General features: G+C 70.2%; 35 protein-coding genes (1 of these 35 running past the window's edge). 11 read left to right on the forward strand and 24 right to left on the reverse strand.

What is annotated here, in order from left to right; all coding sequences use genetic code 11:
- Positions 1–802 carry the 5' portion of a TRM11 family SAM-dependent methyltransferase gene (locus AQJ91_RS21710; protein ID WP_079085099.1) on the reverse strand. 176 nt of this gene lie to the left of the window's left edge, so the window shows 802 of its 978 coding nt (coding positions 1–802); the start codon lies at positions 800–802; its stop codon lies beyond the left edge, outside the window.
- 23 nt (positions 803–825) lie between these two features.
- The gene (locus AQJ91_RS21715) at positions 826–1,485 is read right to left on the reverse strand and encodes a hypothetical protein (RefSeq protein ID WP_067024214.1); all 660 of its coding nucleotides are present in this window, start codon (positions 1,483–1,485) and stop codon (positions 826–828) included.
- A gap of 467 nt (positions 1,486–1,952) precedes the next feature.
- Between AQJ91_RS21715 and AQJ91_RS21720 the strand changes: the two genes are divergently transcribed.
- From AQJ91_RS21720 to AQJ91_RS21765, 10 genes are all read left to right on the forward strand, one after another.
- Positions 1,953–2,744: a hypothetical protein gene (locus AQJ91_RS21720; protein ID WP_067024217.1), complete on the forward strand. Its 792-nt coding sequence runs from the start codon at positions 1,953–1,955 to the stop codon at positions 2,742–2,744.
- Positions 2,745–3,097: 353 nt separating this feature from the next.
- A complete protein-coding gene (locus AQJ91_RS21725) occupies positions 3,098–3,478 on the forward strand; it encodes a pilin (RefSeq protein ID WP_067024220.1) in 381 nt (126 codons plus the stop codon).
- Positions 3,475–5,448, forward strand: coding sequence for a TrbL/VirB6 family protein (locus AQJ91_RS21730; RefSeq protein WP_267891227.1), 1,974 nt, complete (start codon positions 3,475–3,477; stop codon positions 5,446–5,448). The genes AQJ91_RS21725 and AQJ91_RS21730 overlap by 4 nt, the downstream gene beginning before the upstream one ends.
- Before the next feature lie 7 nt (positions 5,449–5,455).
- Positions 5,456–6,406 (forward strand): PrgI family protein, encoded by a 951-nt coding sequence (locus AQJ91_RS21735; protein WP_067024225.1) that lies wholly within the window; start codon positions 5,456–5,458, stop codon positions 6,404–6,406.
- Complete coding sequence (locus AQJ91_RS21740; protein ID WP_079085100.1) at positions 6,403–8,259, forward strand: VirB4 family type IV secretion system protein; 1,857 nt, start codon at positions 6,403–6,405, stop codon at positions 8,257–8,259. Before AQJ91_RS21735 ends, AQJ91_RS21740 begins: the two co-directional genes overlap by 4 nt.
- A 77-nt stretch (positions 8,260–8,336) precedes the next feature.
- Positions 8,337–10,661 carry a type IV secretory system conjugative DNA transfer family protein gene (locus AQJ91_RS21745; protein ID WP_107122495.1) on the forward strand — a complete coding sequence of 775 codons (2,325 nt, stop codon included), beginning with the start codon at positions 8,337–8,339 and terminating at the stop codon, positions 10,659–10,661.
- Between the two features lie 49 nt (positions 10,662–10,710).
- The gene (locus tag AQJ91_RS21750) at positions 10,711–11,700 is read left to right on the forward strand and encodes a replication-relaxation family protein (RefSeq protein ID WP_067024230.1); all 990 of its coding nucleotides are present in this window, start codon (positions 10,711–10,713) and stop codon (positions 11,698–11,700) included.
- Positions 11,697–12,635, forward strand: coding sequence for a C40 family peptidase (locus AQJ91_RS21755; RefSeq protein WP_067024234.1), 939 nt, complete (start codon positions 11,697–11,699; stop codon positions 12,633–12,635). Before AQJ91_RS21750 ends, AQJ91_RS21755 begins: the two co-directional genes overlap by 4 nt.
- The gene (locus AQJ91_RS21760; RefSeq protein ID WP_067024237.1) at positions 12,632–13,516 is read left to right on the forward strand and encodes an extensin; all 885 of its coding nucleotides are present in this window, start codon (positions 12,632–12,634) and stop codon (positions 13,514–13,516) included. Before AQJ91_RS21755 ends, AQJ91_RS21760 begins: the two co-directional genes overlap by 4 nt.
- 331 nt (positions 13,517–13,847) lie before the next feature.
- Positions 13,848–14,732: a hypothetical protein gene (locus AQJ91_RS21765; RefSeq protein WP_067024240.1), complete on the forward strand. Its 885-nt coding sequence runs from the start codon at positions 13,848–13,850 to the stop codon at positions 14,730–14,732.
- A gap of 393 nt (positions 14,733–15,125) precedes the next feature.
- Here AQJ91_RS21765 and AQJ91_RS49795 read toward each other — a convergent pair whose 3' ends face one another.
- From AQJ91_RS49795 to AQJ91_RS21775, 3 genes are all read right to left on the reverse strand, one after another.
- The gene (locus AQJ91_RS49795; protein ID WP_079085101.1) at positions 15,126–16,034 is read right to left on the reverse strand and encodes a DUF4240 domain-containing protein; all 909 of its coding nucleotides are present in this window, start codon (positions 16,032–16,034) and stop codon (positions 15,126–15,128) included.
- Positions 16,035–16,127: 93 nt separating this feature from the next.
- Positions 16,128–22,370, reverse strand: coding sequence for a DNRLRE domain-containing protein (locus AQJ91_RS21770; protein WP_067024243.1), 6,243 nt, complete (start codon positions 22,368–22,370; stop codon positions 16,128–16,130).
- 831 nt (positions 22,371–23,201) lie between these two features.
- On the reverse strand, positions 23,202–23,555 hold the full coding sequence (locus tag AQJ91_RS21775) for an SH3 domain-containing protein (protein ID WP_067024246.1): 354 nt from the start codon (positions 23,553–23,555) through the stop codon (positions 23,202–23,204).
- 313 nt (positions 23,556–23,868) lie between these two features.
- Here AQJ91_RS21775 and AQJ91_RS21780 point away from each other — a divergent pair, with 313 nt between their 5' ends.
- On the forward strand, positions 23,869–24,240 hold the full coding sequence (locus AQJ91_RS21780; RefSeq protein WP_067024249.1) for a hypothetical protein: 372 nt from the start codon (positions 23,869–23,871) through the stop codon (positions 24,238–24,240).
- 61 nt (positions 24,241–24,301) lie between these two features.
- Here AQJ91_RS21780 and AQJ91_RS21785 read toward each other — a convergent pair whose 3' ends face one another.
- From AQJ91_RS21785 to AQJ91_RS53690, 19 genes are all read right to left on the reverse strand, one after another.
- Positions 24,302–24,682, reverse strand: coding sequence for a hypothetical protein (locus tag AQJ91_RS21785; protein ID WP_067024251.1), 381 nt, complete (start codon positions 24,680–24,682; stop codon positions 24,302–24,304).
- A complete protein-coding gene (locus AQJ91_RS21790) occupies positions 24,679–25,056 on the reverse strand; it encodes a hypothetical protein (protein ID WP_079085103.1) in 378 nt (125 codons plus the stop codon). Before AQJ91_RS21790 ends, AQJ91_RS21785 begins: the two co-directional genes overlap by 4 nt.
- Complete coding sequence (locus AQJ91_RS21795; RefSeq protein ID WP_067024254.1) at positions 25,053–25,553, reverse strand: hypothetical protein; 501 nt, start codon at positions 25,551–25,553, stop codon at positions 25,053–25,055. The genes AQJ91_RS21790 and AQJ91_RS21795 overlap by 4 nt, the downstream gene beginning before the upstream one ends.
- A 98-nt stretch (positions 25,554–25,651) precedes the next feature.
- Entirely contained in the window at positions 25,652–26,098 is a 447-nt protein-coding gene (locus AQJ91_RS21800; RefSeq protein ID WP_067024257.1) for a hypothetical protein, read from the reverse strand.
- Positions 26,099–26,135: 37 nt separating this feature from the next.
- The gene (locus tag AQJ91_RS21805; RefSeq protein WP_067024260.1) at positions 26,136–26,612 is read right to left on the reverse strand and encodes a hypothetical protein; all 477 of its coding nucleotides are present in this window, start codon (positions 26,610–26,612) and stop codon (positions 26,136–26,138) included.
- 86 nt (positions 26,613–26,698) lie between these two features.
- Positions 26,699–28,519, reverse strand: a complete 1,821-nt coding sequence (locus tag AQJ91_RS21810; RefSeq protein WP_067024263.1) for a hypothetical protein — start codon at positions 28,517–28,519, stop codon at positions 26,699–26,701.
- 88 nt (positions 28,520–28,607) lie between these two features.
- Positions 28,608–29,690 (reverse strand): AAA family ATPase, encoded by a 1,083-nt coding sequence (locus AQJ91_RS21815; RefSeq protein WP_199847992.1) that lies wholly within the window; start codon positions 29,688–29,690, stop codon positions 28,608–28,610.
- A gap of 875 nt (positions 29,691–30,565) precedes the next feature.
- The gene (locus AQJ91_RS21820) at positions 30,566–33,397 is read right to left on the reverse strand and encodes a BTAD domain-containing putative transcriptional regulator (RefSeq protein WP_067024270.1); all 2,832 of its coding nucleotides are present in this window, start codon (positions 33,395–33,397) and stop codon (positions 30,566–30,568) included.
- Positions 33,398–33,435: 38 nt separating this feature from the next.
- Entirely contained in the window at positions 33,436–33,879 is a 444-nt protein-coding gene (locus AQJ91_RS21825; RefSeq protein WP_067024272.1) for a pilus assembly protein TadG-related protein, read from the reverse strand.
- Complete coding sequence (locus tag AQJ91_RS21830; protein ID WP_067024274.1) at positions 33,876–34,304, reverse strand: TadE family protein; 429 nt, start codon at positions 34,302–34,304, stop codon at positions 33,876–33,878. Before AQJ91_RS21830 ends, AQJ91_RS21825 begins: the two co-directional genes overlap by 4 nt.
- Positions 34,301–34,708, reverse strand: coding sequence for a TadE/TadG family type IV pilus assembly protein (locus AQJ91_RS21835; protein ID WP_067024277.1), 408 nt, complete (start codon positions 34,706–34,708; stop codon positions 34,301–34,303). Before AQJ91_RS21835 ends, AQJ91_RS21830 begins: the two co-directional genes overlap by 4 nt.
- Before the next feature lie 3 nt (positions 34,709–34,711).
- Positions 34,712–34,912, reverse strand: coding sequence for a hypothetical protein (locus tag AQJ91_RS21840; protein ID WP_067024281.1), 201 nt, complete (start codon positions 34,910–34,912; stop codon positions 34,712–34,714).
- A gap of 59 nt (positions 34,913–34,971) precedes the next feature.
- Positions 34,972–35,868, reverse strand: a complete 897-nt coding sequence (locus tag AQJ91_RS21845; protein WP_199847993.1) for a type II secretion system F family protein — start codon at positions 35,866–35,868, stop codon at positions 34,972–34,974.
- On the reverse strand, positions 35,868–36,749 hold the full coding sequence (locus tag AQJ91_RS21850) for a type II secretion system F family protein (protein ID WP_324618017.1): 882 nt from the start codon (positions 36,747–36,749) through the stop codon (positions 35,868–35,870). Before AQJ91_RS21850 ends, AQJ91_RS21845 begins: the two co-directional genes overlap by 1 nt.
- Before the next feature lie 38 nt (positions 36,750–36,787).
- Positions 36,788–38,143 (reverse strand): TadA family conjugal transfer-associated ATPase, encoded by a 1,356-nt coding sequence (locus AQJ91_RS21855; RefSeq protein WP_067024291.1) that lies wholly within the window; start codon positions 38,141–38,143, stop codon positions 36,788–36,790.
- The gene (locus AQJ91_RS21860; protein ID WP_067024294.1) at positions 38,140–38,961 is read right to left on the reverse strand and encodes a MinD/ParA family ATP-binding protein; all 822 of its coding nucleotides are present in this window, start codon (positions 38,959–38,961) and stop codon (positions 38,140–38,142) included. Before AQJ91_RS21860 ends, AQJ91_RS21855 begins: the two co-directional genes overlap by 4 nt.
- Positions 38,958–39,521 (reverse strand): SAF domain-containing protein, encoded by a 564-nt coding sequence (locus AQJ91_RS21865; RefSeq protein WP_234382730.1) that lies wholly within the window; start codon positions 39,519–39,521, stop codon positions 38,958–38,960. The genes AQJ91_RS21860 and AQJ91_RS21865 overlap by 4 nt, the downstream gene beginning before the upstream one ends.
- Before the next feature lie 218 nt (positions 39,522–39,739).
- Positions 39,740–40,291: a hypothetical protein gene (locus AQJ91_RS21870; RefSeq protein WP_234382733.1), complete on the reverse strand. Its 552-nt coding sequence runs from the start codon at positions 40,289–40,291 to the stop codon at positions 39,740–39,742.
- A 296-nt stretch (positions 40,292–40,587) separates the two neighbouring features.
- Positions 40,588–40,821, reverse strand: coding sequence for a hypothetical protein (locus AQJ91_RS53690; protein ID WP_159054620.1), 234 nt, complete (start codon positions 40,819–40,821; stop codon positions 40,588–40,590).
- Positions 40,822–41,270: the final 449 nt, after the last annotated feature.

Below are 41,270 nucleotides of genomic sequence, written 5' to 3' on the forward strand. Positions count from 1 at the left end.
CGACGGAGAGGGGGATGCCCTGGCGGCGGGCGTCGCGGACGTTCGTCATCTGGAAGAACGAGGGACGGGAGATGAGCCGGCTGTCGCGGATGCCGGCGAGGAGGGCGACGCAGCGTTCGGTGGGGATGAGGCTGGCGGCTCGTCCGGCGGCCAGGACGGCGGAGGGCAGGTCGATGAGTTCGCCGCGTTCGCGCCAGGGGCGGGTGGTGACGACGGCGGTGCCGCCGGGCCGCAGCATGAGGCGGCACTGGGCGAGGATCTCGGTGAAGGCTTCCAGGAGCCGGTCGGTGGAGACGTGGGCGAGGTTGGCGGGGTCGTGGCTGTAGCGGAAGTCCTTCTTGACCACGCCGCGTTCGCCGGTCTCCCGGCTGGAGCGGACTTGCCCGTGGACGCTCGGGCCGTACGGGGGTGAGGTGATCACGAGGTCCACCTCGCCGTGCAGGGCGGTGGGGACGAGCTGGGTGAGTCGGCGGGCGTCGCCGCAGTGCACGGCGCCGGTGGCGGTGCCGCCTTCGTGGTTAGCGGAGGCGGCGTTGAGGCGGGCGAGGTTGGCCCACTTCGGTTCGTACTCGACGCCCAGGGCGCTGCGGCCGAGGTGGATGGCCTCGACGAGGGTGGTGCCGATGCCGCACATCGGGTCGAGAACCAGGTCGCCGGGTCGGGTGTAGGTGGAGATGGCGTGGGCGGCGATCCGCGGGAGCATCTTGGCGGGGTGGGCGGCCGAGCCGGGCACGTAACGGCCCTTGCGCTGCGCCGGGGCGGACGTGGGGGCGGTGTTCCACACCGAGAGTGGGGAGGGCACGGCGAGGTCTCCTCTGCCTTGGCCTACGGGTGGCGGATCGCAGCGAGGGCGATCAGGTCGCAGTGCGCGACGCCACGGCAGGCGTCCGCGGGGAGGGTGGGCACGAGTCGGTCGCCGACCGGGTAGCCGTAGACGACCACGATGTGCTGGAGGTAGCGGAAGCCGGCGGTGCGGGCTCCCGCGATGAGCGTGCCGAGCGGGTCGGTGAGGCGTCCGGCCTGTCGGCGCTGGCGGGTGGCCAGCAGGAGAAGGCCTTCGTCGGGGAGGAGCCGGTGGGCGCGGTGGAAGAAGCCGGGCCAGCCGTCCTCCAGCGCGCCGCGCATCTCGCTTACGCCAGTCGACAGGTCGTCGGTGGGGGCGGGGAGGGTGTCGGGGTGGAGTTCGGCGAGGAGGATGGACGGCCTGTCCGTCGCGTCCTTGTTGCCGGCCGGGGTGGTGAAGGGGGTGGTCGGGATCCGGGTGTCCATGCCGGGTGCCGTGTCCCGGATGGCGATCTTGAGCAGCGGGGCGGGCCTATGGCCGGGGCGTCCGACCAAGTCGGTGCGGATCTTGTCGATGGCCCAAGCGGGCAGGACCGCGCCGGGGATGGGAGCGGCGTTGGGTTCGTCCGGGCCGGGGAGCCAGATGGTCGTCGGCAGCGGCTGGGACGTACGAGTGCGGGCGCTGGCGGTGGAGTGCGGCATGGGCTGAGTGGCGCCGGGAGGCGAGGGCGGGCCGTGCTCGTGCTGACGTGAAGTGATAGGGACTCGACGGCTGATCTTTGCCATCGCCTTGTAGGTGTTCGATCGCCTCGGCGGCCGCTTCCCGCGCATCGAGCGTCTCTGGTCTTTCCTCACCGCTCATCGCGTTTGCGCAGGTCGCCCCGTGTACGAGCCAGTCGCGTGCCACGTGCGAGCCATCGCCGGGCCACTGCGGGCAGCCGCACAACGGGGTTGAGGACAAAGCCGGAGATTTTCTGTGTTCGATTCCCATTGCTCCGTCTGGGGTGGCACACGAGGCCATAGAGGGCGGGCCAGGTACGGGCCATCGCACAGGCCGGGCCATCAGGCCGTGAATGGCCCGGCACTGGCCTGCGGGTGGGGCGGCGGTGGCACGAGGGCCTGGGAGGGGTGGCGGCGGAAGTTGTCCACGCCGTCACGGGAGATGCGTCATGCACCACCGTCACCAAGCCCACCGTCCCGCCGCCGCCCACCCGCACAGCATCGCTCGCTCCCCGCTCGGGGAGTTGGAGCAGGCGTTCCTCGCCCTCGCCCACGGCGTGGAACCGCTCACGTTTCCCGCGCACCTGGTGTGCGACACACCGGACCGCGCCATGTGGCCGGTCGACCGGGTGCGCACTCAGCTCGCCCACCCGTCCACCCGCGCCGAACTGCGCGAACAGACCTGGCGTGAGGTCGTCCGGCGCGCCCGCGAGTTGGGCGAGCCGTGGGACGTGGTCGCCGTGGCCATGACCGTGCCGGTGCTGCGCCGGATGCTCGCCCGGCTGGCCCGCCCGACTCACCTGGAGCGCGCCGAGGTCGAGCAGGAGGCACTGGCCGCCGTCGCCACGGCAATGCGCACGGTGGACCCGGGGGCGGAGCGGCTGGATAGGGAGCTGTTCAGCGCGGCGGACCGGGCCGTGCACCGGCTGGTGTATGCCGCGCGCCGCCGTGCGAGCCGCGAAGCCGGTCAGGCGGCAGAGCATCTCGACCGCCTGTGCTCTCTGCCGCAGCCGGATCACGGTGAGCCGGTGGACGAGCTCACCGTGCTTGCCAGGGCCGTGCAGGCGCGGGTCGTAGACGTGGCCGAGGCGCGGCTGATCGCCCGTACCCGACTCGGCGGTGAGTCCATGAGCTGCCTGGCAGCCGAGTGCGGGGTGAGTGTGCGTCAGCTTTACCGGCACCGCAGCGCCGCGGAGCAGCACCTGGCTGTGCATCTGCGGCGCCAGCTGCGGGAGCAGTAGAACGCCCGACCGGGGGACTTTCGGTGGCGGGGTGTCAATTCCCGCCACCAGCATCTCTATTCACGGTGACAGCGGCCCCGGTCCGGCTTCGGAGCAGGCCGCGCGTTCTGGTCCGGGGCAGCGGCCGATGCCCTGGACCGGGACACCGCAGAGTGCGGGGTGAGCACGACCGTCTCGTGCTGACACCCGAGGAACCCCTCCCGCCGCAACACCTCAAGGAGGTTGGCCCCGGTCCGAGGGATTTCGTGCTCACCCCGCCACCGCACGACACCCACGCGACACGACTCGTCCCGTGTGGCTCCCCTTCTTGTCCCTGTGCTGCCCTGCCGTGCTCCGTTGGAGGTGCGTCCGCCGTGTTCGCAAGACCCCGCCGGCCACGTCGGCCGTCGGCCTTCCGGGCGGGCCGCTGGGTGGTCCGGCTCCACTTCACCGCCGCCTGCACCGTCTTCGTCCTGCTGGCCGACACACCGTACGTGTGGGCGGTCGCCGACATCCCGACCGTCATCACGAATCTACGGAACTGGATCGTCGGCATCCTCGCCGGACTCGGCACGCTGTTTCTCACCCTCGGCGGGCTGCGCTACCTGATGGCCGGGGGAGACCCCGGGGAAGTCGAGGCCGCCAAGCGGGCGTTGAAGGCCGCATCCATCGGCTACAGCCTGGCGATCCTTGCGCCGGTGATCATGACCGTGCTGCAGGGCATCGTCGGCGTCGACGACGGAGGCGGGCAATGACCCGCGCCAGGCGTCTCGTCCGCGCCTTGCCCCTGCTGCTCACGCTGGTTGTCCTCGCCCTGGTCCCACTGACCGCCCCGACCGCCTCCGCACACACCACGCATGCGCCAGCCCATGCGCCGACGGCCCCGGACCCGCCGGAACCGCAACCCGCACCCGGTCCCGCCGTCCCTTCCCCGGCTCCCGGGGCGGAGCCTCGGCCGGAGCCCGCACCCGGCCCGACCCCCTCCCCTGGCCGCCCCACGCCCGAGCCGGAACGGCCCTCATCACCGGAGCCGGCGCCGGGGCCTACGCCTCCGGCGTGCGAGGCCGCGGGGTTCGAGTGCGACAAGGGCACCGCCTGGGGCTTCCTCGACATCCCCGGCATGATCGTGAACGCGATCACCTCGTTTCTCGGCATGTTGATCGAGCAGATCATGAAGCCGGTCCGCGAGTTCCTCGCCGACACCCTGCTGGCCACGCCCGACGTCACCAAGCACGCCGACATCAAGCGGCTGTGGACCGCGATGCTGGGGATCACGGCCGGGATCTACGTGCTGTTCGTGACCGCGGGCGGCATCACGGTCATGGGCTACGAGACCGTCCAGACCCGCTACGCCCTCCAGCAGATCGCCCCGCGCCTGGTGCTCGGATTCATCGCCGCGGCCACCTCCCTGACCGTGATGGGCAAGGCGATCAGCCTGTCCAACGGCCTCGCCCACGCGATCATGGCCATCGACATGTCGGACGCCGGGCAGGGCATGGTCGAACGGGTCCTGCCCTTCGCCCTGTTCGGCGCCGCCGGGCTGAAGCTCTACCTGCTGCTTCTGGCGATCATGATGATCGCGCTGGTGCTCGCGGTGTTGATCGGCTTCCTCGTGCGCGTCGCGGTGATGGCGCTGCTGGCCGTGGCCGCGCCCCTGATGCTGGCGTGTCACGCCCACCCGCTCACCGACCCCGTCGCCCGGCTGTGGTGGCGCGGTCTGGCCGGATGCCTGGTCATCCAAGTCGCCCAGTCGATGACCTTCGTCCTGGCGCTGAAGCTCTTCTTCGCCCCCGGCGCCACCACCCTGGGGATCCCCCACTCTGACCAGCTGGGCACGATGCTCGCCGGAGTGGCCCTGTTCTGGGTGCTGTTCAAGATTCCCGGCTGGACCCTCCAGGTCGTTTTGCGCGGTACCCCTGTGCACAACCCGCACGCGCCCGCTGGGGTGCGGATCCTCAAGCACCTCGCCCTGTACCGCCTGATGGACCACTACCTGCCCGGCGTGCGTCTGCCGCGCCACCGCCCCGGCGGGGGTAGAGGAGGAGCCGGGTTCCGGCCGGGCCGCAGTGGACCCGGAGGACCCGGAGGCGGCCGACCAGGACCGGGCGGTGGCGGTGGACGCCCACCCGCGCCCGGGCCGGGGCGTGGCAGCGGTCCCGGCCGGGGTGTACGGGGGTGGGGCCGGGCTCTGCTGGCCCGCGGACGTGGGGCCCTGGCCCGTCCCGGTGGCCGCCCAGGGCCAGCCGGCCCGCCCGCCCCCGGTGCTGCCGCCGGACCAGGCGTGCACGGCGCGGGTACCGGCGGCGCGCATCCGACGCCCGCTACGGCCAGCACTCGCGGCGCCGCTCCGAGAGCGCGTGCCGGCCGGGCTCCCGGACGCCCCGGCCCGACTGCCGCTCCCCTCGCCCGTGCACCGGGAGGTCCCCGCGCTGTGACCCACCCCACCCAGGCACAACGGCATCGGCAACTCGCCCTGCCCATCACCGCCCAGCGAGCACCGGCCCGACCTGGTCGGGCCACCCAGTTGTGGCTGCCGATCCGCGCAGAGCGCGTCGCCGCAGCATCCCCGGCGGCCCAAACCCTGCCCGCCACACCGCCTCTGACCCGCCCGGCCCCCGCACCACGGGCGCGCCAGCTGGCCCTGCCCATCCCCGCACGCCGGGTCCCGGTCCGCCCACCGCGCCCCATGCAACTGCGGCTCCCCCTCGAACCACCCAGGAGGTAGATCCCGCATGAACCCACCCGACGAGACAGCGGAAGCCCCGTGCGCCACCCGCATCCCCGCTGACATCTCCCGCCCAGACCGCCTCCTGGGCCCCTTCACCGCTCGGCAGACCGCCATCCTCACCGTCGCCGGACTCGTGCTGTACGGCGGCTGGTGGGTCACCCGCTCCTTCATGGCACCGCTCGCCTACACGGCCATGGTGATCCCCATCGCCGGAGCAGTGGCCGCGCTTGCACTCGGCCAACGGGAGGGCATCGGACTGGACCAGTTCCTGGCCGCCGCCCTCCTGCACGTCCGCGCCCCCAAGCGCCGGGTGCACGCCCCGGAACGCATCCCCCCACTGCCCTCCATCGTCCCCGGCCACTGGGCCAGGGCGGCCGGGCCGCCCCCGACCGCGATGAACATGCCGTACGACGGCGTCACCGCTGACGGCGTGCTCGACCTGGGCAACGAAGGCAAGGCGGCCCTGGCGACGTGTTCCACGGTCAATTTCGAACTGCGCTCGGCGGCCGAACAACAAGGCCTGGCGGCAGCGTTCGCGCGCTGGCTCAACTCCCTGACCGGGCCCACCCAGTTGCTGGTGCGCTGCCACCGCATCGATCTCGCCCCGCTCGCCAACACCCTCCAGCAGGACGCCGCCGCGCTGCCCCACCCGGCGCTGGAACGGGCCGCTCGCGCGCACGCCGACTTCCTCGCCGACCTCGCCACAGGCAACAACCTGCTCGGCCGGCAGATCGTGCTGGTCGCCCGCGAGGAGAGCGCACCGCAGGGGCTGCGCCGGAACACCGGTGAGGGACGAGCGCTCCAGCGCCTCGACGAGGCCGCCCGGGCCCTGGCCGCCGCCGAGATCACCGTCACGCCCCTCGATATCGAGCGGAGTGCCGCCCTGGTCGGCGCGGCCTGCAACCCCGACACCCAACTCCCGCCCGCTGCCGCGCCGGAAGGTGCCCCCGCATGACCCGACTCCGCCTCGGCAAGCATCGCCTTGCTCCCCCGGTCGCCAGCCTCGACGCCGCCGAACTGCTCGATGTCGCCGGCCCCGAGGCCATCGAGGTGCACGCCCGCGCCCTCGCGGTCGGCGCGCACCTGGCCACCACGCTGGTGGTCACCGGCTACCCGGCCGAGGTCACCCCCGGCTGGCTCGCCCCGCTGCTGAACTTTCCCGGCCACCTCGACATCGCCCTGCACATCGAGCCTGTACCTAACCCGATTGCGGCCGCCGGGCTGAAGAAGCAGCGGGCGCGCCTGGAGTCCGGCCGCCGCACCGGCTTCGACAAGGGGCACCTGGACGATCCGGAGGTCGAGGCCGCAGCAGCGGACGCCGCCGAGCTCGCGTACCGCATCGCCCGCGGCGAGGGAAAGCTCTTCCACGTCGCCCTCTACCTGACGGTGCACGCCGCGGACGAGGAGAGTCTGGCCGAGCAGGCCGCCGCCGTACGGGCGATCGCCGAGTCGCTGCTCATGACCATCGCCCCGACCACCTACCGGGCCCTCCCGGGCTGGCTGGCCACCCTGCCCCTCGGCATCGACACGCTGAAGATCCGCCGCACCTTCGACACCGCCGCGCTCGCCGCCTGTTTCCCCTTCACCAGCCCCGACCTGCCCACCGCCACCGGCGAGGACGGCACTGCGTCAGGAGTGCTGTACGGGCTGAACGCGGTCTCCGGCGCCCCGGTGCTGTGGGACCGCTTCGCGCAGGACAACTACAACTCCATCACCCTGGCCCGTTCCGGCGCCGGCAAGTCGTACCTGACCAAACTGGAGCTGCTGCGGCTGCTGTTCACCCGCGTCACGGCCTCGGTGATCGACCCGGAGAACGAGTACGTCCGCCTCGCCGAAACCGTCGGCGGCCACGTCATCGCACTCGGCGCGGACGGCGTACGCCTCAACCCCTTCGACCTCCCCGCAGCAACGGACAGCGGAGAGGACGTCCTGACGCGGCGCGTGCTATTCCTGCACACCTTCCTCGCCGTCCTGTTGGGCACTGACGTGACCGCGGCCGAGAAGGCGGTGCTCGACCGGGCGTTCCTCTCCGCGTACGAGCGTGCCGGAATCACCGGCGACACACGCACATGGAGCCGCACTCCGCCCACGCTCACCGACCTGGCTGCCGTCCTGACCGAGGACGGCAGCGAGACGGCGGCTGAACTCGCCGACCGGCTCGTCCCCTATACCAGCGGCTCCCACGCCCGGCTGTTCAACGGCCCCAGCACCGCGGCCACCGCCGGGCATCTGGTGGTCTTCGCGCTCCGCCGGCTCCCGGAGGAGGTCAAGGCTCCGGCGATGCTGCTGGCTTTGGACGCGATCTGGCGGCAGGTCACCTCCCGCCCGGCCTCTGGACGCCATCTGGTGGTGGTCGACGAGGCGTGGCTGCTGATGCGCGACGGGGCCGGCGCCCGGTTCCTGTTCCGAATGGCCAAGGCAGCCCGCAAGTACTGGACCGGCCTGGCCGTGGTCACCCAGGACGCCGACGATGTCCTGGCCTCCCCGCTCGGCCGGGCCATCGTGTCGAATGCGGCCACCCAGGTCCTGCTGCGCCAGGCCCCGCAGGCCATCGACACGATCAGCGAGAACTTCCACCTCTGCCACGGCGAGCGGGAATTCCTACTCTCCGCGACCCGCGGCGAGGCCCTGCTGCTGACCGGCGACCGCCGCCACAAGGTCGCCTTGATCAGTATCGCGGCTCCCGGCGAACACGAAGTGATCACCACGGACCCGGGCGAACTCGCTGCCCAGCACGCAGACGACGGCTTCGAGTCTGATGGCTCCTACGTCGATGGGGCCGTCGGAGACGAGGAGTGGGAGCTGTGACAGGGCATGGCCGGCTCACTGCTGTCCAGCCGCATGGATGGCTGGTGGACTTCGTCAGCCACCCAGAGTCCTTCGGCATGACGGCGCTCACCACGGCCGTGGACTGGTGCGCCGCGTCCGCGCCCATCTTGATCCCCACGGCCCTCGCATCCACAGCTTGTGGATACGTCGCCCGACGTCGGCTGCTGCGCTTGCGGCAGCAGCGCCTCGCCGACGGCGCCCACTGGGTGGAGCTCCTGGTTCCACCCCAGGCCGCCCCCAAGGGCGGGGAGGTCCTGTGGGCCCAGCTGTCCGGACTCCTGCGCCCATGGTGGCGCCGGATCATCACCGGCCAGCCCCATCTCTCCTTCGAATACACCTGGTCTCACACCGGCCTGGGCATCCGCATCTGGGTCCCCGGCACGGTACCGCTCGGCCTCGTACGCCGTGCCGTGGAAGCCTCCTGGCCCGGCGCCCATACCCGCGTCACGCAGCCCGGCCCTCTGCTCCCGATGGAACATGAGGTGACCGCCGGTCGGCTCCGACTGGCCCGCCCCGACGTCCTGCCCCTGCGCACCGATCACACCGCCGACCCACTGCGCGCGCTCCTGCAGGCCGCGACTGGCATGTCCGAGGACGAGTCCGCCTGCGTGCAGATCCTGGCCCGCCCCGCCACCGGCGGTGCGCTGCGCCGGGCCCGCCGCCAGGCACGCCGCCTGAAGGCGGGTCAGACACCCGCCCGGCTGCCCGCCCTGGCCGCGCTCCTCCTCCACCGCGCCCAACCCTCCACCACCGGCAAGCAGGATCCCGAACACTCCGCCGCCGTACGGCAGTCGGCCACCAAGCTCTCCGGATCCCAGTGGCAGTGCGCCCTCACCTACGCCGCCGCCTGCAGCCCCGAGGCGGAGCGCGCCCAGGACGTGGCGCGCGGCCGGGCCCATGCGCTCGCCTCCGCCTTCGGCCTGTACGCCGACCGCAACTACCTCGCCCGCACCCGTCTGCGCCGCCCCGAACCGCACCTGAGCGCCCGGCAGTTCCCGCCCGCGCGCCCTGCCCTGCTCTCGGTGCCGGAACTCGCCGCCCTCGCGCACCTCCCCGCCGATGCGGACGCACCAGGTGTCCAACGGGCCGGCGCCCGCTCGGTCCTGCCACCCCCGCAGGTCCCCGAACCGGCACCCGGCAACGGTGTCAAGCCCCTTGGCCGCTCGGACACCGGCGCCCGCCGCGGCGTCGGTCTCGCGGTCGCCGACGCCCGTCACCACCTCCATGTCATGGGCGCGACCGGCTCCGGCAAGTCCACTCTGATCGCGAACCTCGCCCTGGACGACGTACGCCACCACCGCGGCGTCATCGTCATCGACCCCAAAGGCGACCTGGTCACCGACCTCCTGGACCGCCTCCCGGACACCTGCGCCGACCGACTCGTCCTCATCGACCCCGACGACCCACACACCCCGCCCTGCCTCAACGTGCTCGACGGCGCGGACATCGACGTCGTCGTCGACAACATCACCGGCATCTTCCGCCGCATCTTCACCGCCTTCTGGGGCCCTCGCACGGACGACGTGATGCGTGCCGCTTGCCTGACCCTCCTCAAACACCGCGGCCGCACCCGCCAACTGGTCACCCTCGCCGACGTCCCCCGCCTCCTCGGCGAATCCGCCTTCCGGCTGCGCATCATCCCCGCCCTCAAGGACCCGGTGCTGCGCGGCTTCTGGGCCTGGTACGAGTCGATGTCCGAGCCCTCCCGAGCGGCCGTGGTCGGCCCGGTGATGAACAAGCTGCGCGCCTTCCTGCTGCGCGACTTCGCCCGCCGCGCCATCGCCGCCGGGCCCTCCACCTTCGACCTCGGCCAGGTCCTCGACGGCGGCATCCTCCTCGCCCGCCTCCCCAAGGGAGCCCTCGGCGAGGAGACCGCCCGGCTGCTGGGCTCGTTCATCGTCGCCGGCACCTGGCAGGCGGCCGCAGCCCGCGCCCGCATGCCCGAACACTCCCGGATCGACGCCACGCTGAGCATCGACGAGGCGCACAACTTCTTGACCCTGCCGTATCCGTTGGAGGACATGCTCGCCGAGGCACGCGGCTATCGCCTGTCCATGCTGCTAGCCCACCAGCACCTCGCGCAGCTCCCGCGCGACCTGCGCGAGGGCATCTCTGCCAACGCCCGCAACAAGGTCTTCTTCAACGCCTCCCCCGAGGACGCGAACGCGCTGGAGCGGCACACGCTCCCGACTCTGGCCGCGCACGACCTCGCTCACCTCGGCCCGTATCAGGCCGCCGCCCACCTACTGGCCGGCGGCGCTGAATCCGCCGCCTTCACCCTCACCACCCGCCCCTTGCCGCCCCCGGTACCCGGCCGGGCCAAGGACCTGCGCGCCGCAGCCGGCGGCCGCACCGGACCACGCCCGGCCACCCGCCCCTGAAGCACACCCTCCCCCCTTCTTCTCCTCGTACTCCTGGTGGTGACCTGTCATGCCCACACTCCCCCGCCCCGCCATCGGCCCCGGCTCCCGCTACACCGCCCGCGCCTCCACCACCCGCCCACGCCCGGCCCGGCACACCGACGTCGCCGCACTCTCCCGCATCCTCACAGCCCGCGACCTATGGCTGACGCGGATGCTCCACGAACACCGCGTCCTGACCACCCACCAGATCGCCAGCCTCGCCTACACCTCACTCCGCTCCGCACAGCGCCGCCTGCGCACCCTGCACCAACACGCCGTCCTCGACTCCTTCCGCCCCCTGACCCAGACCGGATCCGCCCCCGAGCACTACACCCTCGGCCCCGCCGGCGCTGCAGTCCTCGCCGCCCACGCCGGATGCGACCTCGCGGCCCTCGGCTGGCGCCCCAGCCACACTGGCCGAATCGCCTACTCGCCGTCCCTGGGCCACGACCTCGGCGTCAATGAACTCCTCGCCCACCTCGCCGCCCACGGCCGCACCACCCCAGAAAACGGCCTGCCGCTCTGGCTGTCCGAGCGCTCCTGCGCCCGCCGCTGGGGCGACATCGTCCGCCCCGACGCCTACGCCCACTACCGGGAAGGCGACCGCCTGCTGCCGTTCTTCCTCGAATACGACACCGGCAGCCAACCCCTGTCCCGCGTCGAGGCCAAACTCACCGGCTACGCCGTCTTCGCCACGACAGCCAGCGCCCGGCCGGCCCTGCTCATCCACACCCGCACCGCCTCCCGCGACCAGGCCCTCCGCCGCCGCCTCGCCGCCCCCGCACGGGAACTGGGCCTGAGCATCGCGACCTCGTCCACGGACTTCACCACCGCCGAGCCCTGGGGCCCCTGGTGGAGCCCCCTCGGCCCCGGGGACACCCGTCGCACCACCCTCGTCGGCCTCACCTCCCGGTGGCCCCGGCTCGGCCCGGCTTCCGAATTGGAGCCCACCGACGCCGACACCGCCCTCACTCTCCCCGTGCCCCCGCTGCCACCCGCGCCCGAGGCGGGAGCGTGAGCTCCCTGTTCGCCAAGACCGCCGGAGGCATCGGCTGCGCGGTTCTCGCCCTGCCACTGCTGGCCGCCCTGACCATCGTCGCGCTGCTGGGCGGGCTGTCCTCGGGCGGCAGCATGGCGGCCTCGCCGAGCAAGCATGCGGTGGCGGACATCCCCGCCTACTTGCTCGCCCTCTACCAGCGCGCCGCTCCCGAGTGCCCGGGCCTGTCCTGGACGGTCCTCGCCGCGATCGGCAAGGTCGAGACCGACCACGGGCGCCACCCCACGATGGTGTCCTCAGCAGGTGCGGTGGGCCCGATGCAGTTTTTGCCGTCCACCTTCAAGGCGTACGCCTATCCGGTGCCGCCCGGCGGGAAGAAGCCGCCCACGCCGTGGGACCCGGTCGACGCGGTCTACGCCGCAGCCCGGCTGCTGTGCGCCAACGGCGCGAAGAACGGCAAGAACCTCAGGCGCGCCATCTGGCACTACAACCACGACGACGCCTACGTGAACCAGGTCCTCAAGATCGGCGACAGGTACGCGGCCGCCGCTCCTGCCCCAACCGAGGCTGCGGCCAAGGCGGTTGCCTTCGCCCGCGCCCAGCTCGGCACGCCTTATGTGTGGGGCGGCGACGGCCCCTCCGAGGGCGGCTTCGACTGCTCCGGCCTCACTCAGGCCGCCTACCGTGCCGCCGGCATCAGCATCCCCCGCGTCGCCCAGGCTCAGTACGACGCGGGCCCCCGCCTCCCGAAGGGAGCGCCGCTGGCCCCCGGCGACCTGCTGTTCTTCGGCAGCAGCCCCAGCAACATCACGCACGTCTCGCTCTATACGGGAGGCGGACACGCCATCGACGCCCCGCGGTCCGGTGCCGTCGTACGCCAGGGCCCGGCGAACACCAACTCCCCGTCCTTCCAAGGCGCGACACGGCCCTCGCTGCGGGAAGGCGGTGCCCGGTGAAGCAGATCCCGGCCCGCGAGGCCATCGGCCTGCTGCGGGCCATGACCTGGGTGCTGTGCGCGGTCGGGATCCTGGCCCTGGTCTTCACCACGGTCAACGTCACCCGCTTCGCCACCAGCCGGAACGTTCCTTTGCCCATTGCGGTCCTCCTCGACCCGATGCTCGGCACCGCGCTCGCCGGCGTCCTGTACGTGGACGCTCGCCTGGCCTCCTGGGGGATCAGCCCGCCGGCCTGGTCCACCACCCTGCGCTGGGGCGCCGGATGCACCGCCGCCCTCATGAACTCCTGGGAGAGTCTGTGGCCCGACGGACAGATCGGCTGGCCTCGCAGGGCCGATCCGGCAGCCGTGCTCCTGCACCTGACCCCGGCCCTGCTCCTGATCGCTCTGGCGGAAACGATCGCCGCCTACCGGCGGACCGTCACCGACCTCATGGACCGGATCGCCACCGCCGATCCTCCCGAGCAGCACACCCTGCCTTCGCTCAGCACGCCCCGATCGCTCCAAGAGGGCACCGATCCAAGAACCAGCCACTCCGATCCCCCGACCGCCCTGGCCCCAGTGGACCGTGCCGGTCCCGAACTCGTCTCGATCAGCGCCCCCGTGGCCACCGACACCGGCCACGACCGGCCCCACACGCGCGACGACACGCCCCATCACCGCCCGCTGATGCCCGAACCTCCACCAGCCAACGACACGGCGGCAGACGCCGACGTGTGGCCACGCGCCGTCGCACTGCACGAGGCAGCCCGCGCCGCCACCGGGAACCCGGTCAGCATCTGGCGCCTACGCACCGATCTGCGCATCGGGCCGCGGCGCGCCCGCCGGATCCGCGAACGGCTCCTGGCCTGGGACCGCAACCCACCGCCCTCGATCAATTGAACCGCCCGTACGTCAGCCGATCCGTCCCGAGCTCCGCTCGCCGATCGGCACACCGCATGCGTCCAACGGTTGCACCACCGCTCTGAGCTGGCCCGATCGGGAAGTGATCGGCCCGCTTGACTTCCCGCCGGAGCGGAGCGTCCATGGTCGTGGCCGACGCACCCGGCGGGCCCACGGAAGACCCGTGAACCCGCCCGTGCCACGGCCATGTCCGCCCGGGAGACACGCGATGCGCACGCGCCCGGCGAACACCCGCGACCCGACCCGTGCGGGTCCGCCCCCGGCCGGGGGACCTCACCCACCCGACATCCGACGGAATCGAGGTTCCCTCATGTCCAACACCACGACCGACGAGACCCGCACGCTCCACGCCGTGCCCGTCCCCGAGCCGCTGGCCGGTCTGACCGGCGCGCCCGCCGCCATCTACGCCGAACTGGTCGAACTCACCGGCAACGACGCGGCCACGGCCGCCGAACTCGCCCTCGCCGCAGGTCTGGGCCGCTCCACCACCGGCAAGGCCCTGGTCACTCTGGAGGGACGCGGCCTGGCTGTCCGCACCCCCGGCGGCCACGACGGCCCCTGCCGCACCCCCGACCGCTGGCGCGCCGCGCCCACCAGCGAGAGCACCACCAAGGACGCCGAGGGCGGCCAGGAATCCATGAACGCCGAGCCGACCGACTCCGCCTCCAATGCCCCGGAGCCGAGCGCCGACGACACGGACAGCGAGAACGCCCCGGCCGACGAGGCCACGCCGAACACCTCCGCCGCGACGGACGACGAAAGGACGGACGCCGCCAGCGTGCCGGTAACCGACGCAGCCCCGGATGCTCCCGCGCCGGACGCCGAGCAGAGCGAAGACGGCACCAGCGGAGACGACGGCCCCCATCACGCGCAGGACAACGACGTCGCGCGCACCGAGGACGCCCCCATCCCCCAAGCCGACCCCAAGCAGCAGCCGACGGCCCCGGTGGAAGCGAGCGCCCTGCCGGGCGGGAAGAAGCGGCTCGCACCCGGAGCGCTTCGACAGATGGTCATCAACCACCTGTCGAAGCACCCCGGCGAGGCGTTCACGGCCACGGGCATCAGCCGTGTCATCGAGAAGTCCTCGGGCGCCATCGCCAACGCCCTGGACAAGCTGGTCAAGCAGAACATCGCCGAGCAGGTGAGCGACCGGCCGCGCACCTACCGGCTGGCAACACCGCAGGCCGACGCGTAACCGACCGGAACGACGCAGCAAACCGGGCTGGTTCCCACGGGGGTTGGGAACCAGCCCGGCTTCCGTGTGAGTCTTGCACACCAAGCGAGCGGCGGCATGGCATGGAAGGGCGGGGTTCGGAGGCGGAGTGGCTCAGCGCGTTCGTGGCCGTAGTGTCTGCGGCCACCGCCGTGTAGGCGGCGTATTGGGCCGCGGCCGCATGCCAACATGTGGACCCCTCTCTCGACGCGCCAGGGCACCGATGAAGCGATCCGGGACGACATGCCCGCCGCTCTGGCCGCTGCGCTCCGGCCGCGGATCGAGGCGGTCGTCCGCGATGCATCGAAAATGGCCGATCGCGTGCTGCTGCGCTGCGACCTGGACCGTGCTCCGAACTATCCGTATTGGTGTGGTTCAGAGGCGCTTGCGATGCCGTTGTCGCAGTTCTTCCAGCCGCGAGCGGGCCGCGTCATCTCGCCTCGTCGGCGGGGTTGCATGTGCCGGACGAGGTACTTGGGGTGGCGTGGGCAGGCTCAGAGATGTGGATACGAGTGTGAGGATTGCTTCCAGATCAGTGGCAGCAAGGTAGGCGAGGCCACCCTTGTTCAAGCCTCGAAAGCGTGAGTCGTTCCTGCGGAACGAGGCCCAAGCCCGACCACTTCTGGCAGTGACGCTGCTGCGTTCCGCCTGCGAGGTGCATTCGATCTCGATAGCCAGGTCGCGCTGCTCGGCGCGCGACCACCAGGTTCGCCACTGCGGGTCGCCCTGAACCATGCCGATCACAGCGCCGACTGCATCGAAGTATGCCGCAGGAATGTCCCTGTCGCCGTGCAAAGCGAGGGTAAGCCAAGGGGTGTCCCCTGCCGCGATGACTGTCGGCTCTCCGGGTTCATCCATGCAGAACCCAGGCAGCGGGCCCAGCCATGGTTCTCCGGTGGTTTTCTCGTAGGCCATGGCGACAGCCTCGGCAAGACTGTCTGATTCGCTGAAGTCCCAGGCGCGGTCAGCCGCCTGGTCCGGATTATTCAGGATTTGCTGGAATCGTGGCCTGCCCGCTGCCACAACCGCGAATCGGAGATTGATAAGCGCGTCGCCAAACAGTGGCACCGACGGTGCGCCTGGTGGATCATTCACATCGCGGGCCGGAATTCCCGAGAGGGCGTCAGTTTCAATTTGCTGCACCTTTGCCGCCAACATATCGGCGAACTCGTCAATGCGATCTTTGCCATCTCTCGCTAGGGTCTCTGCCAGTGCGGGAGTGGTTTGCTGGTTTGCCGCGCCTTCGAGAAGGTCGATGAGGGACCAGAACTCTTCTTCTGTCATGGATCAGCTTCCTTGCCACTGATGAGTGCAGCGGGTGGGCCACCTTGGCGGCCCACCCGCTTGTCTTTTACTCAGCCCTGTGCGCGCGGCATCCTACCGACAGCTCTTCGCCTGTCCTGGTGGGCAGTGGCGATGCCTGGCCACATACTGAAGGATCATGGCCGCTTCCCAGCTGCGGGCGTAGAACCATCCCTTCATGTTGCTCCTCAGCACGGTGTACCTGCACCCGCTCGATACTCGGTAATACCTGTTGCAGGAGCTGATCTGACTCGCCGGCCTGCTCTTACCGACTCGGGATATCCCGTATTTCCAGACCTTACCCTTGTAGTAGATCATGTAGCCGATGTACTTGCTGTTCTTGTACTTCTTGGCCGACTTCGATCTCGGGTTTGGGAGGGGAACGTCCGGGCCAGGCATGCTGATCGTGCACCCAAGTGCCTGGCAGATATACGCGGTCGCTAGAAGGATGATATAGGCGATCGCGACTGCAGTGCCGACGGCAAGCCAGTACCCCGGGGCCACGACAATGGCCCAACGGCCGTCCGCGTCCATGTAGTTGATCGGGTCAGTGGGATAGCCGTAGGCGTTTGCGTTTCCTCCCACCACGGGGTCGGGAGAGAGGAAGAGCCCGGTTGCGGGGTTGTACACCCGGACCCCCGTGACCAGCAGACCGCCGAGAACGTCCTTTGAGACGCCCTGGCTACCGAGCCAGTCGTAGCGGGCTGCGGTCTGGCCGACCTTGGAGTTTCCGTACTCGTCAGTGTCCAGGACGGTCGGTGCAACGCTGGTATCCAGAGGGAGGACGAGGCTGACGTCTCCGTGGATGTTGGTGAGCTGAAGGACTGTTCCGCCGGTCTTGGTGGTCGTAGCCGCCAGGCTGCCGTCGAGGCCGGTCACGTTTCGGGTCAGTGCGCCCGTTGCGGTGTCCTCGATGATCCAGCGGGGGACGCTGCCGTCGCTGTCGTAGTGGTTGACCTTGGATGCGGTCTGGGTCCAGGTGGAGCCGCTGCCGGTCTCCGTCTTCCAGGACCGGAAGCGCAGGCGGGCGTCGAGCTGCCAGGTCTGGCGCTTGCCGTTGTCGGTCTGCTGGTAGGCGAGGTCGTTGGCGTAGTACGCGATCGTGCTGCTGCCAGGGGTTGCGGTGGCACGGCCGAAGGCGTCGTAGGTGTAGCCGGTGTCGACGATGCGGTCGGCACTGTCGTAGGTGTGGTTGCTGGCGGTACCGCCTGTGGTGGGGCAGTCCAGGCCGGGGGCGCTGGCCGCAGTCGTCAGGGACGTGCGGTTGCTGCGGTTGTCAAAGGCGTACGTCCGCCTTGTGCAGACCGTACTGGTGGTGTCGTCGACAGTGGTGAGGCGGCCGACCTTGTCGTAGGCGTAGGACTGATGGGACCAGCCGGCGTGGGTGACTGCCTGCCCGAGAACAGACCGGGTCACGGTGTCGATCATGACGCTGACGCCGTCGCTGTCGCGGGTGTATGTGCGCCGGACAGGTGCCCCGGTGGTGTCTTCGGTGTGCTGCAGGGTGTAGCCGCCAGGCAGCTTCTGCGAGGTGACGGAGCCGTCGGCGTCGTAGGTGGCCTGGAAGACACCCGCAATGGAGTCGGTGGCCTTCGTGGCGAGGCCACGCGGCTCGACGGCGTGGTCGTAGGTGTAGGTGACGGTTGAGGGCGAGTTGTCCGATGTCCTGACCGGGCGGTCGAGCAGGTCGTACTCGGTGGTGGTGATACCGCCGTCGGCGTCGGTGTACGAGACCAGGCGGCCGAGTTTGTCGAACGCCTTGGTGATGGTGCCGCCGGTCGGTGAGGTCAGTTTCACGGGTTGGCCCGTTGCCGGGTCATATTCCGTGGTGGACTCAGGAACGGCCTGCCCGATGCCTCCGGTGATGGCCGTCTTGTCGGGGCGGCCGGCCGCGTCGTACTGGATCGTGGTGGTACGGGTGCTGCCGTTCGCCGTATCGCGCACCGTGGCCGATCGGCCCCACCAGTTGTACTCGGTGGTGGTGGTCGGCATCTGGGACGGGTTGGAGCCGCCGCCGGTAATGGCGCCGACCGGTCCGCTGGAGCAGACCAAGTCAGCCCACTCCGGGCGACCCTGACAGGTGCCCGTGCCCGTAGCGGACCAGTACGTGGTCACGCGGGTCGCGGCGTCCGTACCGGTAGCTCCGGGCCGGAGTTGCTTGGTGACGCGCCCCTGGGCGTCGTACTCGGTCTTGGTGGTGATCGCCAGACCACCGGGATCCTGCACGGTCTGGGTGGGCAGACCTCGTGCCCAGTCATAGGAAACCTCGGACACCTTGGTCTCGCCGTGCACCGTGGGGTGCTCCCGGACCTGGGCACCTATGGTGCTCTTGGTGAGTTGGTCCCTGACCGCAGCCGTGCCGTCCGTCGGTCGGCCCGTGTCGTACTCGTTGACGACCCAGCTGCGGGCAGTCACTGGTGTACCCGCCGGGACCAAGGTGGTGGTCCCCGACTTCAGGTCGGCGGTCAGGTCGATACGGCGAAGAGGGCCCAGTTTCTCCAGTTCGCGTGTGCCGGTCTCGTTGTAGACCGTGGTGGCGGCCAGAAGGTTCGCCCGTTCGGCAGCGGACAGCGATCCGATGCCCAGATCCTCCTGCACGGCCCGGTCTGCGGCACTGACACCGAGGGCGACGGCGCGGTTGCCGGCCGAGAGTTCGCGAACGGTGTTGCCGAAGCGGTCGTACTCGGTGGTGTCGATATACCCGCCCGGAGTGGCCGTGTTGACCTCATGGCCGGAGACACCCATGTAGGTGATCGCGGCGCGCGCGTAGCCGGCGGTGGTCAGGGCGCTGCCGTCGTGCGAGGCGGGCACCACGTCCGCGGGGAAGACGGCAGTCGCATCGGTCGGGGCATCCAACTGGCCCCATGTCTTCACGTCCGCCGCGCCCATCGCGTAGGGCGCGGCCGTGCCGGTCAGAGGGACGTCGTAGACGACTGAGGTGGACGCGGTGCCCGACTCGACGTCCTTGGTCCCCTGCTGAAGGCCGGAGCGGGACAACTTGAGCAGCATGCCCTCACCCGCGGTGGCGGCGTTGCCCACCTTGCCGTAGGTGAACGTCCACGGCAGCTCCCCGGCCGAGGTCAGGCCGGTGACCCGCCCGGCCGTGTCGTAGGCGTACTCGGTCTTCAGCTCCGGGCTGATCTGCGGGTTCCACGCCTGACGCAGACGGCCGACCGTGTCGTAAGCGTATGTCTGCACGGCCTTGGCGGTGGCCGAGGTGGCACCGGGCTCGGTGGACCACAGACGGATCTCCTTCACCTGGCCCGCGAAGTCGCCGAACGCGGTGGTGGTGGCGGTGGTGGAGGTAGCGTAGACGAACTCCAGTGCGCGACAGCCCTTGGTCGACGGCGTCGCTGTGCACGCTGCGGCGCTCGCGGCGGAGGTCGGGGCGATGATCCGCTTCGGGCGGGCCAGCTCCTCGCCAGCCACCGTCACGGTCTCGGAGACCACCGTGGTAGTGGAGTTGGTCAGGCCGTCCATCAGCGTGGAGGACACCTGCCAGGTCGCGGAGGCCGCATCCGGCTTGGTGAACTCGGTGACCGTGCCGTCGGTGTCCGAGAGCGTGAACGAACCCGTCACGTTGCCAGCGAGAGTCAGGTACTCGGATCCGGTCTCGGGAACCCAGCCGGTCTGGGCGGCGTTCGCGGTGAAGTGTGTCTCTGTACCCTCTGCGTCGACGACGGCAACGGCCGTGTCGGAAATCCGGCGGATGTGAGAGTAGTCCGACTCTGTCGCTTCGGCCACAGCGCCGGAGACCCACTCCTTACCGAAGATCGTCGCCTGGCCGTCCTGCTGGGCTCCCTTGTCCGGGATACGGGACGAGGCTGTGCGCGACACCGACAGCCCGAGGGCCGAGACGTCCTCAGCGGACAGCGTGTAGTCGCCGGTGAGGAGGTTCAACTCGCCCGGGCCAACCTCGTCGGCCGCAGCGCCCGTCGCAGTGCGGTCCACGATCACATCGATGCGCTGCGTGCTGCCCGAGGCCGAGTTCGGGCCGGTGAAGTCGGCCTTGATCTCGACCGTTCCGTCCGGATTCACGGTGTCGGTGGCATTCCAGACCAAGGCGGCGTTCTTGCCGTTCACCAGCGGCACCGGCCAGGCCGTCAGTGGCGTTCCGCCGGCGGTGACGTCCCCTGCGGGAATCTTCACCCAGGGGTCTGCCTCGGAGCGGCGCCAGGAGAACGACACCTCGTTGTACTTGCTGCCGTCGGCCTCCGCGACCAGCGGGAGTCGGCGGGCGGTGCGCTCGCCGTCATCGGGCCGGACGAAGCCACCGGGGCCGGCATGGAAGGTGTACTCGATCGCCTCGGACTTGTTGTCCGCCTTGTCGACCTGCCGCACCTGGAGGATGTGGGTGCCGTCCTCGGGCGGGGCGATGCTGATGGCCTTGGCGGCAGTGGAACCGCCGGTCGCGACCTTGGTCCAGGTCACGCCATCCAGCGACCACTCCAGCCAGTTGTGGTCCGTACCGTTGGGTGTAACGCTGAACGTCCCCGTCTGACCCGCGCCCTTGACCCACGCGTTCGACGGATAGTCCGATGACGTGATCCCGGTAGGGGCCGACGGCGTGGCGGTGTCGACCGTGAAGGTCTTCCACGCCGACCAGCCGTTGTTGTAGTGCGTGCCGTCGTACGGCGAGGTACGGAACTTGTACGTCTTGCCGTTGGTCAACACGCCGGAGGGCACGGTGATCGACGCGACCTGCCCGGACGGTACGTACTTGGAAACGATGACGTCGCCGACCTGGGTGTTGGTGGCGTTGTCGTAGATCTGGAAGGTGCCGTTGACCTTGTCACCGTCGGCGTCGACGAAGGTGTCCCGCAGCGTCGGCGTGGTGGTGTTCACCGTGTAGGCGCCGCTGTAGGAGAAGTACGGCGGGCCGGCCTCCTGCTTGGTGCCGGTGCGCGGCCGGTAGTTGTAGTTCACGACCAGCTTGGGCGGGTTGGAAGCGGCGTTGGCGGAGTTGACCCGCTTCCACTGCGCCACCACGGTCTCACTCGAGGCGCGCAGGCCCATGTGACCGCGGGTGGCCTTGGCCGACGCCCACTCCTGCACCAGCGTGGTCACGTCGGCGTTGATCCAGCCGTCCGGCTGCGTGGTACACGCGGCGTTGCCGCGGGTCTCGGTAGAGGTGGCCTTCTTCGCCGTCCACGACGGCTGTGCCGTCCAGCGCGACGACGTCGAGGCCGCGCCGGTCGACCACACCTCCCACGGGTAGAGCGCACAGTCGGTGTTGTTGCCCGAGTGGAAGTTCCACAGCGACAGCTTCGCGTCCAGGACCAGCGCGTCCTGGATCGGCGTGGTGTTCCAGGAGATGAAGGAGCGCGCCGTGCGGGGGGTGCCGTCGGAGTTGGTCGTACCGGGGTTGCCCAGGTCCAGCTCGGTGTCGGTGGACCAGTCGACGGTCTCGCCCTGCTGGACGTAGGTGTCGAAGACGCTGCTCAGTGAAGAGGTGGACGGGTCGACAGTGACCGGGTACTGCGTATCCGGGTCGGCGAGGAACTCCGCGTCCGGTGTGACCACCAGGTCGACGGTCGAGCCCTTCTGAACGACCTTCAGGCCGACCTTGGCCCGGTTCGTGTGCTCGCCGGACCGCTTGTCGACGGTGGCGTCCCACATCACTGGCGCGGGCATCACGGCCCGCTTCTTGCTCTTCTTGTCGGTGAACAGGATGTTGCCGTCGTCGAGTTGCTTCGCCTTCAGGCCCTTGGCCTTCAGCGGCAGCGTGTAGGAGTAGCTGCCCGTGTCCGGGCGCTGTTTGATCTCGACGAACTGCTCGAAGCCGGTCCGCGTAGCCTCGACGACCACGTCCGCACCAGGCACCGCGTTGACGTACTCCGCCCGCGTACCGTCCAGCTTGGGCTTCGGCAGACCGCCCTTCCACTGCAGCGTGATCTGCTGGTCGCCCTCGCCGAGCGTCACCAGGTCGGTCGCCTTGGCCGCCCGCGCGGCCTTCAACGACTTTGCTGGCGTGCCCGTCTTGCCGGCGAGCCGCAGCCCTTCTGGGTGCGCGACTGGCTCAACTCCTGACCCGGATTCCCGCAGTTGCACGTCGACATCGACCCACTTGCCGTCCCGCTCGAAGCGAATCGGGCCTGCCGCCACTTCAGTTGTGAGGCTGCCGTTCTTGTTCACCCACGTTGTCGACGTCTCGGTGCGCTCCGAGAGCGCCTCAACCCGCTTGCCGGACAGCCTTGCCGCGACGCGGGCAGAAGGTATGTCGGCTGCCTGGGTCGCTGCCGCCTTCTTCGGCGCGCTCACTGCCCGGGTCGGCGAGGCTGCCCCCGAACTCGTCGCGTCAAGCAGGGTAATGGTCATGGCCAAGGCGACACTGCCCGCTGTCCAGCGAACGTTCCCCCCGTGCCAAGGCCGCCCGCGCCGTCGTGGCGCAGGTCTGTGAATCGTCATGATTCTTTGACCTCTCGCATTCATTGACATCACCCACGTGATGTCAATGTGAAGGTATGCGTCAGGTAAAGATCGGAAATCATGACAAGATCACAGAAGGGGGGCGGTGGGCACTTCGAGGGGTTGAGTGATCTGCGCCACTCCAGCGCGTCAACTACCGTCAAAGCGAAAGTGGTTACCGGTAGTTCATTGAGCCTTTCCACTCCTGCCTCTCCCGGGTCAGGACAGCGGTGGCGATTGACGGCATTCGATTCCGGCTGCACCGGGCCTTGCGGAAGATCCGCCGTGCCTTCAGCCGTGCGACGCTGCGATTGACCGGTGTCCGGGCCGCGGATGGCGCGCGGTTGGGGGTTCGCTGGTTCGGTGTGAGGTCGCGGCCCGGCAGACCTCTAATGGACGTCGTCATCCAGGTATCCCACTCCCATGTTGGCGTCGGCGAGGAGACAGGATGCCTTGGTGTCCGCAGATCCGGATGATCCAGTGGGTGCGGGCGGCGACTGTGGGCGCGGCCAGGCAGTGCGGGACCTGCACTGCGGGCGCCCCTCAAAACAACCCGACCGGGTACCGGATCTGCACGATCACGACTCGCTTGGGCAGCTTCTGCGATCTCGTCGAAGAGGTCACCAGGACAGGCGAGCAGGTGCTGCGCGCCCTCATCCGGAACGAGGCATCGCAGGGGGACCGGCGTGTCGTAACCAACGGTCATCGCCCCGGGCACGGAACACCGGGCCGCGGGGCCGGTCACCCCCCGGTGGACGTCAGCGACTCCTTGCCCCATGCCACCAGAGAGGAGTGCACGTACCCGGCGACGCCGCTGCGCTTCATCGTGACCTTCACCCATGTGCCCTCGCCCTCGGCCCAGCCGTGCGCGGTGCAGGTGTCTCCTTTGTGCGCGGTGCCGAGCGGCTTCGCGGACTTGCGGGGCTTGGCTCGCACCGTGGCCGAAGACCCGGTGATACGGCAGTAGTCCTGCTTGAGGGCCACCGGTGCGGCAGAGACATGCACCGGCTGGGCGGCAAGTGTGGGAGCCGACATCGCGAGTAGCGGGACGACGAGTAGGCACGTGGTGAGCAGCGAGGCGTGACGGCGGGACAACGGGCGCTCCTTATATGCGGGTTCAGTGGCGTCGGCACTGAAGATTGCTGCGCATCTCGCGCACCCGCCGTCCCGTTTGCTCCATTTGGCAGCACATTCCGCCGATTCAGGTGATGTTGCACTGCTTCGCGTAGGCACCGGTCGTTGCAGGGGACACCCGGCGGGGCGTTCATGCCCAGCCCGTGACGGCAGTTGTTACGCGGGGCCATCCCGCGGCGTGCTGCCGACCGGCCGGCGGTGCCCTATCCGACTTGGGCGATCAACCGCCGGACGCCCCAACTACCCACATGACACTTCCTCTTAGGGACGAACTATGAAGTACCTGACGACCGTCGCAGTGGTGTTCCTCTCCCTGGCCTGCGCGACTGCCCCCGCGCACGCGGACGCGTCCGTCAAAGACGGCAAAGTGGGGCTGAGCGTCAAGGGCAAAGGCCTGTCAGTGAAGCAGGCAGGCGGCTGGATGGACGGCCACGGCACCGGTGTCCGGGCCCGCCTGTACACGGTCTACAAGGGCCAGCGGGCCGACATCACCCGCTGGAAGGAGGCGACGCCGGTCACCGCAGGGACGACACAGTTCTCCAACGTGGACTGGAACCTGAATGGCCGAAGCTTCCGGAACGGCACCTGGCTGTGCATTGAGTTCAACAAGGTGGACGGCACACCGTGCGCCAAGATCCACCGCTGACGTCGCGCAGCGTTCCGCCAGGAACCTACCGGCCGCTCGGTCACGATGCCGCAGGGGCCGCTCACGGGTTCACTCTGGGCGCTGGGACGATGTCCTGGTAGATACCAAGGAGCCGGATCAAGGCCGTGTCCAGCACCTCACATCGCTCCAGCATCAGCTCCAACTCCTCCGCCGCAGAGCTGATCTCCTCTTTCAAGGCGTCGGTCCCATCGGGGCCTGAGGCCAGCCGACCGCGCAGGGCGCGTAGTTGACGGCCGACCTGCTGCGCCCGCCAGTAACCAGTGTCCAGCTCGGTGGCGGTCTGGCACAAGGCGCGAGCGAGGCGGTGGAGGCGGTCGCCCGGCGGGTGCCGGACGGCAAGGGCGGTCAGAGGCTCTCCGAGGCCGAGCTGTTCGGCCAGCAGGCGGGTGCCCGGTCCCGGTGCGTTCGGTGGGGTGGTCATGGCGGGGAGATCTCTCGCAGCGCACCGAGCGCACGGGCCAGGCGGAGGGCGAGGCTGCGGCCCTGGTTAGGGCCGTCGGCGAAGCCTCGGCAGATCGCCGGTGTCTCGGTTCCGAGGGTTTTGTGGCTGACCACGTGCCCCTCGGTTTGCCGGGCCCGGTTGACCATGGCGGCGACCCGTCCGGGCTGCAGGTGCATGAGGTTGCCCGGGCGGAAGATGCAGGTTTCGCAGCGGCGGGCGCACACCCGGACCGTGCCGGTGAGCGGGTCGGCGACCTCGTCGTGCGGCTCACCGCCTTCGGGCTCGACGCCGTCTTCGTCGAGGGGTTGCCGCATGGGCATCTTGCCGTCGCCGCGCGCGGCGTTTCGGTTCATCGTCGTCCTCCGCAGCCCGCGTGCCCGCAGCCGCCGCAGAAACCACCGCTGTTGCACGGACACGGGCAGGCCCCCCTCCTACGGTCCCGGGCGGCTGTCTGCCCGCCCGAGGCGGGGGTGCGCTCGTCGAGCGGCGGGGCGCTGTGGGGGTCGGGTGCCGTGTACCGGATGGCCACGGTGAGCAGGCCGGTGCGGGCCGTACGCGGGAGCCGGTCGAGCGCCTGCAGGCAGTACGCCACGTTCGGGTCGCCCGCCGTAATGGGGATCTTGCATCGAGCGAGCAGTTGTGCGGCGGCCTCTGCCACGGCCCAGGCGAGGGCGGGCGAGTCCAGGTGCTCGCGATCCTCGGCCGGCACGTGGTCTGCCGCGCGGGTCAGCAGTTCAGCCAGAGGCAGATCCTCCTCGTTCTCGGAGGCGGTGAGGAGAGCGTGAGCGTGAGCGTGCTGGAGGATCTGGTGCACGACCGTGGCGTGCTGCGGCATGTCGGTACCAGGCATGAACGAAACCTTCCGGGAGCGGGCGGACCGGGGCGGTTCCTGGTCCGCGGGCGCGGGCGGGGCCCGAGTGCGGGCCCCGCATGGTCAACGGCGCCTGGTCACAGCCCGGTGCGCCGTACGGCGGCCTGGTAGCTGTCCAGGACCTGGGTGAGCTGGTTCATCTGCTGGGCGAAGCGCGCGACGTGCAGGTCGGTGGTGTGGCCCGTGTTCTGCAGCAGGCCGGTGACCGACACGAAGGCCGGATCCAGGTGGGGGTTGAAGAGGTCGGCGAGGCGGTCGCGTACGTGGGCGGCGTGGCGGCGCAGTTTGCCGTGGAGCCGGTCGGCTTCGGCGGCGCTGTTGAGGACCAGGTCGGCCAGTTCGCCCAGTGCGGTGCCGCGTTCGTGCCGCTGGCGGACGAGGCGCCGGTATCCGTCTTCGCCGAGGGCCGTGCGCAGGGCCTCGTGCCCGGGTGCTCGCCGGGGAGTGGAGTCTGAACCGGGTGGAACGGTGGGGGCGTTGGTCCGGGCGGCGGTGCCACGGATGCGGCTGGCGCGTTCGGTCATGGTGGTGGGTGTCCTTCCTGTGCGGCGGGTTGAGCGGTCAGAGGGTTTCGCCGTAGGGGCAGGTGCTGGTGTGGCCTTCGTCGCCGGTGAAGGTGTCCGGCACCGTGTTCGGGTGCGCGATGTCCTCGGGCCTGAGCGGCGGTCGGGCGAGGTGGGTGCCGAGGTCGGCGAGGTGCCGGACGGTGGCCAGGGGTACCTGGCCGGAGCATTCGGGGCACGGGCCGAGGAGTTCGAAGGCTTCGTCGTCGTAGATCGGGAAGCGGGCGAGGAAGACGTATTTCTCGCCGGTGTCCGGGCAGGTGGCGGTGGCCAGGACCGGCTCGCCCGGGGTGGTACGGCGTCGTAGCCAGTCCGGGGCGATGGTGATCTGGTCCAGCCCCAGGCCGAGGGCGGCTGCCAGCCGTACGGCGGTGCGGGCGTGTTCCTCGCCCCGGTAGCGGCCGTGCGGGCTGGCAGCGGTGTTGTGGCGGATGAACACGGCGGCGGCGTGGGCGCGTTCGGCAAGCGACGTCATGGTGTCTGGACTCCTTTGTGGGCTGGTCGGCTCGGTGTCCGGTCGGCGGGTGCCGCCCCAGGCGAGCCGGGGCGGCACCGGGTGTGTCAGGGGTTGGTGGCGGCCAGGGCGGCGGTGGCGGCCTTGCCGATCGCGGCGGCGGCCTGGGCGGGGTCGGCGAGTTCCAGGAGGGTGGCGCCGGGCAGGGGGCGGGGGTCGGGGTCGAAGGCGAGCCACAGCACCGCGCACCCGGTGGCGCGTAGGGCGGCGATGCGTCCGGCCGCCAGGTCGGATTCGTCGGGGTGGTAGCAGCCGTCGGAGGCGATCACCAGCAGGCGGCCTGTCCCGGGTTGGGTGAGACCTGCTCCCGCCTCCAGGGCGTCGATGGCCTCGGCGAGGCTGTGGCCCATTCCGCTGGCGTCGAACTCGGTGACGCGGGCGGGAGCGCGGCCCGGTGCGGTGATCGCGGTGATCGACCGGTCGTAGGCGACGGTCGCGCTGCAGGAGTCCGGGTCGGTGAGGGCGGCGGCCTTGGCCACGATCCAGGCGGCCGAGGCGATCGGTGCGGCGGCGACGCTCATGGAGCCGGAGACGTCCACCGCGATGCCCACCCGCAACGGCGGGGTCGGGCCTGCCCGGTGCACCGTGTGCACCCAGGGGGTCGCCGTCGGGATCGCGCCTGCGGCCTTCTGCGCGTCGCGGGCAAGGGCTTGGCGCATGTTCAGGCGTCCCGGCGGGGCCGCCGAGGCGGTGACCGTGGTGGTGCGTTCCCGGTAGGCGGCGGCCCGAAGTGCGCGGGCGAGCTGCCCGGCCGCCGTCTTCTCGGCGCGGGTGGGCGGGCGGGTGCCGGTCACCGGGGAGCGGCCCCTGCTCTTGGTCGCCTTGCCGGGGGTGTAGGGGCGTCCGCCGGGCGCGAAGACCTTCTCGGCCGTCTGCGCGGCCTGCCGCGCGTGGGCGGCCTGGGCGGCCTTCGCCCGCGTCCGGGCCGTTTGGGCGGCTGCGACGCGTGCCTGGGCTGCGGCCTGTGCGGCCTCGTTCGCGGCCACCGCACCGAGGACCTTGCCGATCGCCTCGGCCAGCTCGCCTTGGTGTCCGGCGGTGGGGTCCGGGGTCGGTTCCGGGCCGGAGGGGTCGGTGCTGAGTGCCTGGCACCAGGCCCGGGCGTGCTCCAGCATGGCCTGTTCGTCCTCATCGGCGGTGGCGTGGGCGGCGGTCCAGATCGCCGTGAGGGTGTCGAGGAGGTCGGGGCCGAGGATGGCGGTGACGGTGTTCTCCAGCGCGTCGGTCTCGTCCTCGTCGAGGATTCCGGCGTCCCGGCGGGCGAGGATCAGCCCGGCCGCCGCTGCGGCCTGCCACCGGTCGGTGGGGGTCTGGCTGGTGAAGTCCTCCAGGACCAGGGTGTGGATGGCGGCCCGCAGGTACCGCCGGTCACCGGGGCGGCGGCCGAGGTGGGCGTGTTCGGCGCGGGACTCTTCCAGCAGCTGGGCTGCCGTATCGACGGCGGTGCCGCGTAGCGGGAGCGGGGTCATCCAGCGGCTGTGGGCGGCGTGTGCGGCCTCGTGGGTGAGGGCGCCCCAGGCGACCGGGTAGTTCTCCTCGTCGCCCACCTGGGTGGGGTCGATGGTGGCCGGGTTCAGCGGGGCGAACAGGGCGGCGTCGATCTCCAGTTGGGCCGTGGCGGGGAAGAAGGCGGCGGGGGCGCCGGAGCGGGTGCCGTGCTCGCAGGTGACGATCACGTCCTCGCGTTCGGCGAGTTCCGGGAGGCGTTCAGTCAGGGCGGCGGCGATGCGCAGCCACTGTCCGGCCTGTGGCCCGGGCCGGGGTTCGAAGGCGGGGCCGCCGTCGTCCTCCCAGCGGGCCAGGGCCTGTTCGGTTTCGGACAGGGCGGGCGGGGTGTGCTGGACGTGGGCCTGGGCGTGCGTGGGCATGGCGGATACGGGTCCCTTCCAGGAGGGGGCGGTGGTGGGGTGGGTTGGCGGCCCGGGCCCGGCGCTCGGCTGGGCCCGGGCGGGGCGGTTAGAGCTGGCGGCCCAGGGCCAGGGCGGTGACCGGGCGGCCGATCGCCTTGGTGACGATCTCGGCGACCGTGTCCCGGTCTTCCAAGGGGGCGATGCCGACCAGGTTGGCGAAGGCCGTCTCGGCGCCGAGCACATCGGCGATCTTCTGAAAAGCGATCAGTTCCCGTAGCTGGGGCGCCCATCCGACATCGCCCGCCTGCTGGAGGGTGGCGAGGTTGCGGGCGATCCGCACCGCCGTCCGGTTGATCTTCAGCGAGGCGGCCAAGTCGTAGTCGGAGCCGACCTGGATCTGCACGCTGAACCGGGAGGCGAGGGCTTCGGTGAGGACCGCCCCGTGAACGCCCGGGTTGTGTCCGGCGATCACGTAGAAGCCGTCGGCGGCCGTGATCGTCTCACCCTTGTGTGCCTTGACCTGGATCTGCCTGCGCCCGTCCATCGCCGGGTACAGGGCGGCCAGCACCTTCGGGGAGATCAGCGTGGCGTCGTCCAGGAGAAGGGCGCGGCCTTCCTGCATGGCGGTCACCAGCGGCCCGTAGACGAACTCGTAGCCGCCGTTCGCGTCCTGGGTGTACTCCCCGATCAGGTCGCCGACCGTGGTGTCCCCGTCCCCCGCCACCGTGATCAGATCGGGGAAAGCGGCCTCGATCAGCGAGGTCTTCCCCGTCCCCGGCGGTCCGTACAGCAAAACCGCCACCTGCGCCTCCCGCAGCCGCCGCAGCGCCTCCACATCCGGCAGCTGCGCCAGCGCCCGGGGGTGGTACTTCTGCCCGTTCGGGCGGACGATCGGCACCGGCCGCCCGCCCGGCGGCGGGGCCGAAGGCGCCTGCTGGGAGGTCTGGCGCGGCGCCTGGGGTGTGCCGCCCGAGGCGGGCTGAGGGGGCGGTGCGGCGTGCTGGGCTGCTGCGGCCGTCGCCGAAGTCGCCCGGTACGTACGAGGTTTGGAACCAGACCGCTCCGCCTCGCCCCGGCACACCAGCGTCTCGCACGCGTTGCCGACCGCCCCGCCCGAATGCCCCAGCCTTCGCGCCAGCTCCGTGACCGTGAAGACCGTTCCCGGACTCGCCGCCAGCACCTGGGCGATCCTCGCGCGCAACTCGCCCGGGCGCGCCTTGGCGCCCGTACCGGGCGCAGGGCCCGCAGGCGTCGTAGGGGTGCTCGGCGGTGCGGAGGCGGACTGCTGCCCTGCGGGGGCCGAAGGCGGGGAGGCGGGCGCAGGCGTGGCGATGCTCGTCATCGAGAAAGTCCTTTCACCGGGCAACAGGGTCGCCGTATCTGAATTCGAAATTGGCCGCCCTTTTGGGCGCACTCCACCCGTAATCCGTTTTCGGGCGGACCCCATCGGCGGTTTTCTTTTTCCCGGCCCTCCCGGGAACAATTCAAATATAGCTCGACCCGCACACCACCTGAAGCCGCATTTCGGCTTGATAATGCTGGAATTCTCGTGAATTCACGACCGTTTTTCAGGGCTTTTCCCGAAGGTGCGACGCAAGGCGTCGTGGCCCGTGACCTGCACGACCGATTCCCAGGCGCCCTGCACGTGTCGGCATTTCGGCAAATCGAGTACATGCGCGAATAGGCGGCCTCCGGCACGCCCCCGGCAGTGCGGCACCGCCTGCTGCGCCTGTGTGCTGCCGCACCTCCTGAGTGCGGGGGCCGGGCCGGCCGGGGCCAGGCCCGTATCAGGTTCCTTGGAAGCGAACTGACGGATCAAAAGATTCACGCAGTACGTCTGGACTGGCCGGGCACGGGAATCCGTGCGGAATGCGCGGGGCCTGGGCGACGGCTGTCAGTAGATCGGGATACGTTGCTGCACTGATATACAGTCGCCCTCGCCCGTGTGTGGCTCGCAGGCCCCCTGGCCTGCGAGGACGGCCGGGCGGGGGTGTCGTTTCCAAGCGCGCACGTGGAAGCGATGCCAGAGACGACACCGGATGCGACGGGGTGGACGTCATCGAGTCATGCACGCCGGTCGATGAGGCGCGCAGGGGCGGTGAGCTGCTCCTTACCGGGTTTTCTGGCGTGGGTCCTGGGTGCGATCAGGGCCTGGGTGGCTGGTTCGGGTTCGAGGCCGAGGTCGGCCAGGTGCCGCTCGAGGCGTGTGTAGGTGTGCCGCGCGGCGTCCTGGCGGCCGGCGGCCTGGTAGAGGCGAATGGCGTGCTGGTACAGCTGCTCGTGGTCGGGGTGGAGCGCGATGACGTGCTCCAGCGCGGTGAGGGCCGCGTCGGTTTGGTGTGTGTCGGCGGTGTGTTCGGCGTGGTGAGCCAGGCGCATGACGGCGTCGGCTGCTTTGGTGGCGAGGTGTTCGCGGATGCCGTCGGCCCACAGGTGGTCACCGCCGTGGGCGAAACCTCCGCGGTAGCGGCGGAGGGCCTCGCGTACGGAGGCCAGCTGCGTGCTCGGGTCGTCAGTTACCGCGATCCGATTCAGAGCTGCGGTGAAATCAGCGAGGTCTGTTTCCACAAGCTCGGGATGGAGTTTATGCAGCTCTCCCTGGAGCAGGATGAATTCCTGTTGGGTAATTCCAGTCGCCGCTCGCAAGGCGCGTCGTACAGCACGGCGCAGGTTCTTCAGCTCGCGCGCGTTCTGCTCACTGTCACCGTCCAGGCGCAGGTTCTGGGCGATGTCGGCGGCCAGCAGTCCCGCTGGGTGAGCGGCCAGCAGAGCCAGGAATTCCCGCACTTCCGCGCGTAGGTTGACGCCCACAGGATCGTCGCTTCCCCGCGCGTAGAGGGTGACGGGCCCCAGGACGTGCAGACGGATCGGCTTGCGCTGCTCGGACCGCCGCGGTTCGGCAGGGTGCGGCCGAGGCAAGGGAGTGGCAGGTTCGGCTTCGTTCTCCTCGTCGGCCTCGGCCGAATCCCCGGTGGACGGTGCGACCGTCTCGGTGCGTTCGGCGGGGATGACGCGCAACCGGGGGCGTTGTCCGTGAGCGGCGAGGACGACTTCGATGATGTCCCGTGCGGCTTGGGCGGTGAGCTGGAACAGGCGCAGTTCTTCCGTCCGTGACGCTCCTGTGGCTCGTGAGGGGGTCCCTGTCGGCAGGGTCGTGGTGCCGTCGGCGGCAATGTGCCATCGGGCGGCGCCGGGCAACGCAGCGTTAAGGGTGAGGACCAGCAGGACGTCGGGGTCGGTACGCCTAGCCAGCGCCTCGAACTGCCCGATGTGAGCCGACTCCGGCGTCGCGAGGAGGAGCAGGGTGCCGGGCGCGGCGCTCGGCTGCACTTCGTGATCGCCATCAAGCGCCGCAAGCACCGATTCCAGCCCGGGTTCCTGAGTCTGCTGCCGCTGACGCGCATGGGCGATCAGATGCTCTTCGGCCAGTCTGATGGCATGGGCGGTGTCGGTTGCCTGGGTCAGGGCCGTGAACTGGGAGGGAAGTCCAGGCAGCAGACGATCAGTCAACTCCTGTGGCACAACGGCCCGTAGAAGGGGCTGCTCAGGGCGTTGGCGTTCGGCGGCGGTGAGGATGCCGCACAGCATGGCGCGGGCAGCCGCCTCGGCTCCGGGACCGCTCCAGTCGCAGCCTCCGTCGTAGGCCAAGGCGTTGAGGGCCGTCTCCGTATCGCCTGTGTGGCCGATGGTCACCACTGGGTCGGGCTGAGGTTGTTCGGGCGGGATACGCCGGGTGAGCAACGTGTCTGGATCCGCTGACGTGCGCGGCAGCGCGGCTTCTCGCGCCGCCCATGTGGCTCTCTCAACCACCGGACTCAGCTCCGGCCCGTGCACGTCCGTGCCCGGCTCGCGTGAGCGGTTGCGGTGCACGCGAACGTAGCGCAGTGCGGCCAGCAGCCCAGCCGCGGTGGTGATACCGATCAGACTCGCCTCACCCACGCTGACCGCGACGGGCCCTCGTTCAGTGTGACGTTGCGCGTTTCCATGTCCTTGGGCTACGTCCTCCTTCTGCGCGTCGTGATGAGCGGCGTGCCGTTCGTCGTCGCCGTGAGCCTCGGGCTTGTCCGGGGTCTCCGGCGTCTCAGGGACGGAGGGTGCGGGCACAGTCGGCCGTGCAGGAGGAGGCGCGGCAGTGCCGGCGACAGGGACAGTCAGCTGCCAACCGGGCCTGATCAGATCCGGGTCGGTCAGCCGTCCGCCGTCGGGCTGGAGGCGGTTCTTGTTCAGCTTGTAGATCCGCGGCCATTTCACGGGATCCCCCAGGTGCGTTGCCGCGATGTCCCACAGCGTGTCGCCTTCCACCACCGTGTACTCGATGTGCCGCTGTTCCTCGGTCGCCTCTGCTGGAGGTGGTACTCGAGCGTTGTCGACCCCGGCCTTCAGGGATGCGGCCGTCAAGGCCGACGCAGGGTGCAATGGGGCCGTCGCAGCTACCCGCGCTCTCAACTCACCGATATCTGTTGGCTGCTGAGCGCTCGCGACGTGGGGCCGCCACAGACCGAGCAGAGCCACGACGAGCGTGCCGACGCACAGCGCCGCCAACGATCTCTTCACTGGCAGCGTGGCCACATGCTCGGCGTGCACGCCCCGGTCGCGCATCAGCTGCGGCAGATGCGTCGCGTACCAGGCGACCTCCCGGACCACCGAACCGGCGACCGCGCTCCAGCACACCCAGCCGAACAACGCCAGCAGCTCGATCATCAGCGGATCGCTGACGGGCTCCGCGATCCGGTCCAGCAGGTCCCCCCACGAGGAGACCTGCTGGGGCCAGGGCACACCGGCCGCCGCCCACAGCACCCATGGCATGCCGACCAGCAGGGCGAGCGTGATCAGGCCCGTGCCCGCCGCAGTGGCCGCAGCACGCACCCGTGCGCGGGCGGAGTAATAGGACGTCATCCCCGGGTGGTCCTTTCCTTGCCCCGAGCGCGTGACGATTACGGGGTCACGCGCTCGGCCTGAGCGGTGGCGGACGCGGTGACGGTCAGGGTTCGTACGCCGATGAGCTGCAGGATCTGCGCCCGCTGATGGTGGGTGACGCGTACCGTCACCTTGTCTCCGTGCGCCGTCGCCGTACCGCTGTCGCCCGTGGAGGCGACATACGCCCGCGCCATAGCGGTGGCCTTCTCACCCATCAGCCGAACGTCGTCCGCATGGCGCAGGCGCCCGATGTCCAACTGCTGCGCGCCGGTGCGGGCGGCCTCCTGAGCCGTGTCCAGGGCACGGGCCTTGCTGGCCAGCGCCAGCCCGCCGTCCACGACGATCCCGGCGAACAGCCACAGGGCCAGCACGGTGCCGACGACGAACGCGGTGATCTGTCCGCGGTCGTCGCCTCCCGCAGTACGGCCCCAAGCAGATCTCAGGCGAGTCAGCGGGCTCATGGTGCGCTCCGAAAACGGTCAACGGGCGAGTGGGCGGTGTCAGCCACCTTCACGCTCCCGGGCATGGGGATGATCGTGAGGTCTCGAAGATCAGCGGTGCAGGTCACGGTGGCTGATGTGCTGGCGCCCGGTGTCAGGCTGCCGGTGTCGACCGTGACCTGGGGGCGCACACAGGCGCTGCGCGCCGCCTGCAGCGTCTCGCGTGCCGCCCGCCGAGCGTCGGAACGGGCACGGGTTTCCGTGCGGGCCAGGGAAGCGGCGCGAGCAGCCTGGTGGGCCGCGTCCGCCACCACAAGCCTCGCGTCCGAGAGGCGCCCGAGCGCGACAACGGTCAGCAACACCATGATGAGCAGTGGAGTAACCAGTACCAGCTCGACCGCCGCCGACCCGCGATCCGAGGCCCACCGCTCTGGGCGGCTTGTCATGGTGTCGCTCCCTGCGGGGTGGTGAGTCGTTCGACGGCACCGGAGGCCACGCCAGTGGCGTGCAGGTCGAGACCGGGGACCACCGGCATCACGGCTCCCCGCACCGTCACGGTCGCCTGTGCCGCCGTACGGCGTACGGTCACGGACGGGGAGGCGAGGACGCGGCCGCCGAGCTGGGCAAGGCTGGTCCGGGCCTGAGCCTGCCCGTCGGCAGCCGTCGCGTTCTTCACGCGGGCGGCGGCCAGGGCACGTTCAGCGGTGTACTGCGCGATGTGCTGGGCGTGCCAGGCAAGCGCGAACTGCACGATCAGCAACATCATCAGCAGCACCGCCGGAACGACCAACACCAGCTGGGTGGTCGCCGCGCCGCGGTCATCACGAAGCCCGCTCGAGACATACGGCATGGCCTATCCGAGGTCGATGCCGTTGGCCCGGGCAGCGACCTTGGCGACGATGACGCCGACGACCGTCAGGCCGAGGAGCGCGAGCAGTGCCGTGACCACGACCGTCTCCGTCGTGTAACCCGCGTCGCTGCGGGCGGCGTGCCCTACGCGTGCGAGATGCGTGCGCGCGGCGGCGATCAGGTGGTCCAAGCGCGTGCGGAACATACGGATCGTTCTCCGATCGGTGTCGTGTGAGAGGTGAGCTACATGAACCGAGGCGGACATCAGGTGGCCGTCAGCACATGGGCGAGGGCTGGGTAGCCGATCAGCAGCAGGAAGGCGGCGAAGAGCACGACCACCGGCAGGGACATCTGCTCGGTGGCGGCCTGGGCCGCTCCGTCGGCCTCGGAGATACGGCGGCGGCGCATCGCCCTGGCCTTCGCCGCGAGCGATCCGCGGACTTTGGCGCCTTCTGCGCCGGCCAGGTTGAGGGTGGCGGCAAGCTCCGTCAGGTCACTCACGGCCAACTGCCGCCCGAGGTCGCCGAGGTGCGTCCAGGGGCTGGTGCGGGTCAGCTGGGCGACGTGCAGAGCGTGGCGCAGTTTCCCGGCCGCCCACCCTGCCGGCGCGTGGACAGCATGGTTGAGGGCCTGCTGGACTCCGGCCCCACCGGCGAGCGCGATCACGGTGAGGTCCAGGACGAGGCTGAGGGTGTGCCGCATCTCGCGGCGCCGCTGGGCCGCGTCCCTGCGTACCGTGAGATCGGGGGCGAAGAACAGCACCACGGCGAGCGCCAGCGAGCCGCTCACCGGCACCCACCATCCCGAGTCCATCCCCGCACCGAGGCGAATCAGCGCCACCGCCAGCCACGGTGTCGCCAGTCCGGCCATCGCACAGGTCGCCTTGCCCGCAAGGTGTCTGTCGACGTCCTGCCCACACACGGCGAGGTCCGCGCGCAGGGAAGCGGTGGGGAAGCCGAGCGCCCGCACCAACGGAACGAATCGTCGGCTAAGTCGAGTCGCCCATTCCTCACCTTCGGCCTCCGGCACGGACACCGACGGGGGTGGTGGAGCGTTGAGCGCGGCCAGTACGTCGGCGAGGGCGGGCCGCGGCGGGCGGAGTCCGTAGACCAGGGCGGTCAGGGCCGCCCCGAACAAGGCTCCCAGCACCAGGACAGTGATCACCGTGTACCTCCCGACGCGACGCCTGCACCCACGGGACCGTGGGAAGTCGCAGGGCTCATCAGACGTACGGCTTCGTCGATACGGCCGATCGCAGTCAGCCAAGTGAAAGCGGTCGCGAACATCGCGCCCACCACGGCCAGGACCACCTGCCCGGCAAGCGTGTCGAAGGGATCCAGGTAGGACCGGTTGAAGACCAACAGCCCCACCGCCATCCCGAGCGTGACGGTCACCGTGACCCGGACGCCGGTACGGATGCTGGCCCGCCCGGCGTCGATGCGCTGACGCATCGCCACCTGCTCGCGCACCGATTCCGCCAACTCACCAAGCAGCGGACCAAGCTGACTCCCCTGCTGCTCAGCCGCCATCACGAGCGCGGCCACCACCACGTCCGCCAGCGGATCGTCCGCTTCCTCGGCGAAGGCCCGCAGCGCCGCAGGCAGCGGGCGTCCGGCACGCACCGACGCGGCAAGACTGCCGAGCTCCTGTTCCAGCGCGGTGGGGGCGATGTCCGCGGTGGCGAGGATCGCCTGCTCCAGGCCTGCGGCGGCGGACAGCGTGTCGCGGAGCATTTCCGTCCAGGTGGCCAGGGCTTCCATCCGCTCCGTACGCCGTGCGGCCTGCCCGTCCGGGCCAAGCAGCCCGGGCAGGGTGAGCAGCGCAGCCGTGGTGAGCACAGCCGCCACCGGCCATGCGGTCAGCGCCCCCGTCGCGATCCCGGTCACCACTGCAACGGTCACGCGTCGCTTGGTCCAGCTCCCGGGCAGGCGCTCCGTGAGGCGCCGCCCGATGCCGGCCCGTTCCTCGCCGTCCGGGCACCGCACAGCGCCGTAGACGATCGTGACGAGGCCGAGCCCGAAGATCGCCCCGAGCACCGCCACGACCGCCGTCAGCGAGCCGTTCATGAATGCCATACCCCTCACGCTCCCCAGCGAGGGAAGACGACCGCCTGCGAATCCAGGCCAGCCGCCATCAGGTCCTGGAGTGTCTCGGCGCGCACAGGGGCGGCGGGCTCGGCTCGCCCGTCCGGGCCTGGCCGGTAGACCTCGTTGGAGACGACTTGAGCCCCGTCCGCGTCGATGACCTCGCGCACGGAGCCGACCACCCGTTGGCCGTTGGCGTCCCAGCCGAGGTGGACGACGAAGTGCACGGCGGAGGCCACGAGCAGGTTCGTCGCCTCCAGCGACAGTCGCTCGGGGGCCTGGGCGGCGTACGAGGCGAGCTTGGTGAACACGCCTCGCGAGGTGGAGGCGTGAATGGTGGACAAAGAGCCGTCGTTGCCCTGGGACATGGCGTTGCACATCGGGATTACCTCGGCCCCGCGGATCTCCCCGACGATCACCCGGTCCGGAGACATACGCAGCCCCCAGCGCACGAGCTCAGCCTGGTCGATGCCGCCCTGGCCCTCGATGTTCGGCTCACGGGCCTGCATGGCCACGACGTTCGGATGTGCCTGCGTGTCCGCGTCCAGTCCCAGCTCGAAGGTGTCCTCGATGGTCACCAGCCGCTCGGTGGGCGGGATCTCGCTGGCGAACGCCCGGAGCACCGTGGTCTTGCCGACGTTGGTGCCGCCACCGATGACGATGTTCTTCCGGGCCCGCACCAGCGCCGCGAGGAACGCGCCCAACTGCGGGTCACACACCCCCAGCCGCACGAGCTCGGCCATCGACGTGGCAGGAAAGCGATGCCGCCGGATCGTCAACGACACCCGACCAGTCACCGCCATCACCGCGAACAGTCGAGAACCATCCGGCAGTTGAAGATTCAGACGCGGCATACCGCGGTCGAATCGCCGCTCCTCGCCATCCACGCTCGCCGCGAGCGTGCGGACCAATTCCACGAGTTCGGCATCCGAGGCAGCCACCGGTGGCCGACGATGCCACTGCCCGTGTGCGTCCTTGACCCACACCACGTCGCAGCCATTGACGCAGATGTTCTCCAGGCTTTCGTCAGCGAGGAGCCGCTCCAGTCCTCCTGTGCCGAACAGCGCGTCCTCCACCGCCTGAGTGATCCGCTGCTCGGCCCACGGGTCGAGTGCCTGGCCGCCTTCGCTCACGGTTCGACGCCACTGAGTGCCGAGTTCCTCGCCCAGCAGGCGCTTCACCGTCGCCCGCCGCGCCGTCTCGTCCTCCGGCGGAAGCCCGGCCGCCTCTCGCTCACCGGCGTACGCCGCAAGCCGGGCCACCACGCGCTGCCGGACCACATCCGCCAGCTCCCGCTCATGCCCTCCGATCTGGCCCGGCACCGCACCTGCGGACACACCTACTCCGCTCATACGCCGCTCCCCTCGCCCCGGGCCTCCACCAGCGCCGCCCGCATCTGCCTGACCACTCCGGCACGCTCAGGCACCCCCGCCGGCCCGTCGGCTCCGCTGATCTGCCGGGCGAGAAGATGCGCCGCCGCCATCAAGGGCCGCATGCGGAAGCCGGAAGTGCGCAGGGTGATCCGCCGATGGCTACGCATCGCGGCCACGGTCCTCACATCCCACGGCAGGAAGACCACGTCCTGAATGCCGAGCGCCTGAGTGATCTCCTCCGACGGGAACGGGCACGGCCCGACCACGACGAGAGCGATCTGCCGGGCCTCTTCGTCGACGTCCAGGAGGTGCGCGTAGACATGGGTCAGCGCCTCTGGACAGCCGCGCGTCACCAGCATCACGTGATCGACCGCGCTCAGCAGCCCTTCGCCGTCCGCGCCGATCCTCCCGACGTCCAGGAGAACCGCGCCCCGGTCGCCGGCCTCTCCCCTCAGGACTCGCCGCCCGCTCTCGGCAGCCAATACCCGTACAGCCTCGCCGCACGCACCCCGGCCAGCGGGTGCCACAACCGCCCGTACGCCGAAGGGCAGTTCGGCAACTGCCCCCAGCAGCGACCCGGGCTGGGGCTGCCGGGCCGCGGCGGCGACATCCAGCAGGCCGGGCGTGTGCGGTGCGCCGCACCGAGTGGCGAGATCACCGCCCCAAACGTTCGCTTCTACGACGACCGGCCGTACGCCACCGTCCGCTTCCTGCGGCCATGCAGCGGCCAATGCCAGCGCGGTCGTCGTCACCCCCGGGGCGCCCGCGAGCGAGCCCAACGCAATCAGCCGCCTCACGGTGCCTCACGCCCTACGGCCGGAAGCACAACGATGCGCGGGTGCTCGAACGCGGCGGCCCGGCGCACCGCCCCGGTCTCCACCAGCACCGTCACCACCCGCACACCGCTCGCGGACTCCGGAGCCTTCACACCGGTCACGGTCCCGACCACGGCAGCCGGAGCCTTCCCCTCTGCATCCTTCTCAGCAAAACCACCGTCGGAGGACGGGCCCGGGAGCACAGCAACGCGTTCCCCGCGTGCAAGCTCCGGCGGAGCACCACCCGTCTCGACCGCGAGCGACACCTGCGACCACCCGGAAGGCGGAAAGTCCGCCCGCTCTCCGATCTGCCCCATCGCCAGCAGTGACCCAGCCACCAAAGGCACCCTGGCCTGCCGTCCCAGCACCCGCGCCCGGTCGGCCGCCGACACCACCCCTGCCTCGGCTGCCACCTCCACGGAGCGCAGATCACCAGCGGTCAGCACATGCCCGGCAGGTACGTCTCGGGCGAGCACCAGTACGTCCGTACGGCCGCCCAGCTCCGTCGCGATCAGGGTGAAGCCGACAGCTGACACCAGCACGGCACCGATCCCACCCCACAGCCAGCCCGGTCTGCGCCTCACACCGCTGGCGACGGCCGACGGCCGTTGCTCCGGTCCCGCCTTGCGCGCACCCGGCAAACCGATCCCTTTTGCGGGCGGAGAAGACATGGATGTACCCACAAATCACCTCGCAGAAAAGAAAATCCGACTGGTCCGCGCCCGCCCTGTCTCGACGAGCCGACTCCCAACCAACGCCGTCACCGCACGACGACGGCGTGCACCTCATCCACCACAAGCTGGCGCTGCGCGCCTATCACCAGTCCGGGCACCACTCCGGACTGTCCACCACCGCGCCATTCCACATCCCATGTCACCCGCACAGACACGGTGAACGTCTTGTCGGGCTCGGCCAGTGAGGCTCTTCGGTACGTATGACCACAGTCCGGGGACTCCGTGTCCGGCCGGTGCTTCGCGGAGTACGGCGTCCCCGGCCCCGTGCACGAGACCGTCGACCCATCCCCCATCGACCACACCGCCAGACGCGGCCGCGCTGTCGCGGTCACCTGCACTCCGGGGACCTTCACCGTCTCCGTAACCGGCCCCCAGCTGTTCTTCTCCACCCACATCCACGTCGGCACGTGTACGACCTGAACGAAGTTCTCATCGGGGCTCGTGCGAATGACCGGGTCTGGCAGTTCCATTCGCTCGACGGCTTGTCGAGCCACCTCCGCCACGGAAATCTGCTGCCCGTCCGCGTCACCGCGTCCCTTCTTGCCCTGCTCTCCTTCGAACCGCGGCAGAATGCCCATCCCGTTCCCGAGGCCGTACTCCCATCCGTCCGACACCACCGTCGGCGGTCCGGCAGGCCCACCACCCCCACGCCCACTTCCACGGACGCCACCACCACTCCGAGGTGCGGGAGCTGCCCCGCTGAAGCGCCGCGATGGACTGGCACGAGAAGCCTTGAGATCGCATCCCTTGCCCACGCACCTCACCGCAGCGCCGCTGCCGAATACGTCATCCGCTGACGCCTTCGGTGAGGTGGACAGGCCAGTCCCTGCGACAGCGAGGAGGAGCGCGATCGGGGGAACTACGCCGCTGCGGATCACTCGACGCACGTCCCCACCTCGCCGATGTACAGCGACTCGACCATCCACAGGTCACCGTGCTTGCCGACCGTCGCGTCGACGCGGTGATGCCCACCGGGCACGTCATCCTCGAGCGAGCCGTCCCTGGTGTACTGAAGCCACTTCGAGCCGTCGGCGCAGTCCTGGATGACGACCGTGGAAGCCCCGACCTTCGTGACCACGGGCGCGAACTTCGGCTGCCCCCTGCTCACGACGCCGTCCTCCTCGCTCTCCCGCATCATGTGCCGGAGTAGTTGCAGCGCCCCGCCCTGCGCGTGATCATCCAGCTGCGGATGCTCAGGATCCGAAGTCCGAGACGCGACCACCACGTCATCCCACATCGCACGGTAGGCCGCTACCGCCTTACTTCCAGAACGCGGAGCAGCCTCGGCCGCGGATCGGCTCGAAGCGGGTGTCGCCGAAGGCGACGGAGCACCATCGGCTGACGTGCACGCAGTAGCTGTCAGGAGGAACACCAGCGCAGCCAGCGGCATCAGGCCACCGTGTCCGTTCTTCACCACAACCCCCATCACTCAACGTAAATATATAGCAACTCTTGGTAGCTGAATGCGACTGGAATTACCCCGCCGGGCGGGGATCAATCGCAATCGGAGCGATCAATTCCAGCCTGTTTCAGTCCCGTTGCAGAGCCTGGACCACA

The sequence above is a fragment of the Streptomyces dysideae genome (genome assembly GCF_001514305.1).
Lineage (GTDB): Bacteria > Actinomycetota > Actinomycetes > Streptomycetales > Streptomycetaceae > Streptomyces > Streptomyces dysideae.

Coding starts and splice junctions, on each gene's coding strand:
- AQJ91_RS21835 (WP_067024277.1), bottom strand. CDS start 34,708: ATGCCGTATGTCTCGAGCGGGCTTCGTGATGACCGCGGCGCGGCGACC.
- AQJ91_RS21740 (WP_079085100.1), top strand. CDS start 6,403: ATGACCCGACTCCGCCTCGGCAAGCATCGCCTTGCTCCCCCGGTCGCC.
- AQJ91_RS49795 (WP_079085101.1), bottom strand. CDS start 16,034: ATGACAGAAGAAGAGTTCTGGTCCCTCATCGACCTTCTCGAAGGCGCG.
- AQJ91_RS21870 (WP_234382733.1), bottom strand. CDS start 40,291: ATGGGCATTCTGCCGCGGTTCGAAGGAGAGCAGGGCAAGAAGGGACGC.
- AQJ91_RS21750 (WP_067024230.1), top strand. CDS start 10,711: ATGCCCACACTCCCCCGCCCCGCCATCGGCCCCGGCTCCCGCTACACC.
- AQJ91_RS21720 (WP_067024217.1), top strand. CDS start 1,953: ATGCACCACCGTCACCAAGCCCACCGTCCCGCCGCCGCCCACCCGCAC.
- AQJ91_RS21825 (WP_067024272.1), bottom strand. CDS start 33,879: ATGAGCCCGCTGACTCGCCTGAGATCTGCTTGGGGCCGTACTGCGGGA.
- AQJ91_RS21765 (WP_067024240.1), top strand. CDS start 13,848: ATGTCCAACACCACGACCGACGAGACCCGCACGCTCCACGCCGTGCCC.
- AQJ91_RS21810 (WP_067024263.1), bottom strand. CDS start 28,519: ATGCCCACGCACGCCCAGGCCCACGTCCAGCACACCCCGCCCGCCCTG.
- AQJ91_RS21745 (WP_107122495.1), top strand. CDS start 8,337: ATGACGGCGCTCACCACGGCCGTGGACTGGTGCGCCGCGTCCGCGCCC.
- AQJ91_RS21820 (WP_067024270.1), bottom strand. CDS start 33,397: ATGACGTCCTATTACTCCGCCCGCGCACGGGTGCGTGCTGCGGCCACT.
- AQJ91_RS21780 (WP_067024249.1), top strand. CDS start 23,869: ATGAAGTACCTGACGACCGTCGCAGTGGTGTTCCTCTCCCTGGCCTGC.
- AQJ91_RS21770 (WP_067024243.1), bottom strand. CDS start 22,370: ATGACCATTACCCTGCTTGACGCGACGAGTTCGGGGGCAGCCTCGCCG.
- AQJ91_RS21730 (WP_267891227.1), top strand. CDS start 3,475: ATGACCCGCGCCAGGCGTCTCGTCCGCGCCTTGCCCCTGCTGCTCACG.
- AQJ91_RS21855 (WP_067024291.1), bottom strand. CDS start 38,143: ATGAGCGGAGTAGGTGTGTCCGCAGGTGCGGTGCCGGGCCAGATCGGA.
- AQJ91_RS21785 (WP_067024251.1), bottom strand. CDS start 24,682: ATGACCACCCCACCGAACGCACCGGGACCGGGCACCCGCCTGCTGGCC.
- AQJ91_RS21805 (WP_067024260.1), bottom strand. CDS start 26,612: ATGACGTCGCTTGCCGAACGCGCCCACGCCGCCGCCGTGTTCATCCGC.
- AQJ91_RS21795 (WP_067024254.1), bottom strand. CDS start 25,553: ATGCCTGGTACCGACATGCCGCAGCACGCCACGGTCGTGCACCAGATC.
- AQJ91_RS21790 (WP_079085103.1), bottom strand. CDS start 25,056: ATGAACCGAAACGCCGCGCGCGGCGACGGCAAGATGCCCATGCGGCAA.
- AQJ91_RS21830 (WP_067024274.1), bottom strand. CDS start 34,304: ATGACAAGCCGCCCAGAGCGGTGGGCCTCGGATCGCGGGTCGGCGGCG.
- AQJ91_RS21840 (WP_067024281.1), bottom strand. CDS start 34,912: ATGTTCCGCACGCGCTTGGACCACCTGATCGCCGCCGCGCGCACGCAT.
- AQJ91_RS21735 (WP_067024225.1), top strand. CDS start 5,456: ATGAACCCACCCGACGAGACAGCGGAAGCCCCGTGCGCCACCCGCATC.
- AQJ91_RS21715 (WP_067024214.1), bottom strand. CDS start 1,485: ATGCCGCACTCCACCGCCAGCGCCCGCACTCGTACGTCCCAGCCGCTG.
- AQJ91_RS21800 (WP_067024257.1), bottom strand. CDS start 26,098: ATGACCGAACGCGCCAGCCGCATCCGTGGCACCGCCGCCCGGACCAAC.